Source organism: Nonomuraea mangrovi (genome assembly GCF_042681425.1).
GTDB classification, from domain to species: domain Bacteria; phylum Actinomycetota; class Actinomycetes; order Streptosporangiales; family Streptosporangiaceae; genus Nonomuraea; species Nonomuraea mangrovi.
In genome coordinates this window covers 1-56,251 of sequence record NZ_JBHUFV010000082.1, presented here as the reverse complement: position 1 = coordinate 56,251, position 56,251 = coordinate 1, and the positions used below count along the sequence as shown (strand labels likewise).

Here is a 56,251-nt window from a genome sequence, read left to right as displayed (position 1 = left end):
CGGGTGCGGCGCCGACGGGTGTCGCCAGCGAGGCCGAATACCTCGAGCTCGGCCTGACCGAGCCGTGCGATCCCGGGAGGATCCGCGCGGATCTCGACGCCTCGCTGCCTCCAGGCCTCGACGTCCTCGACGTCGTCGAGGCGCGTTCTGGAGCGCTCGCCGACCGCCTGGAGGGTTCGGCGTGGGAGCTGAGGCTGTCCGGCGCGGACAGTGAGCTCGCGCGCGTGGCAGTGGAGAAGTTCCTCGCGGCGGGCACCGTCGAGGTCGAACGCCTCACCAAGAAGGGGATGCGGCGATTCGACGCCCGCGAGGCGGTGCTGACACTGGCTTCAGAAGGAACCGCAGCTCAGGTGCCAGGACAGTCGTGTGTCATACTGCGCATGGTTGTTCGGCACGTGACTCCGGCCGTTCGACCCGACGACGTGCTCACGGGCCTGCGCCTGGTGGCCGACTTCGCGCCGCCGGTCCCCCCCGAGGTGACCAGGCTGGCGCAGGGGCCGCTCGACGCCGTATCCGGTGAACCCGCCGACCCGTTCGACCTTGACCGCGACATGACGCGCGGCGGCGAAGCGGGACCGGCAGGCGCGCACGTCGACGGCTAGTGAGAGATGTGACCTGCCGCACTGGCACGAACGTGACATGGCGGTCCCGCGTCTCACACGAGAAGGGAGAGCTTTGCGAGCCCCGCACGGTGGCGGGGTTCGGAGGGCTCGACCGCTGACAGGACTTGGCGTCCATGCCTTCGCAGGCGCGGACGGACAACGAGACACGAGGGCTCCTGCGCGGCGCGGCGACGCGCCCGGGAGCTGACGGGAGAGCGCCCGCATGCTCGACAACGAGCCCGGTACCGGGGCCCATGGCCCCGACGGGGAAACAACAGAACAGACTGCCGCGCCGAAGCGCCGGCGCTCGGCGAGCAGGCCCGCGGGGCCGCCGCCGGAGATCGACGATGTTCCCACGGTAGTCGTCACCACGCAGGCTTCCGGCCCGGCGGGGCCGGCGTCAACCGGTTTTTCCGCCCCGGCCGAGGCGGCCGCGGCCCAGTCCAACGGCACGGCGTCCGGCGGCACGGGATCCGACGGCCCGGCGGCCGACGCCGCGGGTTCCAACGGCGCGGCGTCCGGCACTTCAGGGCGCGACGCCACGGAAGGCGCCGGCGCGACGGCCAGCGTGGTCGAGGAGGCCGTGGCCGAGGCCGTCGAGGCGCCCGCCCCCAAGCGCGCCACCAGGTCCAGGTCGACCGCCACGACGGCCACGCGCCGCCGTACCACCAAGAAGGCCGCGGAAGAGGCTCAGGCGGCCGAGGAGGCCGCCGCGGGCGAATCCGCGGGCGTGCCCGAAGGCGGGGACGCGGCTGCCGTGGAGGAGGCGCCGAAGCGGCGCCGTACCCGCAAGAAGGCCGAGGCGGCCCCCGAGCCTGAGCCCGAGTCGCCGGTCGAGGCCGTCGTGGCCGCCGAGCTGGTGGACACGCTGCCGGAGAGCGAGCCGCTCGACGACGAGCCGGCGGGCGAGGACCTCGACGAGGAGCCGGTCGGCAGGCCCGCGCTGTTCGCGGACCCGTTCGGCGTCTCCGCGCAGGCGGCGCAGGAGCCCGGTACCACCTTCCAGCGGCCCGCCGCCGTCTTCACGCCCCTGTTCCAGGCACCCGACCCCAGCCAGGCGCAGCCCGTCAGGGTCGAGCCCGCGCAGCCCGTCAAGCCGCAGGCGGCCGACGAGGCCGAGGCGCTGTTCGACGAGGAGAGCGCCGAGGACGTCGACGAGACCGAGGACGAGACCGAGGGCGACGAGACCGAGGACGACGGCGGCAGCCGTCGCCGTCGTCGCCGCAGGGGCGGCAGGGGCCGCGGCAAGTCGCGTGAGCGCGACGAGGACGCGGGCGACTCCGACGAGCAGGAAGAGGACGAGGAGGCCGCCGACGGCGGCGAGGAGGCCGAGGAGTCGCAGGCCGACGAGGAGGAGTCGACGGGGTCGCGGCGCCGCAGGCGCAGGCGGCGCAGGGGCGGCGACGAGAGCCCCGAGCCCTCCAGCGACGACCCGCCGAACACGGTGGTGCGCATCCGCGCGCCGCGCGCGGGCAGGTCGAGCTCGCTCGACACCTCCGCCGACGGCGTGCAGAGCGTGCGCGGCTCCACCCGGCTCGAGGCCAAGAAGCAGCGCCGCCGCGAGGGGCGCGAGCTGGGCCGCCGCAGGCCGCCGATCATCACCGAGTCGGAGTTCCTGGCCCGGCGCGAGTCGGTCGACAGGATGATGGTGGTGCGCCGCCACGGCGACCGCACCCAGATCGCGGTCCTGGAGGACGGCGTCCTCGTCGAGCACTACGTCAACCGCGAGGCCAGCCAGTCCTACGTGGGCAACGTCTACCTCGGCAAGGTGCAGAACGTGCTGCCCTCGATGGAGGCGGCGTTCGTCGACATCGGCAAGGGCCGCAACGCCGTCCTGTACGCCGGCGAGGTCAACTTCGACACCGCGGGCCTGGAGGGACAGCCCAAGCGCATCGAGGCCGCGCTCAAGTCGGGCCAGTCGGTGCTGGTGCAGGTCACCAAGGACCCCCTCGGTCACAAGGGCGCCAGGCTCACCAGCCAGATCTCGCTGCCCGGCCGCTACCTCGTGTACGTGCCTGACGGGTCGATGACCGGCATCAGCCGCAAGCTGCCCGACAAGGAGCGCACGCGGCTCAAGAGCATCCTGAAGAAGGTCATGCCCGAGAACGCCGGCGTCATCGTGCGCACGGCCGCCGAGGGCGCCTCGGAGGAGGAGCTCGGCCGTGACGTGGCCAGGCTGTCGGCGCAGTGGGAGGCCATCCAGAAGAAGGCCAAGTCCGCCAGCCCTCCTGAGCTGCTGTCGTCCGAGCCCGACCTGACCGTCCGCGTCGTCCGCGACGTGTTCAACGAGGACTTCACCTCGCTGGTCGTGCAGGGCGAGGACGCGTGGGAGACGGTCGACGAGTACGTCAAGTACGTCGCGCCGCACCTGGCCGACCGGCTGTCGCGCTGGGACGAGGAAGGCGACGTCTTCGAGTCGTACCGGATCGACGAGCAGCTGGCCAAGGCCCTGGAGCGCAAGGTGTGGCTGCCCTCCGGCGGCTCGCTGGTGATCGACCGCACCGAGGCGATGACCGTCGTCGACGTCAACACCGGCAAGTTCACCGGCCAGGGCGGCAACCTCGAGGAGACCGTCACCCGCAACAACCTGGAGGCGGCCGAGGAGATCGTCCGCCAGCTCAGGCTGCGCGACATCGGCGGCATCATCGTCATCGACTTCATCGACATGGTCCTGGAGTCCAACCGCGATCTGGTGCTGCGGCGGCTGCTGGAGTGCCTGGCCCGCGACAGGACCAAGCACCAGGTCGCCGAGGTCACCTCGCTCGGCCTGGTCCAGATGACCCGTAAGCGGGTCGGTCAGGGCCTGCTGGAGGCCTTCTCGACGCCGTGCGACTGCTGCAACGGGCGTGGCCTGATCGTCTCCTCCGAGCCGGTCGAGGGCAAGCCGGAGCCGCGCGGCACGCAGGGCAAGATGGCCATCGAGAAGGCGGTCGCGGAGAAGGTCTCCGCGGCCAACGACTCCCTGAGCCGTGATACCGTGACCGGTGCGCTTGATGACGTTCCGGGCACGGAGGACGACCAGGCGAACCAGACTTCAGGCAGGGGGCGGCGACGCTCCCGCCGAGCCAAGTCGGCCGACTAGCGCCGTCTTCGGCGGCGCCCCGCTCCGGCGGGGCGCCAACCGAGCCGGCCCTCCAGGCACGGCGTGACCTGCCCTTGAACGGGTGGAGCGCCGGCGGGAACGGCCGACTTGTCCGACGATCCAGCCGGTTCGACCGGGGGCCGCTAATCCGGTAACCTAGTCAATCGGTGCGTCCAGTGACGCGCCCTGTTCGCGCGCCCACTCGGTTCGTCGGTTCCAGACAGTGATCGAATGCCGGGCGCAGCATTCAGAGAGTCAGCAGAAGGGTTCCGCGGTGTACGCGATCGTTCGTTGCGGCGGCAGGCAGCAGAAGGTCTCCGTCGGTGACGTCCTCGAGGTGGACAAGGTCGCCGGCGAGGTCGGTTCTTCGGTTTCGCTGCCGACGGTGCTCGTCGTCAACGACGGCGACGTGACCACGGAGGCGGGCAAGTTCACGGTCAGCGCCGAGATTCTCGGCGAGACCAAGGGCCCCAAGATCCGCATCCTCAAGTACAAGAACAAGACCGGTTACAAGAAGCGCCAGGGTCACCGCCAGCGGTACACCCAGGTGAAGATCACCGGTATCAACCAGGCCTGATCGGGAGTTTGAGAGATGGCACACAAGAAGGGCGCGTCGTCCACCCGGAACGGCCGTGACTCCAACGCCCAGCGCCTGGGCGTCAAGCGCTTCGGTGGCCAGCTGGTCAACGCGGGCGAGATCATCGTCCGCCAGCGCGGCACCCACTTCCACCCCGGCGACAACGTCGGCCGTGGTGGCGACGACACGCTGTTCGCGCTGGCCGCCGGCCACGTGCAGTTCGGCGTCAAGCGCGGCCGTCGCGCCGTGAGCATCGTCCCGGTCGCGGAGTAAATCCGCCGCCGACAGGCGTTGTAGCAAGGGGTGGATCGTCATGGTCCACCCCTTGTTCGCGTTCCCGGGCCCTGCGAGGTCCGGTACGGCACGCGAGCGGCGGAACAGACGGCGGCCACGCGGACCGCGTGACCGGCCGGACGAGCCACGACAGTGAACGGCGACAGGCCCGCAGAGGGCGAGCGGCTCACCGGGGATCCCGGTGAGCGGCGGGGGCGGGCCGCGTGACGGCGGCCGGCCACGCGCGCTGGAGGAGCGTCTCCCTGGAGGGACGCCGGCCACGTGGGCAGGGTGGGCTCGCGTCGGCTTGCCGTACCAGACAACGAAGAAGACCCGGACGGGATGGAGAGCGGGCTGTGGCGGATTTCGTGGATCAGGTGATCCTGCATATCAAAGCCGGTGATGGCGGGAACGGCTGCGCGTCCGTCCACCGGGAGAAGTTCAAGCCGCTCGGCGGCCCTGACGGTGGCAACGGCGGCAGGGGCGGTGACGTCATCCTGGAGGTCGACGCCAACACCTCCACGCTGCTCGACTACCACCGCCGCCCGCACCGCGGCGCCGCCAACGGCAAGCAGGGACAGGGCAGCAACAGGGAAGGCGCCAACGGCGGTGACGTGGTGCTGCCGGTCCCCAACGGGACCGTGGTCAAGGACGCGAAGACCGGCGAGGTGCTGGTCGATCTGGTCGGCGCCGGCACCCGCTACGTGATCGCCGAGGGCGGTCACGGCGGTCTCGGCAACGCCGCCCTGGCGACGGCGAAGCGGAAGGCTCCGGGGTTCGCGCTGCTCGGCGAGCCCGGCGACGCGCTCGACGTGGTGCTGGAGCTCAAGAGCGTCGCTGACGTGGCGCTGGTGGGCTTCCCCAGCGCGGGCAAGTCGTCGCTGATCGCGGCGCTGAGCGCGGCCAGGCCGAAGATCGCCGACTACCCGTTCACGACGCTGATCCCGAACCTCGGCGTGGTCACCGCGGGGGAGACGGTGTTCACCGTGGCCGACGTGCCGGGGCTCATCCCGGGAGCGTCGCAGGGCAAGGGGCTCGGCCACGAGTTCCTCCGCCACGTCGAGCGGTGCGACATGCTCGTGCACGTCATCGACTGCGCGACCATGGAGCCGGGACGCGACCCGATCACCGACTACGAGGTGATCGAGGCCGAACTGCACGCCTACGGCCAGCTCGAGGACAGGCCCAGGATGGTCGTGCTGAACAAGGCGGACGTGCCCGACGCCCGTGACCTGGCCGACATCGTGCGCTCCGACCTGGAGTCGCGCGGGCTGAAGGTGTTCACGATCTCGGCGGCCACGCACGAGGGGCTGCGGGAGTTCACGTTCGCGATGGGCGAGTGGGTGGCCGCGGCGCGCGCCAGCAAGCCGGTCCAGGAGCCGACGCGGCTGGTGCTGCGGCCGAAGCAGCTCGGCACGACCGGCTTCAGCGTCCGCAAGGTCAACGACGGCCTGTTCCAGGTCACCGGAGAGAAGCCGGAGCGCTGGATCAGGCAGACCGACTTCACCAACGACGAGGCCGTGGGCTACCTGGCCGACCGCCTGGAGCGGCTGGGTGTCGAGGAGGAGCTGGTCAAGGCGGGCGCGGTCGCGGGCGCCGAGGTCGTCATCGGGTCCATGGAGGACGGCTACATCTTCGACTGGCAGCCGACGCTCAACGCCGAGTCCATTCACACGGGGCCGCGAGGCACCGACAACAGGCTCGGCTGAGTTCATGATCGCGGACAGCGGTAAGGTGTCCGCACGGCTCGGGGGAGTCCCGGGCCGCACAGCGGGCGCCGGATAGGGTCAGGACGTGCGGGAACAGATCAGCTCAGCGTCGAGGGTCGTCGTCAAGGTCGGCTCCTCCTCGCTCACCACCCCCCAGGGCGTCATCGACGTCGACCGGGTCGACGCGCTGGTCGACGTGCTGTCGGCGCGGCGCCGTACCGGCACGCAGATCGTGCTGGTCTCCTCCGGCGCGATCGCCGCGGGGCTCGGCCCGCTCGGGTTGACCGCACGTCCGCGTGACCTGGCCACCCAGCAGGCCGCCGCCTCCGTCGGTCAGGGCGTGCTCGTCGCCCGCTACACCTCCTCCTTCGCCAGGTACGGCATGCGCGTCGGCCAGGTGCTGCTGACGGCCGACGACATGATGCGCCGCTCGCACCACGCCAACGCCCAGCGCACGCTCAACCGGCTGCTGGAGCTCGGCATCATGCCGGTCGTCAACGAGAACGACACCGTGGCCACCGACGAGATCCGCTTCGGCGACAACGACCGCCTGGCGGCCCTGGTGGCGCACCTCATCCACGCCGACGCGCTGGTTCTGCTGTCCGACGTCGACGCGCTGTACGACGGGCCGCCCTCGCGCGCGGGCTCCACGAGGCTGGCCGAGGTGCGCGGCCCCGAGGACCTGGCGGGTGTCGAGCTCGGCAAGAACGGCGCGGCCGTCGGCACGGGCGGCATGGTGACCAAGGTGCAGGCCGCGCGCATCGCCACGGGAGCGGGTGTGCCAGTGGTGCTGACCGCGGCCGCGCACGCCGCGCAGGCGCTGGCCGGAGCCGACGTCGGCACGTTCTTCCACCCGGGTGGCCGCCACCCGGGCACCAGACTGCTGTGGCTGGCGCACGCGACCACCGGGCGCGGGCGGCTGACGCTCGACGAGGGCGCGGTCGAGGCGGTCGTCTCGCGGCGCAAGTCGCTGCTGCCCGCGGGCGTGGTGTCGGTGGAGGGCGAGTTCGCCGCCGGCGACCCCGTCGACCTGTGCGGGCCCCGCGGGCGGGTGGTCGCCCGCGGGCTGGTCAACTTCGACGCCGTGGAGATCCCCGGGCTCCTTGGGCGCTCGACGAAGGAGCTGGCCAGCGAGCTCGGTCCGGAATATGAACGTGAGCTCATCCACCGTGACGACATCGTCATACTGGAGTCCCACAGCTGACAGACGCGGAGAGAGGACGGGCGCGATGTCCGAGGAGTTCCTGAAGGTTGCCCGCGCGGCACGCGAGGCCGCCGCCGAGCTGGCCCCGCTGCCGCGGGCGGCCAAGGACAGGGCACTGCGCGCCGTCGCCGACGCTCTGGTCGAGCACGGCAAGGAGATCATCGAGGCCAACGCCGTCGACGTCGACAAGGCGCGCGAGGGCGGCACCTCCGAGGCGATGATCGACCGGCTGCGGCTCGACGAGGCCAGGATCGAGGCCATCGCGCAGGCCGTACGCGACATCGCCGAACTGCCCGACCCCGTCGGCGAGGTCGTGCGCGGCGGCACCCTGCCCAACGGGCTGGAGCTGCGCCAGCTCAGGGTGCCGCTCGGCGTGATCGGCATCATCTACGAGGGCCGTCCCAACGTCACCGTCGACGGCGCCGCGCTGTGCCTCAAGAGCGGCAACGCGGTCCTGCTGCGCGGCTCCTCCAGCGCCTACTCCTCCAACACCGCGCTTGTGAGGATCATGCAGGAGGCGCTGGAGGCGACCGAGGTGCCCGCCGGAGCCGTCCAGTTGGTGCCCGGGCTGACCCGCGACTCGGTCAAGGAGCTGATGCGGGCACGCGGCCTGGTCGACGTGCTGATCCCGCGCGGCGGCGCCTCACTGATCAACTCGGTGGTCGAGGAGTCGACCGTCCCGGTGATCGAGACAGGCGTGGGCAACTGCCACGTGTACGTCGACGCGGACGCCGACCTCGATCTGGCCGTGCAGATCCTGGTCAACGCCAAGGCCCAGCGGCCCTCGGTGTGCAACGCGGCCGAGACGTTCCTCGTCCACGTGGACGTGGCCGAGCGCTTCCTGCCCATGGCGCTGGCGGCGCTGTCCGAGGCGGGTGTCACCGTCCACGGTGACGAGCGTGTGGCCGCCCACGGCGGGGTGGTTCCGGCGACGGAGGACGACTACTACGCCGAGTATCTGTCGCTCGACATCGCCGCCGCCGTCGTCGACTCGCTGGAGGCCGCGGTCGCCCACATCAGGAAGTACGGCTCCGGCCACACCGACGCGATCGTCACCCGCTCGCAGGGAGCCGCCCGCAGGTTCGTCCAGCGGGTCGACTCCGCCGCCGTCGCGGTCAACGCCTCCACCCGGTTCACCGACGGTGGCGAGTTCGGGTTCGGCGCCGAGATCGGCATCTCCACCCAGAAACTCCACGCGCGCGGACCCATGGGTCTTCCCGAGCTGACCTCTACCAAATGGGTCTACACCGGAGAAGGGCATCTTCGCACGTCAAAGGGTACGGTCATCCCGGCCTCCGGCGGCTGAGACGCGTGTCTGAGTTGGCACCGGACCCCGTTCATGGTTTGACTGGCCTCCATGGCATTGGTGATAGCGATCATTTTCGCGGGTGTGGTGCTGTTCGCCGCCGACCGGTTGCTGCTGTGGTTGGAGAGTCGCGGACATATCAACTGGCGCAGGAAAGGCCGTAAGAAGCTCGCCGAGGAGCCCACGACAGGGCTCGAGGCGATGCTGTCCGACACTTCCCATCGATGACCGGCGCGCCGCGAACGTAAACGGGCGGCGCACCGCTAAGGTTGTGCCCCTTATGGGCGCGCCGAGCGGGGAGGGAGCGTGAGCAAGCTCGGCAAGGTCGGGCCTTACACCTTGCTCGAACGGCTCGGCCGTGGCGGCATGGGTGAGGTGTATCTCGCCAGCACCCGCAGGGGTGAGCACGTCGCCCTCAAGGTGCTTCACGACCTGATCGAGGATTCCGCCTCGCGCATCCGCCTGGAGCGCGAGGTACGGGCGTTGCGCAGGGTCGAGAGCCCGTACGTCGCCCGGGTGCTCGACGCCGATCTCGGCTGCGCCAGGCCGTACCTGGTGATGGAGCACATCGAGGGTGACACGCTGCTCGACCGGGTACGGCGCAGCGGGCCGCTGCGCGGCGCCGACCTGGTGGAGGTGGCGCAGGGGGTGGCGGCGGCCCTGGCGATCGTCCACGCCGCGGGAGTCATCCACCGAGACCTCAAGCCGGCCAACATCCTCATGGGCGCCGAAGGACCCGTGCTGATCGACTTCGGGATCGCGCAGGTCATCGACGCCACCAGGCTGACGATGACGGGCACCTTCCTCGGCACGCCCGGCTACGCGGCGCCCGAGCTGTTCGCCGACGAGCACGTGGGCGAGCCCGCGGACGTCCACGCGTGGGCGGCGACCGTGGCCTTCGCCGCGACGGGGCGGCCCACGTTCGGGCGGGGCACGGTCGAGGCGCAGATGTACGCCGTTCTCAACGGCCAGGCCGACCTCAAGGGTGTGCCCGCAGGGCTGCTGCCGCTGGTGCGGGCCGCGCTCAACAGGGAGCCGGGCAAGCGGCCCACCGCCGCGCTGCTGGCCGACCGGCTGGCCAGGCTCGCCAGGGCCACGGTCGCCGCGACGGACGACGACGTGAAGGCGCTCAGGGGGAGGGCGGCCGACGCGGCCAAGGCGGCGCGGACTCGCGCCGACGAGGAGGTCAAGGCCGCCAGAGGCAAGGCCGAGGAGCCCAAGGTCGTCAAGCCGCGAGTCGTGGAGGACGGCAAGGCGGTCCGGCCGAGGGCGGGCGAGGAGGGCAAGGTCGTCAGGCCGCGCCCCGCCCCGGACGACGGCAAGCCGGTCAGGCCCAGAACCCCCGACGACGGCAAGCCCGTCAGACCCAGGATTCCCGACGACGGCAAGCAGGTCAGACCCAGGATTCCCGACGACGGGAAAGCGGGCAGGTCCAGGAGCGGCGAGGACGGCAAGGCCGGCCGCTCCAGGGCCCTGGAGGAGGGCAAGGTCGTCAGGTCGCGCGTGGCCGACGACGCCAAGACAGGGCGCGGACGGGTCGCCGAGGAGCCGAAAACGGCACGCGCGCGGGCGGCGGAGGAGCCGAAGCTCGTCCGGAGCCGCATGCCGGGCGCCTCCCGGAGCCGCGCCACCGACGACGGCAAGGCGGCGGCGCGAGCGCAGGCCAGGGCGGCGCGGGTCAGGCGGACCCCGGCCGCGCGGGCGGAGGCGGCCTCGACCACCCTGCCCGCCGGTAACGCGGCCCTGCTCCTGCTGGCGGTGCTGGCGGTGCCGTGCGTGGTGGCGACGGTGATCTGGCCGATCGCGGGCGTGGCGATCACCGGGGTGTTCGTGGTGCTGGTGCGCACCGTGTGGACCGGCCACTGGATGGTGAGGAAGCGCACCTCGAAACGGGTGCGGGTGTCGCTGCGGGTGCTGCTGTTCCCGGTCGCGCTCGCCGGATCGGCGCTCACCGCGGCGGGCTGGCCCGGGCTGCCGGTCGCCGCGGCGGCCGGCGGGGTGCTGTGGATGGTGGCGGGCGGCGAGCTCGGGCCCGACTGGTGGCAGCAGCCCGCGCCGGTGACCGCGGCGGGCGTCGTGTTCGGCGTGTTGTGCGGGGCGATCACCGGCAGGGAGGTCGAGCGGGTCGGCACCCACCTGCCCGACCTGCGCAAGGAGGGTCTGCGCGCCTTGGCGGTCCTGGGCGGTTTCGTCGCCCTCTGCGCCGCCGCGGTCCGCGCGATCGCCCTCCTGCTCTAGGCCACGTCGGCGGGCTCGGCGGCCCAGGTGTTGCACGCCGCGGGGTCGCCCTCGGCGTAACCGTTCTTCGTCCAGGCCACGCGGGTGCTGCCCTTGCCGAGCCAGCGGGGTTCTCCCGGCTCGTCGCCGCCCGTCTGGGTGTAGCCCAGCACCACCTGCCAGTCCTCCGCGGAGCGGCCCTTCATCGGCCACACGCTCCGGACGAACGCGCCACCCAGGCAGTCGGACTGGAGGTTGACCCGCCGGTCCTGCTCATACATCTCGCTCTTGTTGGCGTAGGTCAGCTTCAGATAGGCCTTCTCTATGCCGACGAGGTTCTGTACGTGGATGCCGTACATGGCGGCCGTCATGTTGAACAGCCACATGTCTCCGGCGTCATCGAGCCAGTCCGCGCCCAGCTGGAAGACCAGCGTGCCGGTCTTGGGGCAGTAGTAGCTCTGCGAGTTGGAGTCTCCGATGTCGTAGCCGCAGTACTTCTTCGGGATCTTCGCCACGTGCTTCACGGTGATCTTGCGGAACGGCAGCCCCGCGGCCTTGAGGTGCCGTCCCCATGTGCGGTCCAGGCATGCCACGACGCCGTTGATGTAGGCGCGGGCCAGCGCCTTGTCGTTGCGCTTGATCGGCTTCTCCGTGCACGACGTCGCGGGCAGCGGTCCTGCCTCGTAGAGAGGGTTCGCGATGAGCTTGGCGTCGTCGATGGGACTCGCGGTCGCGGCGGTGGCCGTACCGGAAAGGGGAAGCATGACAGCGCAGGCCAGCGCCGCCATGGCGAAAGATGATCTCATGGTGCGCGACAGTAGAGGCGTGAGGTGCGCATGGAAAAGGTCTGGAAGATCTCACTTCCAGACCTTTTTCGTGGTTGTGTTGGTCAGTTGCCGTCGCGGCGGGAGAAGCGGTTGAAGATGCGCTCGCCCGCGTTGACCGCGCCCTCGGCGACGTCGCGCAGGACGCCGATGAACGGGTCCTGGGACTCCGACCAGGAGCGGCGGTAGGACTCGGCCGCCGCCTTGACCTCGTCGGTGACGCGGGCGTTGGAGTCGTCCTCGCGGCGAGGGTAGTCGCCGCCGATGATGCGCTCGTACTCGCCGCTGCGCTGCCACTTGTCGAGCTCGGCGACGCGGACCACCGCGAAGGGGTGGGTGGTGCCGAGCAGGTTGAGGACTTTCAGGAAGCCGTCCCGCAGGTCGCCCGCGGTGTCGTACTCCTGGTACTGGGCCAGGAAGGCCTCGATGTTCATCTCGTTGGTGTAGTCGCCGCCGGCGAGCTTCATCAGCGCGCGCTTGGCGGCCTCCGGGTCCTGCCCGGTGAGCAGGCCGCCGCGGTCGGCGGACAGCTCCGACTTGCGATACCACTCCTCGAGGCCCGCCACGATCGCGCGCAGGCCGATGTAGCCGAGCGGGATCCAGGCCACGCGGGTGGCCAGGCGGGTGAGGATGTCGAGCATCGTCCGGTAGACGGCGTGGCCCGACAGGATGTGCGCGGTCTCGTGGCCGATGACGAAGCGCTGCTCCTCCTCGTTCATGAGGTTCAGCAGACCCGTCGTCACCACGATGAACGGGTCGTCGAAGCCGATCGCCTTGGCCTGGACCTGCGGATCCTGCTGAACGTAGATCTCAGGGACCCGGTGCAGGTCAAGGATGTAGGCGGCGTCGCGGCCCATGTCGTACAGGGAGCGGAACTGTGTCTCGCTCACCCGCACGGCAGAGGCGAGGTACATAAGGCGCAGCCGGCGCTCGCTGATCAGCCCGGACATCTGCTTGAGAACCGTGTCGAACCCACTGAGCTTGCGCAGAGCGACCAGAGCGGACCTGTCTGCGGGGTGTTCGTAGGCACGGGACGAGATGCCGGGCAATTGCACGCGGTTGCGATCCGGGGTGGTCGTCATGTCCGGCATGCTACGTCGGCGGCGGGTGGGATGCGCGTTTCTCAGCAAGGGGGGTGCTTAATGCTTGCGTGAGGCATCCGCGTAAGGTCCGTTTCATGATGAACGCGCCCAGTGTCCAGGGAAAGAGACGCGTGGGGGTGATGGGTGGAACCTTTGACCCGATCCACCACGGTCACCTGGTCGCGGCGAGCGAAGTGGCCCATCACTTCGATCTCGACGAGGTCGTCTTCGTCCCGACGGGCAGGCCGTACCAGAAGGCGGCCAGGGAGGTGTCGGCGCCCGAGGACAGGTACCTGATGACGGTGATCGCGACCGCGTCGAACCCGCGCTTCTCGGTGAGCAGGGTGGATGTGGACCGGCCGGGGCCGACGTTCACGATCGACACGCTGCGTGACATCAAGGAGATCTACGGCCCCGAGGCCGAGTTGTTCTTCATCACCGGCGCCGACGCGCTGTCGGCGATCCTCGACTGGCAGGACGCCTCCGAGTTGTTCGAGCTCGCCCATTTCGTGGGTTGCACCAGGCCGGGGCACACGCTGCGCGATCCCGGGCTGCCGGAGGGAAAGGTGAGCCTGATCGAGATCCCCGCGCTGGCGATCTCCTCCTCGGAGTGCAGGCACAGGGTGTCGGAGGGCGAGCCGATCTGGTATCTGGTGCCGGACGGAATCGTGCAATACATCGGGAAGCGCGGCCTTTACCACGCGGGTTAGCCTCCATGGAGTGTCTGAGGAGACGCTCGACGGATCGAGCTGAAGGAAGAGTCGTGGTGGGCGCACGACGCGGAGGCCGCCGCGTCGGGGTTGTTCACGATGGTGCGCAGGTTGCCCGCGCTGATCCGCGACATGCTGGCCCTCACCTGGCGCACCAGCCGGGTGGACACGGTGGTCATGGTGGGGTGCGGCCAGTGGCAGCGCATCGCCGTGGCCGGGCGGACCGCATCTACGTCCTCGACCAGGGCAGGGTGGCGGAGGAGGGCGACCACGCGTCGTCGATGGCGCTCGGCGGGATTTAGGCCGAGATGTACGGCCTGCAGGCGCGGAGCTATATCTAGCGGCGGCCGGGGATACTATCAGGGTAAGCGTGGGCTATACACGTAGTCACACAGGAGGACAGACCCGCATCGTGACAGCATCCGAAAGATCCGTTCAGCTCGTCAGAGTCGCGGCCGAGGCCGCCGCCGACAAGCTGGCCGACGACATTCTCGCCTACGACGTGAGCGACCAGCTCGTCATCACCGACGCCTTCGTGCTCTGCTCCGCCACCAACGACCGTCAGGTGCGCGCCATCGTCGACGAGATCGAGGACAGGCTGCGCATCGAGTGCGATGCCAAGCCGGTCCGCCGCGAGGGCGAGAGGGAGGGGCGCTGGGTGCTCCTCGACTTCATCGACATCGTCGTTCACGTGCAGCACGAAGAGGACCGCACCTTCTACGCGCTCGAGCGCCTCTGGAAGGACTGCCCCGCCATCGCGCTGCCGGAGAGCGTCACCCAGACGGCCGCCCAGAGGGCCCGTACGTGAGCAAGCGGATCGTCTGCCTGCGCCACGGCCAGACCCTGTGGAATGTGGAGCACCGTTTCCAAGGCCACACCGACATCCCGCTCGACGAGACCGGCCTCGCCCAGGCGGCGAGGGCGGCTTCATTGCTGGCGTCGCTGCGGCCCACCATGATCGTCTCCTCCGACCTGCGGCGGGCCAACGACACGGCGCTCGCGGTCGGTCGCCTGGTCGGCCTCGACGTCTCGGTCGACAAGGCCTTCCGCGAGCGCGGTGGCGGCGCGTGGGAGGGCCTGACCCGCGAGGAGATCGCCGAGCGCTGGCCCGCCGAATACGTCTCGTGGGAGGCGCCCGACGGCGAGCCCGTGCCGGAGGTGGCCGACCGGGTCGGGGCGGCGCTGCGCAGATGGGCGGGCAAGCTCGACGACGACGGCCTGCTGGTCGTCGCCTCGCACGGGGCGGCGCTGCGACTCGGCATCGCCCACCTGCTCGGGCTGCCGCAGGAACTGTGGTCGGCGCTGGGCGGGCTCGGCAACTGCTCGTGGTCGGTGCTGGAGGAGGGGCGCAAGGGATGGCGCCTGCTCGAGCACAACGCGGGCACGCTGCCCGAGCCGATCAACAGCGACGACACCCCAGACGCCGCGTCCTGACCGTCGGGGGGCGTGCATGCGCTCCCTGGCGGCGGGTGAACGGCGCCCGAACTCTCGATTATGCGAATCGAGAGGGAAGGTTATATGCTCTGCGAGCGCCGCAACGGGAGGACTCGGAGCGGTGACCAGGGGCTATAGCGCAGTTGGTAGCGCACCTCCATGGCATGGAGGGGGTCAGGAGTTCGAGTCTCCTTAGCTCCACCCAAGACGTGCTGCTCGAACACCGCTCTTCGAGGGCGGAAGCGAGTACTACGGAAATGTGATCAACGGTGGTGTCCTTCAGGGCACCGCCGTTTCTGTGTTGGAGGTACAGAAGCGGGTCGCTCAGGAGATCCAGCACGGTTGCGGGCGCACAGCGGAAGTCGATGACGCGCGGGCCGTCGTGTGCCAGCAGGATGTTGGCGGGTTTCAGGTCGCGGTGGATGACTCCGGCGCGATGAATGGCCTCCAGCGCTTCCGCCAGGCCGACTGCGAGGATATGCAGAGAGTGTTCGGGCAACGCGCGGTGATGATGGAGGACGGTGCTGAGGGAGGGACCTGGCACGTACGCGGTGACCAACCAGGGGGGCTCGCCGTCAGGATCGGCGTCCACCACGGGGGCGGCGTGGAAGCCGCTGACGCGCTTGGCCGCCTCGACCTCCTGGGCGAACCGTCGCCGGAACTCGATGTCGCGACCCAGTTCACGCCGTACGAGCTTGACGGCGACGGCCCGGCCGGACGGCGACAGCCCCCAGAAGACCTCGCCCATGCCGCCGGCACCAAGCCTGCCGCCCAGTCGGTACCGTCCGACCTGCTGTGGATCGCCTGGAGCCAGTGGATCCATGGATTCCCCTCGTCGGCCGAGCGTCACGCGTACATCTCTGGCGGGTTCCCTTCCGTTACGGGCTGTATCCCTGACCGGTCGGACCTTGCTCAAGGCGCCGAGGAGTTCGGTCCTGGTGGCGTTGACCGATTCGATGAGCTGACGGATGGGCTTGAGGAACTGCTCGCCCCGTCCCCGGACGGGGACGGAGCGGCCGCCGCCGCGCCGGTGAGGCAGACCACACCGGCCGACGAGATGATGATCGGGAGAACGCCTCATGGCGAACTCCGGTCGATACAGGGTCAGACACCGAGCCGATCGACCCGGACGAGGTCTCCCTTGACCTCGACGCGCACCTTCGCCGACTCGTCGGTGAAGACCTGGCCGGGGCCGTAGGCGCCGTCGTCGAGGGCGTGGCAGCCGGCCGGCGGGACGGCGTCAGGCTTGGCGTCCATCACGCGGATGGGCCCCTCTCCGGTGGCCACCGCCGAGTCGACCTTGTAGATCACCATCCCGCCCGAGCACTCGCTTCCCTTCCGGGACTCGATGGCGTAGGCGCTCGTGTCGCCGGTCCTGACCACGACGAGCTTGCGCCCGCCAGGCCGCTCGACGGGCGTGAGCCGGTAGGTTCCGCCAGAGGCGGGCACGCACGCCACCTGGCCGTCGGAGATCCAACCGAGCTTCCACGCGTGCCACGCGAAGGGCTGCGGTGAAGGGCCGCTGATCAGCCCCATCACGTCCCAGCCGCCGACGAAGCGGTGGTAGTCGGGCCCGGTGAAGGAGTAGAGGTCGGGCAGGCCGAAGATGTGGCCGGTCTCGTGCGCGAGCACCTTGTGACCCCAGCGCCACATGTCCTGGCCGAACGTGACGCCCCACTTCACCTCGGCGCCGTCGGCGACCACGCCGCTCTGGGCCGGGTCCCACAGGTAGGTCGGTGAGAACCGCACCGCCGCCGCGTTCCTCGAAGGGACGATGTAGACGATGTCGTAGGCGGAGAAGTCCACCTCGGCGTCGGCCGCGGCCACCGCCTGCCGGACGTAGAGCCGGTGCTGCTCGTAGCTGATCCCCCTGTCGAAACCGTACGTGGTGCTGTCCTGCGGCATCCTGAACCACGTGTGCACCGGGGTGATGCTCAGCCGCGCCCTGCCGTACGACGCGGCCGCGAGCCACTTCTCGGCGGGCGCGAAGTGATCGGCGTACTGCACGGTGCCGCCCTCGGCGGCCGCGTCGGGGAAGTCGACGAACAGCATGACGGCCCTGATCCGGCCGGTCGCGGCGCGGAACTGCCGGTGGTCGGTGTCGTGGCCCTCGTCGGTCCAGCCGGTACGGCCGGGCAGCGCGCACGCGCGAGTCTCAGTGGCGCGAGTCTCAGCGGCGCGAGTCTCAGTGGCGCGGGGCGCGGCGGCGTGGGCGGACGCCGGGACCGCGAGGACGGACGCGGCGAGTGCGGTCGCCAGCACTAACGGACGCAACATCGGAAGTCCTTTCAGATCGCTAGTTCCATGAGACGGGCGAGCACGCGTTCGCCCGAGGCGGTGACCCCGTCGTGCTCCCACTCGTTGGTGACCCAGGCGCGCACGTTGCCGACGGCCTGAACGGTCTCCAGTGACAGGCCCGCGTCGACGTACATGTCGTCGTGGTACACCACGGCCGCGACCGGCACCTGGTTGGCGGCCAGGCGGTCGAGGTCGTACAGCGCGGGCCAGTCCTCCACGCGGGCGAGCCGGTCGGCGGCCTCGGCGAAGGGACGCAGCGCCGCGACCTCCTCGAACATCCAGGGGTAGATCATCTCGCCGGTGAACAGCAGGGAGTCGGCATGCCGGCCGAAATGGGGGAAGTCGGCCAGGGCCCGCTCGGCCGCCCAGGCGGTGGGCTTGGCGCCCTGGCCGTAGATGCTCTCCTGCAGCACCGCGAAGAGCGGGTTGCCGGTGAAGCCGGTGAGCTGCATGACCTGGTAGAGGAAGTCGTGCGACAGCTCCGCACCGTCGAAGGCGTCCTCCATGAGCCAGTGCACCCGATCGAACCCGTTCCCCATGCCGAAGGCCAGGCCGAGCGTCCTGAACCTGTGCGGGGTGAGCAGGTCGCCGTCGGGCAACCTGACGCCGCCCTCGTGCAGCCGGTCGAGGACGCGCCCGACCCTGCCGGTGTCGGAGGGATGGCGGGAGTAGTACTGCCTGACCTTGGCCGCGACCCTCGGGTAGGTACGGGCGTAGACCTCGTCGGCGGTGGCGGTCAGGCCGGGCAGCCCGCCCGTGACGTAGCAGGCCTTCAACGCCTCGGGCGCCGTCGACAGGTATGTCATCGTCAGGAAGCCGCCGTAGCTCTGGCCCAGCGTCTCCCACCGCTCGACACCGAGCCGCCGGCGGATCAGCTCGCAGTCGGCCACGATCGAGTCGGCCCTGAAGTGCCGCAGGTATCCGGCCAGGTCGCCGACCCGCTCAGGGGTGCGGGGCGTGACGGGGGTGCTGCGGCCGGTGCCGCGCTGGTCGAGAAGCAGCACCCGGTGCGTCCTGAGCGCGTGAGCGAGCCAGCCGTCCGTGCCCAGCGGCCTGGGCGAGCGACCACCGGGACCGCCCTGAAGGTAGAGCAGCCATGGCAGGTTCTCCGCCGCCCGCGCGGCGTCGGCCACCTCACGGGCGAACACCTCGATGAAAGGGCCGCCTGGGTCGGTGTGGTCGAGCGGGACGGGGAAGACGTGGTCGGCCAGGTGAAGCCTGGTCACGGGACTCCTTTCGCCGGGCGGGGGCCGATCATCGGGTGGTGTCGCGGGGCGGATCGAGAGGGAAATGGCAGGCGACCCGATGGCCGGGTGCGACTTCCGCCAGCGCGGGCCGCTCCAGCGCGCATCTCTCGGCCGCTCGCGGACATCGGCTGCGGAAGGGGCACCCGCTGGGCGGGTTCGCCGGGCTGGGCAGGTCGCCGGAGAGCACGACGCGGGGCCTGGCCCGCTCGATCCTCGGGTCGGGGATGGGTACCGCGGCCAGCAGCGCGGCCGTGTACGGGTGGGAAGGACGGGCGAAAAGCTCGTCACGGTCGGCGATCTCCACGACCGTGCCGAGGTACATGACCGCGATCTTGTCGCACACCTGGCGTACCGCGCCGAGGTCGTGGGCGATGAACACGTAGCTGAGCTCGAACTCCTCCTGCAGGTCGCGCAGCAGGTTGAGGATCTGCGCCTGGACCGAGACGTCGAGCGCGGACACCGGCTCGTCGCAGACGACCAGCTTCGGGCGAAGAGCCAGCGCGCGGGCGATGCCGATGCGCTGTGCCTGCCCGCCGGAGAACTGGTGCGGCAGCCGTTCGGCGTGCTCGGGGCGCAGCCCCACCCGTCGCAGCAGCTCGCCGATCCGGCCTGGCTCCGGCTTGAGGCCCTGGTAGCGGAAGGGGGCCGACAGGATCGCCTCGACGGTCATGCGGGGGTTCAGCGAGGAGAACGGGTCCTGGAAGATCATCTGGAGGTCGCGGCGGACAGGGCGCAGGGCGACCTCGCCCATCGTGGTGATGTCCAGCCCGTCGAAGCGGACCCTGCCCCCGGTCGGCTCGGCCAGCCGGGTGATCAGCCTGGCCGTGCTCGACTTGCCGCAGCCCGACTCGCCGACCAGGCCGAGCGTCTCGCCCCGCCGTACGGTCAGGGAGACGTCGTCGACCGCGGTCAGGTGGCCGGTGACGCGGCGGGTCAGCGGGTGGCGCATGGGAAAGCGCTTGACCAGGCCTTCGGCTTCCAGCAGGGGGGTCAAAGGGTCTCCAGACGGTCGGGCACGGGCCGGTCGATCCTGGGGACGGCGGCCAGCAGGCGGCGGGTGTACGGCTCACGAGGGTCCTCGAACAGCGCGTGCACCTCTCCCCGCTCGACGGCCCGCCCGCCGTACATGACGACGACCTCGTCGGCTGTCCCCGCGACCACGCCGAGGTCGTGCGTGATCAGCAGGACCGCGGTGCCGTACTCCTCGCGCAGCGTGTCGAGCAGGGCGAGGATCTGCGCCTGCACGGTCACGTCGAGCGCGGTGGTCGGCTCGTCGGCGATGATCAGCTCCGGCTCCAGGCACAGCGCCATCGCGATCATCACGCGCTGCCGCATGCCGCCGGAGAACTGGTGCGGGTAGTCGCGGGCGCGCCGCTCCGCCTCGGGGATCCCGACGCGTTCCAGCATCCGGACCACGATCGCCCGCGCCTGTCTCCTGCTGGTACGGCGGTGCGCCCGGTAGGCCTCGGCGATCTGGAAGCCGACCGGGTAGTAGGGGTTGAGCGACGACAGCGGATCCTGGAAGATCATCGCCAGCCGGTCGCCGCGCAGCCTCCGGACGGCCCGCCGGTCGCCGGCGAGCAGTTCCTGGCCGTCGAACCAGATCTCGCCGCCGGTCGTGGCGCCGTTGAGCAGGCCCATGACGGCGAGGCTGGTCACCGACTTGCCGCAGCCCGACTCGCCGACCAGTCCGAGCACGCGTCCTCGTTCCAGGCTGAAGGACAGTCCGTCGACGGCCCTGGTCTCGCCGAAGGAGACCGTGAGGTCCTTGACGTCGAGCAGTGTCACGAGGCCCCCAGCCTGATCCGCGGGTCGAGCACCGCGTAGAGAAGGTCCACGACCACGTTCGCGAAGACGATGAAGGCCGCGGCGAACAGCGTCACGCCGAGGATCACCGGCTGGTCCGAACTGTTGATCGCGTCGGCGGCAAGCTTGCCCACGCCGGGCAGGCCGAACACCGACTCGGTGATCAGCGCGCCACCGAGGAGCGCGCCGAGGTCCATGCCGAAGACGGTCACGACCGGGGTGAGCGCGGGCCGTAGCGCGTGCCGCCGTACGACGACGTGTTCGGGCAGGCCCTTGGCCCGGGCGGTGCGGACGAAGTTCTGGTTCAGCGCGCCGATCAGCTCGGTGCGCGTCAGCCGGGCGTACATGCCCGCGTAGAGCGCGGCCAGTGCGATCCACGGCATCAGCATCGAGGCGGACCAGCCGGCCGGATCCTCCAGCAGGCCGACGGCCCTCGGATACGGCAGGACGTCGAATGCCACGACGAGGAGGTACTGCAGGACGAGCGCGGTGAGGTAGATCGGCAGCGAGATGCCGCCGAGCGCGGCCCCCATCGCCGTCCTGTCCCACCACGAGCCCTTGCGCAGCGCGGCGAGCACCCCGGCGGCGACGCCGACGAGCAGCCACAGCACGGCCGCGCCGATCGCGATGGACGCGCTCACCGGCAGTCTGGCGACCAGAAGTTCCTGCACGGGCACATTGGTCTGGAAACTGAAGCCGAGGCAGGGAAAGGGACACTCGATCGCGGTCGATCCCGTGCCGTAGGTGCGCCCGGCGAAGATGCCCCGCACATAGGAGGCGAACTGTTCGGGGACCGGCGCGTCGAGGCCGAGCTGGCCCCGGATCTGCTCGATCCGCTCGGGGGTGCAGGCCTTGCCGCACGCCTTCTGAGCGGGGTCGTCCGGCGCGATGTAGAAGATCGCGAAGGTGAGCGCGCAGACGACCAGCAGGATCGCGGCGGCCGCGCCGAGCCTCTTGAGGAGATAGGCGATCACCGGACGTCTCCGAACGCGTCGCCGACCAGATTGAACGCCAGCACGGTGACCAGCAGGAACAGGCCGGGAACGAGGAAGTAGACGGGGTCGGCCGCGTACCAGGGCACGGCCGAGGCGATCATCTGGCCCCACGAGGGGGTCGGCGGGCGCACCCCCACTCCCAGGAAGGACAGGCCCGCCTCGGTGGCGATGTAGCCGGGGATCGACAGCGTCGCCACGACCATGATCGGCCCGGTGAGGTTGGGCAGGACCTCCCTGAACAGGATCGTCCTCCGGGTGGCGCCCAGCACCCTGGCCGCCTCGACGAACTCCCTGCCGGCCAGCGCCATGGCCTGACCGCGGACGATCCTGCCGATGTACGGCCAGCCGAACAGGCCGAGCACGGCGACCAGCATCAGCTCCCTGTCGCCGTCGGGGGCGACGGACATGAGCGCGATCATGAAGATCAGGCTCGGAAAGGACATCAGCAGGTCCATCACACGGCCGATCACCATGTCGGCCCAGCCGCCCAGGAAACCGGCGACGAGGCCGAGCACGGTGCCGATCGTGGTGGACAGTACGGTGGCCAGCAGGGAGATCAGCAGGGAGAGGCGGGCGCCCCAGACGACGCGGGCGAGCACGTCGCGGCCCGTGGCGGGTTCGACGCCGAGGGGGTGTTCGGCGCTGATCCCGCCCCACGGGCCCTTCGGCAGGCCGCCCAGGGCGGGGTCGATCGCCTCAGGGTGGAACTCGGTGGGCGACTGGCCGGTGAGGGCGGTGATCAGAGGGGCACCGAGGGCCATGAGCACGAGGAGCGCGATGACCGTGACACCGGCGGTGGCGGCGCGGTCGGCCAGGACGCGCCGGGCGAGCTGCCGCGCCGGTGAGACGGCGACGTCGGGCTCGCCCGCTGGTATGCCGGCCGCCTGGGTGAGCGTCATCGGGCGCTCTTGAGACCGACCGTGGCGAGGTCGACCCGCCCGACGTAGGCGACGTGCCCGTAGGCGCCGGTCACGTTCGCCCCGGTGAGGAAGGCCGACTTGTCCCACAGGAACGGCACGATCGGCGCGTCCTGCATGATCCGTGTGGCCAGCTCGCCGTAGGCGGTCGCGGCGGCGTCGGCGTCCGTCATCGCGGCGATCTCGTCGAAGCGCTTGTTGACCTCGACCGAGTCGTAGTGCGCCCGGTTCTGGTTGCCCTGCTTGACGATGAGCCGCCCGTCCAGGATGTTCGGCAGGTAGGTCGAGGCTCCTGTCCAGTCCGGCGTCCAGCCGTCGATGACCAGGTCATGCTGCTGGCTTGCGGTACCGACCGTGCTCCAGAACGCCGACGAGCTGATCTCGTTGATCTTCACCCTGATGCCGGCCCGGCCGAGGGAGGCCTGGATCGCCTCGCCTTGCGCCTTCCCGCCGGGCGTGGCGGGGGCGTCGAGGGTGAGGTCGATGCCGGAGGCGAATCCCGCCTCGGCGAGCAGTGCCTTGGCCTTGGCCACGTCGGCCGGGTACGGATCCTCCTTACGGTGGCCCGGGATCGCCGGTGGCAGGAGGGTGGTCGCGATGTCGCCCGCGATGGGCCCGCCGCGCACGGTCCGCAGCGCCTCCTTGTCCAGCGCGTAGGCGATCGCCTGCCGTACCTTCACCTGGTCGAGGGGTTTCCTGCTGGTGTTGAGCGAGAGGAACCTCGTGTTGATCGACTCACCGGTGACCAGGCGTTCCTTGAGCGCCGGGTCGGTGAGCACCTGGGCGACGGAGGCGGCGCCGATCGGCTCGTACTGCACGGCGTTGGCGTCCTCGCCCTGGCCCGCGATCATCCGCTGATCGATCACGGCTGGATCGAGGTTGAGATCGATGACGATGCGGTCAGGCAGTCCCTTGCGCACGGTGTCGGTGGCACGGTTCCAGTGGTCGTTGCGGACGAGCTCTATCCGCTTCTTCGGCTCGAACTTCTCGATCTTGTAGGGGCCTGAGGAGAAGGGCCGGTTGTCGTAGGCGACCCCGGCCTCCTTGTCCTTGGGCACGGGCGCGAAGAACGGCATCGAGACGGCCGAGCCGAAATCGGCGACCGGCCGGTTCAGCCGGAACACGATCGTCCGGTCGTCGGGCGTCTCGATCGACTTCAGGTCCTGTCCGTTGAGCGGGCCCTTGTACGTGTCACCGCCCCGCAACCACATCCGCGCGTACGGCGGGCCTTCGGGGAACTCGGGGGCGAAGGTGCGCTCGACGCCGTACTTGACGTCTTTGCTGGTGATCGGCCGCCCGTCTTCGAACTTCACGCCCTCCTTGAGGGTGAAGGTCCAGGTCCTGGCCCCGTCGGCGGGGGTGCCGAGATCGGTCGCCAGGTCGGGGACGATGTCGCCGCCCGCGGGACCGGGCGCCGCGGCGTTGGTGGTGAGCGTGCGGTAGATCAGCCTGCCGACGTCCATCGACGAGGTGACGTAGTTGCGTGCCGGGTCCAGGTGCTCGAGGTCGATGCTTGCCAGCACGTGCAGCACACCGCCCTTGGCGCTCGCCGTGCCCTGCGGAGCCGCGGCCGTACCGGCACCCTGACCGCAGCCGCTCGCGACACCGGCGAGACCGATCACGAGGGCGACCAGGCCGCGTTTTCCTGACATGTCGCTCTACCTCCCGTTTTGTACCATTGCCATATGAAATGGCACATATCGTTATGGGCCTCCCGGGTGGGTAGATAGTCGTCGATCCGTTCACCAGGATGAAAGCTCCTATTTCCCCATAACATTGGGTTATGGAGGTGGAGATCCGGCACCTGCGCATCATCTGCGCCATCGCCGAGTCAGGCAGTCTGACGAGGGCAGCCAAGACGCTGCGCCTGTCCCAGCCCGGCCTCACCGCGCAGCTCCGCCGCATCGAGACCATGCTCGGCGGCACGCTGTTCGAGCGGGCCGCGCAGGGCGTGCGGCCCACCGCGTTCGGCGAACTCGTGCTGGCCAGATCGCGAGCCGTCCTGCCCGCCATCGACGACCTGGTCTTCGGACTGCGCGCGTCCGCCCGGAACAGGACGTTGCGCATCGGCACGGTGAACGCTCCGCTGCTGGCCGGGCTCTTGACGTGGCTCGAGGCGACCCATCCGGAGGCCGTGGTGACCACCGTCACCCGCGGCGCCTCGACCAGGCTCGTCGAACTGGTCGAGGCCGCCCAGCTCGAGCTCGCGGTCGTGGGCGACTGTCCCGGCTTCGAGCTGGCGGCCGGCCCCGGCGTCGTCCTGCAGCCGGTGGCGAGCGAGCCCGTCTTCGCGATGATGGCCGTAGGCCACCCCCTCGCGGCCAGGACCGAGGTCACCCTCGCGGAACTGGCCGCCGAAGACTGGATCGCGCCACCGCCCGACGACGACCGGATCAGGGAGTACTGGACGACGATCTTCCACGACGCGGGGCTGGCCATCAGGGTCAGGCACGAGGTGGAGGGGACGGTCCTGCTCGACCTCGTGCTCGCGGGGCGGGGAGTCAGCCTGTGCCAGGCGACCTCGCGCCAGTCGCCCGGTCTGGCGATCAGGCCGATCGCCGGCAACCCGCTCTGGTACCGGCACCTGCTGGCCTGGCACCGCGACGGCCCCTTCCCCGCGGTGGCCGCCGAGGTCGCCGAGCAGGCCCGGCGCGCCTACGACGAGGCGAGCAGGCGCAACGATGCCTACCCGGCGTGGCTGGCCGGCGATTCGAACCGGCCGAACGCGCCGCGCCACTCGAGATGATCGAGAGAAATCGACATGTACGGACGCACCCCCAACCCCCGCCACGCGTCCGGTGGTGCGCATGCCCGACCAGGGTTCCAACAGATCCTGATCGCCGTCGGTGTGACTGTCTCCGTCGTCATGTCGGCCGCGGTCGGGTTCGTTGTGCTGCGCGCGATTCAGGAGGACGCCTGACGCGATGGTGACTGAGCCTCCCAACGCGGTTGCGTGTGAGGGGGCGAAGATCCTCTGGTATGCGAGCGACGCGGATCGTGATCATCAGGGTCGGCAACGCCATGATCGCGCTGGAGCACAGCGGCTTCTACGGCCGGTTCGATCCCGATCTCACCAGACCCGCCGCCGAGAAGGCGGCGACGAGGCTCCACGAGGCTCTGGAGAGCTCGTCGCGCGGCTAGGCGACCGCCCCCGGCATCGGAGTCGGGCCTTTTCGCTGGTCGGGTGACGAGCACGCCGACGAGTCGGTCACCGTGGGCAGCCGGAACACGAGTTCATCGCCCGGCTCCGGTCGAGCCGGGTTTCGGGCTTCGTGACGTCCTGGACTCCCAGGCCCAGCCCATGGCGATGAGGACGATGACGGTGATGACGATCAGTGAGACCGTCGCGGCGGACTCATGGTCGTGGCTCAGCATCGTGCTCAGGAAGATCTCGGCGGCGCCGTCAAGAGCGGAGGCGAAGGCACCGCCGCCGAAGAGGAATCCGGTGACGCCGACGACGGCGGTGACGGTCTGGCCGGCGCTCGGCGGTACGAATCGAGCGACCAAGGCGCCTTCGACTGCCATCTCGCCGGGCTTTCCTGTGCTGTGAGGATCCTGGTGCCGCGCTGCGGGTGGACATGAGTCGCCGGCTGCTCTCCGGTCATGGTCAGAGCCTCGGCGACCGTCGGCCTCTTGTCCGGGTCCTTGTCCAGCAGCCGGGTGACGAGCTGGGTGAGCCGCCCTGCGCGTTGCGGCACCGGGGGCTCCTCCAGCAGGACCGCGGTCAGCGTCGCGGTCTGGGTGTCGCGCTGGAACGGCGAGACGCCCTCGACGGCCTGGTAGAGGGTCGCGCCGAGGGAGAACAGGTCGCCGGCGGGGAGTCCGTCGGCGCCGCGCAACCGTTCGGGCGCCATGTACTCAGGGGAGCCGACGAACATCCCGGTGGCGGTCAGGGCGGTGTCGGTGCTGTGGACCGCGGTGCCGAAATCGGTGAGCAGCACCTTCCCGTTCCCTGCGAGCATGACGTTGGCCGGCTTGATGTCGCGGTGCACGACACCTTCCTGGTGTGCCACGCCGATCGCCGCCAGCAGCGCCACGGCGACGTGCGCGGCCCTGTCCTCCGGCAGCGGTCCGTGCGCCTTGAGGTGCTCGTTCAGCGAGCAGCCGTCGATCAGCTCCATGACGATCCATGGCAGGCCGTCCTCGACGACGACGTCGTGGATCGCGACGATGTTCTCGTACGTGCGCAACCGGGCGGCGTTGCGGGCCTCACGGATGGCGCGCTCCAGCCGCTCGGCCTGCTCGGCCTGCGTCATCCCCGGCGGCAGGCGCAGTTCCTTGATCGCCACGTCGACGTCCAGGGTCTCGTCCCTGTCCTTCCAGACCCGCCCGAAACCGCCGGACCCCAGCTCGGCGACCAGCCTGTAGCGGCCGCCGACCACATGACCGGCCCGCGTCGATGTCATGGCCACTCCCGCCCTGCCAGCGCGACGGTTGATCATCGTACATGCGCCGGTGCGAGCGTCGTCGCCGCTCGCCTGAAGTCACCACCGGGCTCCCGGGAGGAAGCCGCTCCTCACCTGGGCGACGGCCCCTGCCCGCCGACGGGCGTGGGCCGGGGCCGTCTGACAGGTCAGCCGGTCACGCGCAGCGAGCGGTCGGCCTCGGCCTGGACAGCGTCGAGCGAGCCGGCGATCTCGGCGCCCGCCACCGCGTCGGGAAGGTCGTCCTCCATCCGGCGCAGCGGGCGGTACCACAGCCCGAGCGCCCCCCACACCACCAGCAGTGCGCCGGTCACCGCCAGCAGGAGCCCGATGCCCCGGCCTGACCCCACGCCCACGATCGTGCCGACGACGGTGTCGGCGAGTGCTCCTCCGGGTTCCAGCAGCGGCGAGAAGAACGCTGTGAGCGGCGGCGCCGTGAGGAACGCCAGCGGCGTCATCGACACCGCCAGCATCTGGTTCGTGGCGAGCACGCGTCCCTGCAGCTCCAGTCCCACCTTCATCTGGATGAGCGACAGCCAGTGCGCGTTGAGGACGCTCAGGAACAGCCACGACACCAGGCCGCCGACGGCGGCCAGCACGACCGAGGGCCGCAGGCCGATCAGCAGCACGCCGAGGCCGAAGCCGCTGACGAAGCCCACCATGCCGATCGCCCGGCGGGAGGTGCCGCCCCAGAACACCATGACCAGGCTGCCGAGGACGGCGCCGAGACCTTGCGCGGCGGTGACCGTCCCGACGGCGGCGACGTCGCCGAACGACAGCAGCGTGGGTACGGTCACGGCCAGGGCGAGCATGCCGAGGTAGTTCTCGACGACGAAGAACCCGATCATGATCATGAGCGGGCGACGCCGTACGAGGAAGCGCCAGCCGCCCACGATCGCCTGCGTGAAGGTTTCCTCGAGCCGGTGGAACAGCCGGTCGGGGAAGCGGACGGCCAGCAGCGTGGCCAGGCCGATCAGGAAGGTGACGATGTCGATGGCCACCACGCCGTGCAGGCCGAACAGCGTCACCAGCGCCGCACCCGCCATGGGCGCAAGCAGCATGCCGAGCCCCGTGCCGAGGTTGGCGACGGCGTTGGCCTGCATCAGGTACGGCTTGGGCACCAGCTGGGCGACCGCCGCCAGGTAGGCGGGCCGGTGGAAGGCGGTGACCAGTGACAGCGTCCCCGAGATGACCCCGACCTGCCAGATCCGGAGGTCGCCCGACCACAGCAGCAGGACCAGCGCGGCGGTGGCCAGAGCGGAGACGGCGTCGCAGGCGAGCATGACCAGCCTGCGGTCGACCCGGTCGGCCATGGCGCCGCCCAGCGGTGAGGCGAGCAGGGCGGGCAGGACCGCGAGCATGGTCACCAGCGCGTAGTCCGCCACGCGTCCGCTGCTCTGGTAGGCCCACACGCCCAGCGCGAACGAGGTGAGCGCGCTGCCCAGGAGCGAGGCGGTTTGTCCCGCGGCGACGGTGTAGAAGCGGCGCAGGTCGCGGCGGGCGCTGTCGCCGGTGACACCGACCTCACCGACCGGTTCGGGCAGGTCGCCGGACGACCACGCCGACAGGCTGCCGTCGATGAGCGCGGCGACCTGGGCGGCCTGGTGCTTGAGGAAGTAGTGGCCTGCCTTGGGGATCACCGCGAGCGAGACCCTGTCGGCGAAGGCGCCCCACTCCTTGTAGCGCTCCTGGTAGAGCTCGGTCGCCCGGTCGCGCTCGCCGATCACGCACATCACGGGCGCGTCGAGCCTGCGAGGGACGGCCAGTTGCTCGGTGAACCAGGTGGTGGCCTCCTCCACGTCGTGGCGCAGGGCGCGGATCATGAGGGAGACGTCTCCGGCGTCCTCCTCCAGTCCGAGCGTGCGCAGGAAGTCGCGTTGCGAACGGTCGGAGCTCCACCGCGAGGCGGGGAAGCGCCGGTTCCACCACGCCGAGAGCCTGCCGGGCAGCTGGGCGTCGGGGAAGCTGCCGCCGACGAACAGCCCGGCCACGGGCACGCCCGCCTGCTCCAGCCGTAACGCGACCTCGGTGGCGGGCGCCGAGCCCACGCAGTGGCCGTAGAGCACGACCTGGTCGCTGGGCGGCAGCTCGGCGAGGATGGTGGTGACCAGCTCGGGCAGCGACAGCATGGGCTCGTCGGGTCTGCCGGGGTCGTGGCCGGGCAGCTCGACCGCCAGGACCGCGGTATCGGCGTCCAGTTCGGCCAGCGCGGTGGCCAGCGGCCCGTAGGCGGCGGCCGAGCCGCCTCCGTAGGGCACGCACAGCACGGTACGGCGGGCCGTGGCGGGCCCGGCCAGCCGGTGAAGGATCCCCGCCTCGCCCGCGTCGGCGGACAGGTAGGCGGCGAGCTCCCTGATGGTCGGCCTGGTGAACAAGTCGATGACGCGCAGGGCGGGGTCGATCTCCCTGACCGCGCGGACCGCCTTGAAGGAGTCGCCGCCGAGGGCGAAGAAGTCGTCGTCGACGCCGAGGTCGTCGGTGTCGAGGACCTTCGCCCACGCCGCGGCCACTCTCAGCTCGGCGGGGGTGCCGGGAGCGATCCTCTCACCCGCCGCGGCCACCTCCGGAATGGGCAGCGCGGCCCTGTTGACCTTGCCGAGCGGGGTGAGGGGAAGGCTGTCGAGGACGACGATGGCGGGCGGCACCATGTACTCGGGCAGCCGCTCGCGCAGGCCCGCCCGGATCGCCGCCAGGTCGACGGTGGCGGGAGCCACCCAGGCGGCCAGCCGCCGGTTGTGCGCCTCGCCGATCGGCAGGACGGCGGCCTCCGCGACGCCCGGCTGGTCCTGGAGCGCCGCCTTGACCTCGCCCAGCTCGACCCGGAAGCCGCGGATCTTGACCTGGTCGTCGACGCGGCCGAGGAACTCGACCTGGCCGCCGGCGTTGAGCCTGACCCTGTCGCCGGTCCGGTAGACGCGCTCGCCCGCGTGCTGGACGAACCTGTCCTCCGTCAGGTCGGGCCGGCCCAGATAGCAGCGGGCCAGACTGGGGCCGCCGATCCACAGGTCACCTGGCACGCCCGCGGGCAGCGGGCGGCCGGCCGCGTCGACCACGTAGCAGGTGACGTCGGCCAGCGGGGTGCCCAGGGGGACCGCGGCCGAGCCCGTCGGCTCGGGCGGCGCCACACACGCGAGCACGGAGACCGTCGTCTCCGTGGGGCCGCAGTGGATCTGCAGCTCCAGGCCCGGTCTGGCGGTCCTGACGCGCTCGGCCAGCTCCCACGAGGTCGCTTCGCCCGCGAGGATGAGCAGCTTTTCGGGAAGCACGCTCGCCAGGTCGCCGTGCGCAGCCAGGAGCTCCAGGTGGCTCGGAACCATCTTGATGACATCGATCGGGTGGGACCGCAGGTAGGCGCCGTAGGCCTCGGGATCGGTGGCGGTGTCCTGGTCGACCAGGTGAACGGTCGCGCCGCTGATGATCCCGCCCAGCAGGCAGGTCAGGACCAGGTCGGAGGCGAACGTGGAGACGACGCCGTAGGAGGCGTAGTCGCCGGTCAGGCGTTCGGCCACGGCGAGCAGGTAGTGGACGACGGCCCTGTGCTCGACGGCCGCGCCCTTGGGCCGTCCGGTGGAGCCCGAGGTGAACAGCACGTAGGCCAGATCGGAGGGGGAGACCGCCACGTCGGGTGGGGTGTCCGGCAGGTCCTGCGCGAGGACGTCCTCCAGCGCCAGCGCCCCCGCGATCCTGGGGGCCAGGTCCCGCTCGGCGAGCACCAGGCGGGCCTCGCCGCTGGAGACCATGTAGGCCAGCCGGTCATCGGGGTAGGCCGGTTCGAGCGGCAGGTAGGCCGCCCCCGCCTTCAGAACGCCGAGGATGGCGGGGACGAGCGGGGCGCGCCGCTCGAGGAGCAGGCCCACCACGTCCTCGCGGCCGACGCCCTCGGCGACCAGCCGCTGGGCGATCCTGTTGGCCTGCCTGTCCACCTCGGCGTAGGTCAGCTCGCCCACGGCGATCGCGTCGGGCGTTCTGGCCGCCCAGTCCTCGAACAGCGCATGGAGGGGTCGCGACAGGTCGAAGTCCCGCTTCGGCCCGCTGATCAGCGGGCCCGACATCGGTTCGAGCGGTACGGCCGCGGCAGGGGAGTCGAGGTCGGCGAGCATGCCGTCCAGGAGCGTGACGTACCAGCTCGCCATCCTGCGCGCGGTGTCGTCGTCGAACAGGTCGCGGCGGAAGGTCAGTGAGCCCACATAGGACTCGCCCGCGTTGTTCAGCGCGAGGTTGAGGTCGTACTTGGCCGTGCGCATCGGCGGCTCGAACACCTCGGCGTCCAGACCAGGGAAGCACGGCGCGGCGGCGGGGGAGTCCAGGACGTTGAGCACGGCCTGGAAGATCGGCGTCGTTGCCGGGTTCCGGTCCGGGTTGACCAGCTCGACCACCCGCTCGAACGGCGTCTCGCGGTGCGCGAACGCCTCGATCGCGACGTCGCGGGTGCGGGAGAGCAGCTCGCGCCCCGTCGGGTCGCCCGACCTGTCGACGCGCATGACCAGCGTGTTGACGAAGCAGCCCAGCATACGCTCGGTGTCGGGATGCAGCCTGCCCGCCTCCAGCACGCCGACGGGCACGTCGTCGGTGGCCGAGACGCGGCCGAGCAGCTCCTGCCACGCGGCCAGCAGCACCATGAACGGCGTGCACCCCGTCTCGCCCGCGGCCCTCCTGATCGCGGCCGCGTCGACGCGGACCGGGACCTCGCCCGCCGCCCAGTCGGCGACCGATGGCCGTGGCCGGTCTGTGGGCAGGTCCAGCACCGGTTCGAGACCCGCGAGGCGGTCCGCCCACCAGGTCGCGTCGGGCTGGGGCCGCCCGGCCAGCCACTGGGCGTAGTCGGCGTACCGGACCCTCGGCGGCTCAGGAGGCTCGGCGAGGCCGAGCCGCGCGGTGTAGAGGGCGGCCAGCTCGGTGATCGCCAGGTCGCGCGACCAGGCGTCGAAGGCGACGTGGTGGACGGTCAGCAGCAGGACGTGCTCGTCCACGCCGGTGCGGAACAGCGTGGCTCTGGTCGGCGGTTCCGCCTCAAGCCTGAACGGACGATAGGCCTCCGCCTCCAGGTCGGCGGACTCGTCGGCGATCCCGACGGGCACCTGGTCGGCGGCGACGACCGTGGCGCCGTCCTGGCCAACCAGGGTGCGCAGCACCTCGTGCCGCTCGACCAGGTCCCTGACCGCGTCGAGCAAGGCCGCTGTGTCGAGCGGGCCGCTCAGCCGAACCGCGGTGGGGATGTTGTAGGCGGTGCGCTCGTCCAGCTGGGACAGGAACCACAGCCGGGACTGAGCGGGGGACAGCGGCGCCGGTCCCTCGCCGGTCCTGGCGGGGATGCCGGGCTCGGCCCGCGCCGCCGTACGGCGGGCGGCGGCCAGCCGCTCCGCGAGCCGGTTCTGAAGGTCGGTCACTGGCCTACCTCCAGGTCCGCGATGAGCAGCGCCTCCACGGCTGAGGCGAAGCCCCCCAGCGTGGGATGTTCGAACAGCAGCCGGACGGGGACCTGCAACGCGAGTGCCTCCATGAGCCTGCCGGTGACCAGCGTCGCGGCCACCGAGTGGCCGCCGAGGGCGAAGAAGTCGTCGTCGGTGTTGACGGTGTCGAGGCGCAGTACCGCCTGCCAGACGTCGGCGACCAGCAGCTCAGCCTGCGTGGCCGGCGGGGCGGGTTCCCTGGCCGTGCCGAGGTCGGGTTGTGGGAGCGCTCCCCTGTCGAGCTTGCCGGAGGAGGTGGTGGGCAGGCCGTCCAGACGGATCCAGTGACGGGGGATCATGTGGTCGGGCAGGCGCCGCTTCAGCGACTGCCTCAGGTCGGCGTCCGAGAGCGCCGCGTGGGAGTCGCCGACGAGGTAGCCGACCAGTTGCTCGCCGTGGACCGCCACGGCCGCGTCGGCCACGAGCTCGCGCAGGGCGGTCTCGATCTCGCCCAGTTCGATGCGGTGGCCGCGGATCTTCACCTGCTGGTCGCGGCGGCCGAGGAAGTCGAGACCCCCGTCCTGCCTCCACCGCACCAGGTCGCCGGTTCGGTAGCGGCCCTCGGCGAACGAGGGGGAGCGCAGACCGCGGTAGCCCCGCGCCACGCCCGCGCCGCCGATCCACAGCTCACCCTGGACGCCCGGCGGCACGAGCCTGCCCGCCTGGTCGAGGACCTGGACGTACTCGCCGGGCAGCGGGCCGCCGATGGAGACGCTGTCGCCGACCGGCTCCTGCAGCAGCGTCATCGTGGAGTAGATGGTGGTCTCGGTCGGGCCGTAGGAGTTCCACATCTCGCCGACCCTGGCCAGCAGGTCGCCGGCCAGCACCGGGTCGAGGACCTCGCCGATGCTGACGGCGCGGACCCGCGGGCCGCCCTTCCACCCCGCCGCGACCAGCATGCGCAACGTGGTGGGCGTGGCGGTGAACAGCGTGACGCCCGACTTCTCGATCCTGCGGGCGATCGCGTGGCCGTCGACGGCGTCGTCCCTGCCGAGCAGCTCCAGCCGCAGGCCGCAGGCGAGGCTGACCCACAGGTCGAAGCCGAACACATCGAAGGAGAACGGGGTCAGGCCGAGCATCACGTCGTCGGGCCTGACGCCGGGGGTGACGCGCATGGCCTGGACGAACGCGGCCAGATTCGCGTGCGTGACCTCGACGCCCTTGGGCCTGCCCGTCGAGCCCGACGTGTAGAGGACGTAGGCCAGGTCGCCGGGGTCAGGCAACCCCGCGTGGTCCGTGCCGTCCGGCAGCTCGGCCAGGTCGAGCACGGTCGCGTCGGCCGCCAGCTCACGGGCCATGGCGAGAGCGTCCCCCGCCGAGACGATGGTCGTGACGCCCGCGTCGGCCAGCTGGTAGCGCAGCCGTTCGACCGGTTGGTCGGGCTCGACCGGCACGTAGGCCGCGCCCGCGCGGGCCACGCCGAGCAGCGCGGCGGGCAGGAAACGGTCGCGGGGCAGGCACACGCCCACCGTCGCGCCCGCCGCTGCCGCGCCGAGCGCGGAGGCGATCCGGCCGGACAGCGCGGCCAGCTCGCCGTAGGTGAGCGTGCCCTCGTCGTCGACCACCGCGGGTGCCCCGGGGCGACCGGCGGCCACGTCGAGCACGGCGTGCGCCACCGTCGGCGGGCCGCCGTCGGGCAGCGGCGCGCCCACGCCCCAGTCCTGCAGCATGGCCCGTTCCTCCGCGCTGACCAGTTCGAACGCCGACACCGGCAGGTCGGGCCCGGCCAGAGCGGCGTCGAGCAGCCGCATCAGCCGGTCCGCGAACGCCTCGGCCTCCGACCGGTCGAACAGGTCGAGGTCGTACTCCAGCTGCATCTCCACGCCGTCCACCGTCGTGTTGACGAACACGGTGTACGGTGCCTGTGCCCCGCCGCCGCTCAGCTCGCCGAGCAGCTCGACGGTCAGGCCGTCGCCGGTGGCGGTCACGGGCACGTTCGGCGGCTGGAGGGACAGGACGACGGGGGTGAGCATGGCGCCGCGCGGGCGCTCGATGCCGGAGACGGCCAGGCGTTCCTGCGGGGACAGGCCCAGGTTGTCGAGCGAGCCGGCGGTCGCGGCCGCGGTGCGCGCGACGGCTTGCCGTACGGGGAGGTCGGGGTCGAATCTGACGCGCACGGGCAGCACGTCCACGAGGGGGCCGACCAGCGACTCCAGGTCAGGGTGGGCGCGGTCGGCGACGGCCGCCCCGAGCAGCACGTCGGGGCGATCGGTCTGGGCGGCGACGAGTAGGCCGAGCGCGGTGAAGTACACCGCGAAAGGCGTGGTGCCCGTCGCGGCGGCCAGCTCGTGCACGCTCGCCACGGTCGTCGCGGGGACGGGGCGGGTCAGTCGCGCGCCGCGGAACCTGCTGGGCCCGCCGTCGGCACGACCGGCCAGCTCGTACGGCGGAGCCGCCCCCGCCAGCTCCTCTGCCCAGAACGCGCGCAGCGGCCCCGGATCGACCTTCTGCTCCATGAGGGCGACGTCGCCCACCTGGAGCGGCGGCTCACCGGCCGTCCCGGTGAGGGCCGCCATGAGCGTGACGTTCGACCAGCCGTCGTAGGCGATGTGATCGGTGACGACGACGAGTTCGGCGGTGGTGTCGTCCTGCCACAGGAGGGAGGCGCGCAGCAGCGGCACCTCGGCGGCCAGGTCGAAGCCGTAGGTGATGTCGGGCTCGCCGCCCTCCTCGAACGGCACAGGAGCAGGCGGGCGGACCTCGGCGAAGGGCTCGCCGTCCTCGCCCCTGACGATCACGCTGCGGAGGACCTCGTGGTCACGCACCAGCCCGTCGAGAGCCTCCTTGACGGGGGTGGCGTCTGTAAGGCCGGTCAGGCGCAGCCGGAAGGCGAGCGTGGTGGCGTTGCGGGTGTGACTGACCTCGCGCAGGAGCCACATGCCGTGCTGCGCGGCGGTCAGGGGATAGCGGGTGTCGCCGTGATGGCGGACCAGGGCGGCGGAGGGTGCTGCGGGTTCGGCTGCCTCGACGAGAGGAGCCAGCTCGGCGACCGTCGGCCGGCCGAGGAACGCGGTCAGCGCCACCCTGGCGCCGAGGTCGCGCTCGATCATCGCGCAGGCGCGGGCGGCGGCGAGGGAGTGGCCTCCGAGGTCGGTGAAATGGTCATGGACGCCCACGCGGTCGAGGCCGAGGACGGCGGCGACGATGTCGGCGAGGCGGCGTTCGGTGTCGGTCGAGGGAGCGGTGTACTCACCGGTGACGCTGGAGAAGTCGACGGCGGGGAGAGCCGCACGGTCGATCTTGCCGGTGGGACCGAGGGGGATGCGGTCCATGATCGCGATGCGGGAGGGGACCATGTAGTCGGGCAGGCGCTCCCTCAGCCACTCCCTGAGTCCGGGCTCGGTGAGGGGCCGGGATCCGTCCGCGGAGGCGCCGCCGGTCTCGACGTAGGCGATGAGGCGGCGGACGTCGCTGCCGTCGGCCTGGGTGAGGACGACGGCGTGGTTGACCGACGGATGCCTGGCCAGCGTGCCCTGGACCTCGCCGAGCTCGACCCTGAATCCCGCGACCTTCACCTGGTCGTCGTTGCGTCCGGCGTAGAGGTGAACCTCGCCTTCGCGGCGGACCAGGTCCCCGGTCCTGTAGTGCCGCACGCCTTGGTCGTCCACGACGAAGCGTTCGGCGGTCAGGTCGGGCCGGTTCAGATAGCCGCGGCCGACCAGCGGCCCCGCCACCCACAGCTCGCCGATCTCGCCATCGCCGAGCGGGTTGCCGTCGCCGTCGCGCACGGACAGGCTCGATCCTGCGTAGGCGGTGCCGATGGGCGGCTCGTCGCCGGAGTCGCGGAGCACCTCGTGGGAGGTGCAGGTGACCGTGCACTCGGTCGGGCCGTACACGTTGACGACGCGGCGCACGCCCGGGTTGGCGTAGACGCGGTCGGCCAGCGCTCTGGTGAACGGCTCGCCGCCGGCGATGACCATCCGGACGCTCGGGGGGAGCGGCTCGGCGAGCAGGGCGATGAGGGCGGACGGCGCGCCGTACACGCCGGTCACCTCGTCGCGGGCGGGGAGCGAGGGCAGCGACAGGAGGGTGTCGGCGACGATCACGGTGCCGCCGGTGATCAGCGGCAGGAACATCTGGGTGACGCTGGGGTCGAAGCAGACGGAGGTGGCGAAGAGCATGCCGTCGAGCTCGCCCGCGTAGTGCTCGGCCTCCCAAGAGAGCAGGGCCATCGCGTTGCGGTGCTCGATGACGACGCCCTTGGGGCGTCCGGTGGAACCGGAGGTGTAGATCACGTAGGCGGCGTCGGAGCCGCTGCCCCGATCGTCCGTCACGTCGGGCGAGGGCCGGCCCTCGGTGTCGGCGAGGGTGTCGAGGAGCAAGGGCGTGGCGCCCGAGGCGCGGAGGACGGCCTCCTGGCGCCGGGCGACGGGCGTCGATGTGATCAGTTGCGCCATCTGGGCATCGGAGGCGATGAACTCCAGGCGATCGGCAGGGTAGGCCGGGTCGAGCGGCACGTACGCCGCGCCTGTCTTCAATACGCCGAGCAGTGCCGCTAACAGCCCTTCGTCCCTGTCGAGGCACACGCCCACCGAATCGCCCCGGCCAGTCCCCCGGCGGCGCAGTACGGCGGCGATCAGTTCGGCTCGTTCGTTCAGTTCGGCGTAGGTCAGGCGGGTGGTGCCCGCCACCACCGCGATGTGCTCAGGAGTGCGTCGCACCTGCGCGGCGAAGGCCTCATGAACTCGTTCGACCACCAAGGGATCTCCCCCAGCAAGAGTGTCGGCTTTTTCGCGGGACACATTTGCACTGTTCAGGGAGCGTTCGGTGCTTATGACACCTTTCGTTACCGTAACGATGATCTTGTCAGAAGGTAAGAAAGCTTCCTCTGACAGAGTCCGGTAAGAACCTTCCTTCTCGGGGTCAGTGGGGTCACGCTGTCGGGTTGCGCCCGGTCGCGCGCCCGCGTCGGACGGCATGCGTCCATCCGTGCCAGGGCGCGGATGGACGCATGCCGTGATTCCTGGTGATGTCGGTGCCGAGGCTCACCGCGCCCATGGCGGGACGAACGGCTCCATTCCCGGCATGATCGCCTGGCCGCCGACCGGCAGTACCGCGACGAGCTCGGCCGGCTCGTCGTGCGGGTTGCCGACGGCGAACGGGGTGTGCGGCGGGACGATCAGCGCGTCGCCGGCGGTGAGGAGGTGCTGTTCCCCCTCGAGCGTCGCGGTCAGACCGCCGGACAGGACGACGAAGATCTCCTCCCTGTCGACCATGTGGACGTTGTCGGCGGGCGTACCCGCCGCCATCGTGAAGCGCCACGCGCAGGTCTCGCTCGCGCCCCTGCTGGGAGCGGCGAGGCCGATGGCGGTGACATGCGGCACGGTGAAAGTGGGCGCGTCGGCCCCGCGGATGACGCCCATCACACTGCCGCGGGGGGAACGATGGTGGTGCCGTCGGACAGACGCGCCAGGGCGCCGACGGGCAGCGCGACCACCAGCTCGAGCGGCTCGTCGTGCGGGTTGCTCAAGGCGAAGTTCACTCCGGCGGGTACCACGATCCCGTCACCCGCGGTGACGGGGTGCTCGGTCCCGTCCAGGTGTGCCACGCCGCCGCCGGCGACGACGATCAGGACCTCCTCGCGGTCGAAGGAGTGCGGGTTGGGCTCGGTGCCCGGCGCGACGATGGTGCGCCAGACGCAGGTCTCGGTCGCGCCCCTGCTCGGCGAGGCGAGGCCGGTGAAACGGGTGGTGCCGATGGTGAAAACGGGTGCTGTGGCTCCGCTGATGACGGGCACGGGTGTATCCTTTCCTCAGATCTACAACCAAGGTTTTCAACCATGGTTGTCTATCTTGAGAGGAATGTCAATGGACTTCGGAGTCCTGCTCGGGCTCGCCTACAACCAGTTCGTCGCCGAACTGCACGAACACCTGGCCGAACACGGGTTCACCGACCTGCGGCCGACGTTCGGCTACGCGTTCAAGGTGCTGGCGATAGGGCCCATCACGACCAGCGGTCTCGCGGCGAAGCTGGAGATCACCCCGCAGGGCGCGGCCAAGACCGTCGAGGAGATGGTGGCCGCCGGATACGTCGAACGGGTGCCCGACCCCGCCGACGGGCGGGTCAAGATGCTGCACCTCACCGACGCCGCGCGGGCCCTGATGGCGGTCGCCCACGACTTCCACGTCGACTACGAGCGGCGGATGGCCGCCGAACTGGGCGAGGCCCGGGTGGCGACGCTGCGTGAGGCGCTCACCGCGGTGGTGGCGCGCAGCGACTCGCCCGAGGGCCTCGCCCGCACGCTGCGTCAGCTCTGAGCGACGACCTTCCTGTCCGTGTGGTTGAACAGCAGGTTGAGCAGGATCACCGCGACACAGCCGGCGCTGATGCCGCTGTGCATGATGATCTGGAACCAGTGGGGGAACTTGTCGTAGATGCCTTCGGCGCCGAGCGGGACCAGCGCGATCCCGATCGACAGGGCCACGATGAGCAGGTTGGAGTTGCCGGAGAATCTCACCCTCGACAGGGTGCGGATGCCCGTCGCGGCGACCGTGCCGAACATCGCGATGCCCGCGCCGCCGAGCACGGCCGGCGGCACCGCGGCCACGACCGCGCCGAGCATGGGGAACAGGCCCAGCAGTACCAGGATGCCGCCCGACACCGCGACCACCCAACGGCTCTTCACGCCCGTCAGGCCGACCAGGCCGACGTTCTGCGCGAACGCGGTGTAGGGGAAGGTGTTGAAGACGCCGCCGAGTGCCGTGGACAGGCCGTCGGCGCGCAGCCCGTCGGCCAGCCGTCCGGGCGGCAGGTCCGACTCGGTGATCTCGGCGACCGCGATGAAGTCGCCCGTCGTCTCGGTCATCGACACCAGCATCACGATGATCATCGATACGATCGCCGCCACCTCGAAGGTGGGCAGCCCGAAGTGGAACGGCGTGCTGACGCCGATCACGTCGGCCCGGCCGACGTGGGAGAAGTCGGTGAAGCCGAACGGGATCGCCGCCAGCGTGCCGATCACGATGCCCAGCAGCACCGCGATCCGAGCCAGCGCGGGAGGCGCGAACCTGTAGAGGGCGATGACGAGCGCGAGGACGGCCGCGGCGAGCGCGATGTTGCGCGGTTCGCCGTACGAGGGAGAGCCGGCCCCTCCCGCGGCCCACGTGGCGGCCACCGGCAGCAGCGTGATGCCGATGATGGTGATGACCGTGCCGGTGACCAGCGGCGGGAAGAAGCGCAGGAGCCGGCTGAAGAACGGCGCCAGCGCCACGACCAGCAGACCGGAGACGATCACCGCTCCGTAGATCGCGGGCAGCCCGCCGCCCGTGGTGCCGATGAGCACCATCGGGGTGACGGCGGCGAACGTGCAGCCCTGCATGATCGGCAGGCGGACGCCGAAGCGCCACACGCCTACGCACTGGATGAGGGTGGCGACGCCGGAGACGAGAAGGTCGGCGTTGATGAGGTAGGCGAGGTCGTCGGGCGGAAGCTTCATCGCGCCGCCGACGATGAGGGGCACCGCGACCGCTCCCGCGTACATCGCGAGGACGTGCTGCAGGCCGAGCGCGACCGTTTGGGGGAGGGGCAACCGCTGGTCCACCGGGTGTGTCATGTGGCTCTCCGGGGGTCGGGGGGATGCGGTCAGTACATCAACCGCGTGTTTCCCGCGCGTGTCCCCCGCTCACGAAACTCCGGCCTGTGGAACGTGGCGGTTTTGGAGGATCCTCCATGCCCGCAAGGAGACGTCAGCGACCGTCCATGGCGGCCGCGGCGGCGGCGCCGGCCGAGGCCTCGTAGAGCTTGAACGCCCCGAACACCAGGGCGCCCAGCAAGACGAGGAAAACGATCACTCCGATCACCACCCGGTGCCGGCGCGCTTTCGGCGGCGGCGCGTAGACGACGGGCGGCAGCTCGTCCGGCGTGTACGGCAGGCGCACCGTCCCCGGCCCCTCGAAGGCGGGGTGGCTGTGCGGTCCGGTCGGCTGTCCCTGGTGCGGTGGGGCGGGAGGTCCGGCCGGCGGCGGGGGCTGGACCGGCAGCGGCTGGCTGACCTGGCCGGGCTGCGGTCGGCGGATCCGGACCGTGCGGTTGGGATCGCCCTCTGACGTCATGTGTGCCCCCGCGAGCTTCGCCGATCTCTAACGCCGAATATAGCCAGCTGTCACAGATCGCGATACCGATCCGTCTTTCCGCACATGACACGAATTCTGGTGACGGGTGCCAGCGGCAGGCTGGGCAGGGCGACGGTACGGCGGCTGGCCGAAGCGGGCCACGAGGTGCGGGCCACGAGCCGCAGGGCCGGGCAGACGGGCGGAGGGGTGGCCGAGTGGGTCGTGGCCGACCTGGTCACGGGCGCGGGCGTCGAGGAGGCGGTTGAAGGGGCGGCGGCGGTGCTGCACCTGGCGTCCGCGCCGTACAAGGGCAGGTACACCGAGAAGGTCGAGGTCGACGGCACCCGGCGGCTGATCGCGGCGGCGGCGGAGGCCGGGGTGGGACACCTGGTCTACGTCTCGATCGTGGGCGCGGACAAGGTTCCGTGGGGCTACTACAGAAGCAAGGTCAGGGCCGAGCGGATCGTCGGGGCCGGCGTCGTGCCGTACTCGATCGTGCGGGCGACGCAGTTCCACGAGTTCGCCGACGAGATTTTCACCAGGCTGCCCGTGCTGCCGGTGGACGCGGGCATCAGGGCGCAGCCCGTCGACGTGCGGGACCTGGCAGGACACCTGGCCGAGCGGATCGCGCTCGGCCCCTCGTCGGGGATCGGGGAGTTCGGTGGCCCCGAGGTGCTCACGATGGCCGAGCTGGTCGGGCGGTGGCGCGCCGCGCGCGGGGCGCGCAGGCCGGTGCTGCGGATGCGGGTGCCGGGGGAGTTGGGACGCGCCTTCAGAGCCGGGCACCTGACGACGCGGGCCGAGCCGCGCGGGCGGATCGGGTGGCGGGACTACCTGGAGGGCCACTGACCGGGCGGCGGCGGCTGCTGCCAGCCCTGCGGAGCCTGAGGGTACTGCGGGGCCTGCGGGGGGTTGCGGCGGGCGACCACGCCTCCGATGAGGAAGCCGGTGCCGACCAGGTCGACCACCACGAACACGAACCCGACGACGGCGTTGACCACCCCGAAGATCGCGAAGCCGCCCGACTGGACGATCGAGGGCAGGATGACCTGCCAGGCGCCCTGCAGTATCGCGCCCAGCAGCAGCACGATGCAGCCGACCATGCCGAAGGTCGCGGCTCTTCCGTGCTCGGCGCGGGCGCGGGCGGTCAACACGATGCCCAGGACCAGGAGGATCACCATCGGGATGATGAACAGAAGTCCCATGAAATCGGCGCCTATGCTCATAAGCCGTGGATGCTACGGCATCGGGCACGGCTCGCGCAGGACCCCTCGGCGGCGCCGACCGCCGGGAGCACGGCGGGCACGAGGGTCCGTGCTCCCTGCGGGCCGTGCTCCCGGCGGATCGTCAGAGGGCGCGCAGGTAGGCCAGGGAGGGCATGAAGAAGTACTCCCCGCCCAGCATCGTCACGGTCTGCTGGATCTGGGTCTGCGGGGGTGACATCTCAGGCTTGCCCCAGGCCTTGGGGAAGCTCACCTTGATGTCCCTGACCCCCTGCCCGATCACCGGGTCGTGCCCGGTGGCGGGGTTGAGGAAGTCGGGGTTGTTCGCCCAGTCGCGCTGGGTGAACTCGAACTGGTTCTCCAGGCTCGAGTTGAACGCCATGAACAGCAGCCCCACGCCCGCGCTCGGCCTGGTGCCCGGCGCGGCGTCGTCCCACGGCTGGTCGGAGCGCTCGCCGTACGTCTGGCCGCGCCGGGCCATGAGCACGTTCCTGATGCCGTCGAAGCGGGGGTTGGTCTTGCGGATGTGCCCGCTGAACGGGCACTTGTCGCCTGGGTCGGCGTCGAAGGTGAAGTCGTTGGCGACGGGGCCGCCGCCCGCCCTCGCCTTCGATGTGACGGGCGTGCCGTCCTTGAAGCGGCCGACGAGCATCGCGCCCGCCCTGTCGCGGTCGGCGCCGGTCAGTCCGAGGGCGTCGGCGAGGTCCTGCTCGATCTCCTTGAACGCCCTGACGTTCTGCTCCAGCTTGCGGAAGACGAAGTAGCTGCCGAAGTGCCGGTCGGCGTTGGGCGCGAAGGGGTCGGCGACCAGCACGTTGCCCAGCGGGAAGGCCGGGTTCCAGTGCCGGCGCGGCTCCTTGTCGACCTCGTCGGCGACGAACAGCGGCTGGCTGCGGCCGTCGACGTAGCCGAAGTGCTCGATGCCGTCGCCCGCCGGGTTGCGCATGCCCTTGCCCGTCTCCTCGCCGAGCACGCGGGCGGTGCCCGGCAGCAGCTTGAGGATCTCCCCCCGCAGCTTGGCGACGGGTTCGGGGCTCGCGTCGCCGATGAGGACGACGGCGTGGATCTCGCGCTGGTAGGTCGCCTCCCATTCGGGCACGGCGGGGTCGTTGATCTCGGCTACCCTGCGCTTCATGCCGTCGCGGAAGGTGCGGTCGCCGAACCTGCGCAGGTCCTCGACGCTGTGACCGAGGTCGCGGTAGCCGGCCTTGCTGATGCCGAGCCCCACGTACGGCGTGCCGGGCTTCCTGTCCTCGGCGAAGCCCCTGACCTCTTCGAGGTGCTTGCGCGCGGACTTCATGTGCCTGGTGGCAATTGTCCGCAGAAAGCGCTTCCCATCTGAAATGTCATTAAATCGGATGAAAAGTAGAGAAAGGTGCTCGCGGACGTGAGCGCGCAGAATGTTCGGCTGGAGATTGTCGAGCATCTCCTTGGTGTCCGCGTCGAGCGTGGCCGAATCCCAGGCCAGGGGTCGTGCGTTGTCGAGGTCGACAGGCATGCGTCGATTCCCTTCCCCGTAGCGATGTGTCGCCGGGCCCCCAAGTCCGGTGTGAACTGTTTGACTGAGGAATGCGGGAAAAGGTTCCGGTTTTTCGTGGCGGAATGAGAACTCACCGGTTGAGGTGCCGCACGAACCACGCGCTGGCCAGCTCCGCCACCACCTGCAGCGTGCCCGGCTCCTCGAACAGGTGAGTCGCGCCCGGCACGATCTCCAGCTTGTTCGGGCAGTGGAGCCGCTGCTGCGCCGCGCGGTTCAGGCCCAGCACCTGCTGGTCGCGCTCGCCCACGATCAGCAGCGTCGGCGCGGTGACCTCCGGCAGGCGCGGGCCCGCCAGATCGGGGCGCCCTCCGCGCGAGACGACGGCGGCGATCTCGTCGCCCAGCTCGGCGGCGGCCAGCAGCGCCGCCGCCGCGCCCGTGCTGGCGCCGAAGTAGCCGATCCGCGCCGCCGGCATCCGCTCGCGCACCCACGCCGTGCCTCTGAGGAGCCGCTCGGCGAGGAGCGGGATGTCGAAGACGTCCTCGCCCTCGCGGGTCAGGTCGAACAGCAGCGTGCCCAGCCGCGCGTGGTTGAGCGTGGCCGCGACCCGCTGGTTGCGCGGGCTGTGCCTGCCGCTGCCGCTGCCGTGCGCGAACACCACGATCCCGCCGGCGCCCTGTGGCACGGTCAGCTCCACCTCGCCCTCGAAGGCGTCGGTGTCCGACACCGTCTCGTGCGGGGCGGCCACGGCCGCCCTGTCCAGCAGGGCGATGACCTCGTCGTCGCTCACCTGGCCGAAGTCGTCGTACCACTCCGAGATGGACCGCAGCCCCTGCGGCTCGCTCAGGCAGACGACCTCGTCGGCGTCGGGCAGCGCCGTGCCCGGCGCGCGCACCGGCGACGCCACGACCACCTTCGCCGCCCTGTGCGCTCTGGCCACCCCGCACGCCGCCCTCGTCGTCGCGCCGGTGGCGATCCCGTCGTCCACCACGATGACGGTACGGCCGGCCAGCGGAACCCTGGCCCGCCCCGTCCTGATGCGCGCCGCTAGCTCCTCGATGGCGGCCCGCTCCCGTTCGGCCACCCTCGCGGCCTCCTCGGACGTCACGCCGGCCGCCCGCATCACGGACTCGTCCAGCACACGCACGCCGTCCTCGCCCAGGGCGCCGAACCCCAGCTCGGGTCTGCCCGGCACGCCCAGCTTGCGCACGAGCGCGACGTCCAGCGGCGCGTCGAGCGCCTTGGCGACCTCGAAGGCGACCGGCACCCCACCGCGCGTCAGTCCCAGCACGACGGGATTCTCCCTCGCCAGGTGCCGCAGCTGCGCGGCGAGTCGCCGCCCCGCGTCCGCGCGATCGATGAACATGTCTTGGAGCTTCCCCGCCGCCCGGGTTTGACACCGAGCACCCTGGTGGCGCGGGTCAAACCTGGGATCTCGCCCGCAACAGCTCGTCCAGGACGGCCTGCGGGGTCTCCCAGGCGTCAGGGGAGTCGTAGCGGCCCGCGGTGATGACCACGACCAGGCCGAGATCGGGGTAGACGACCAGCCGCTGGCCCCCGTTGCCGTTGCCCGCGGCGAACGGCGGCCGTCCCGTGCCCAGCCACCACTGGTAGCCGTAGGCGGCGCCCTCGTCGATCTCCACGTGCGGGCGCAGGGCCCTGTCGAGCCACGACGAGGGGACGACACCCGCTCCGCCGTCGAGGACGGCCCGCCCGATCCTGGCCAGGTCACGCGGCGTCAGCCGCAGGCCCGACGCCGCTGAGTGCACCCCGTCGTCGCCCGCCAGCCACTCGAAGGAGCCGATGCCGAGCGGCTCGAACAGCCGCTTGCGCGCGAAGTCCGGCAGGGGCTCGCCGGCGCCCTTTACGATGAGCCTGGCCACGATCGCCGACGCGCCGCCGCAGTAGTGCCACCGTCGTCCAGGCTCCTCCACGATCGGCCGCTCCAGCACGAAGCGGTGCCTGTCGGGCGCGAGCTCCATCGCGATCTCGCTGTTCTCCGGCGTCGTGTACGGCAGGTCCTCACGCCACTCGACGCCGAGGGTCATCGTCAGCGCGTGCTCGACCGTCAACGCCGCCCTGCGCGTGTCGGCGGCCAGGTCGGGGTACTCGGGGAAGTGCGCCAGCAGCGGCTCCTGCGGCGCGGGCACCAGGCCGTCGGCCAGGGCGATGCCGTACAGGAGGCTGACGACGCTCTTGGTCACCGACCTGAGGTCGTGCAGCGTGCCGGGACCGAAGGAGACCACCCCGTGGGAGACGCCCCACGACTGGTCCTCGCCCTCGCCGTACCGCTCGAACAGCAGCCTGCCGTCCTTGAGCACCACGAACCCGTGCAGATCGCCGAACCTGGCCGCCAGCCGCTCCTCCAGGTCGGGTGCGAAACCGGCTTCGCCGGGCGTGATGCGCTTCATGGGCTCCATGTCCTCAGAGGTAGCGCCTGACACGGTGTCAGGGTCAAGCCGGCCATGGTAGCGGGAGGAACCCGCCCCCTATCGGTACGCCCTGCGGTGTAGCCGCGATGCCCACGCCCGGGGGATTCCGCCGGGCCGCCGGATTGCCAGCGTGGGGCTGTGAACACTCTCAGGAACAGCCTCGCCGTGCTCGCCGTCGTCTACGCCGTCAGCTTCTACCTCGGCGCCGTCCTGCACGCGGGCATCGCCATCGGCCCCGTCACCGAGCCGGTGGTCCCGCCCGCCGTCGTCGTCGAGACCGTCTGCGGCACCGCGCTGCTCGCCGGCGCGTACGGCGCGCTCGCCGGCAGGCCGTGGGCGTGGACGGGCCTGCAGCTCGGCCACGCCGTCGCGCTGGGCGGCGTGCTGCTCGGCGTCGTCGCCATCACGTTCGCGGGAGGGGAGTCCACGCCGCTGAACGACTGGTACCACCGGATCATCGCGACCCTGCTCGTGCTGGGCCTGGCAGGGTCGCTCTACGCCTCGAGAGCGCGCAGGTAGTCGCCCGCCTCGGCGATGTGTTCCTCGGTGAAGACCTTGATGCCGTGCAGCTCCAGCAGGCTGGTGGTGACCCCCTGGCCCGGCAGCCTGCGACCGCGGAAGGTGCCGTCGTAGATGGCCAGCGCGCCGCAGGAGGGACTGCCCTCCTTGAGGATCGCCATCTTGATGTCGAAGGAGCCCGCCACCGCGAGCGCGGCCTGCGCTCCGGCGAGGAAGGCGCCCGTGACGTCCTGGCCGTCGGTGGCCAGCACACGGGCGGCTCCCGCCAGGACGGCGGCTCCGCCCGCCCCGCCTTCGATCTCGGCGGCCGGGCGCGGCGTCGGCAGCCCGCCTTCGACCTCGGGGCAGAAGGGCACCAGCCTGCCCTCCTCGCGCCACTCGGCGAGCAGGGCGTCCGTGCTGGTCTTGGCGCCGCCGTCGTAACGGACGCGGCGACCCATCAGGCAGGCGCTGACCAGAATGCGTTCCACTCCATCAATCGTATGCGCGGGCCCGCGGCAGCAGCAGCACGGGTGCCAGCGCGATCGCGACGAGGGCCAGCGCGCTCCAGAACGTCACCGTGAACGTGGCCGCCTGCAGCACGGCCGTCAGCCCGGCCACGCCGAACGGCCCCGCCGCCCGCACCGCGATGCTCATGAGCGTGGTGGCCGAGGGGATCGCGCCCTGGTCCAGGGTGCGATAGGCGGCGGCGGACAGCGACGGCGCCACCATGCCGTGGCCCAGGCCCAGCACGAACATCGCGACGTACGGTGCGTCGGACACGACGAGGATCACGATGCCCAGCGCCGCGAGGAGGATGCCCGCCGTGCCGACGCCTCGAGGGCCCGTGCGATCGGTCAGCCTGCCGGCCGGCGCCATCGTGAGGGCGGCCCCCGCTCCCATCGGCGCGAGCAGCAGGCCCGCGTCGAGGGCGTCGCCACCCCTGGCGAGCTGGGCGTAGAGCGGGACGAGCACCGTCACGCCGAGCACCGCCGCCGAGTAGCACACCAGCGCGACCACGGCGGAGCTGAAGGTCCTGTCGGCGAACAGGCGCAGGTCGAGCAGCGGCTGCGCGGTCCTGACCGCGCGCACGGCGAAGCAGGCCATGAGTGCCGCGCCCGCGACCGCGGGCGGCCCGCCGTACATCAGGAGGGCCAGCCCCGGTGACAGCAGCGCCAGGCCGGTCGCGTCCAGCCGTGCCCTGGGGCCGGGCGCGGGGGAGCGGGGCAGCAGCGTCAGCGCGGCGACCAGGGCGGCGGCACTGATCGGCAGGTTGACCAGGAACATCCAGCGCCAGTCGAGCGCGTCCACGATCACGCCGCCCAGCAACGGCCCCAACACGGGCGCGAGCATCGAGGGGATCGAGATCCAGGCCATCGCGGTGCCCATGCGCTCCTTTCCCGCCGCCATGGCCAGCATGCTCTGGCCGACCGGCATGAGCAGCCCGCCGCCCAGGCCCTGGATCACGCGGAAGGCGATGAGGCTGCCCACCGACCAGGAGGCGGCGCACAGCGCGGACCCTCCGGCGAACAGCACGAGCGAGACGAGCCAGACGGCGCGGGCACCGAAGCGGCCGATCGCCCACGCGGTGATGGGAACGGTCAGGGACAGGGCCAGCAGGTAGGCGGTGACGACCCACTGGATGGTGGTGAGCGAGGTGTCGTAGTCGCGGGCCAGCGCGGTCAGAGCGACGTTGACGATCGTGCTGTCGAGCATCGTCATGATCACGCCGAGGAGGACGACGAGAGACGTACGACGTAGCGTCATCCGTACACTGTAGCGCATCGTCCGTACAGTGTAGCGGTTTGGCGTACGCCGTATGCTGGCCTGGTGAACGTCTGGTCCCGCCCCGAAGCCCCGCGCCGCCCCGCGCTCTCCCGCGAGGCGATCGTGGCCGCCGCCATCGCCATCGCCGACGTCGAGGGGCTGGCCGCCGTCTCCATCCGCCGCGTGGCCGCCGAACTCGGCGCCAGGGCGATGAGCCTGTACACCTACATCGAGCGCAAGGAGGACCTGTTCGACCTGATGGCCGACCAGGTCAGCGCCGAAGTGCTGGTCGACGAGCCGCTCCCGGCCGGCTGGCGCGAGGCGCTGCTCGCGATCGCCCGCAAGGAGCTGGAGGCGGTCACCAGGCACCCCTGGCGGGTGGACCTCGTCGCCCAGCGCGTCAACGTCGGCCCGAACGGGCTGCGTCACCTGGAGCAGTCCCTCGCCGCGCTGGACGGCCTCGAGATCGACAGGACGGTCGCGTTGCGCATCCTCGCGGCCGTCGACGACTACGTCCTCGGCCACATCGTCCGCACCTCGCCGCGCATGGGTGTCGCGGGTGGCGACCGGCAGCCTCACCTGCCCGACCTCTTGGCCACGGGCGAGTTCCCCCGCCTGAGCGAGGCCATGAAGGCGGAGCCGGACGCGGCCGGTTTCGAGCAGGGGCTCGGCTGGCTGCTGGACGGTATCGAGACCGGCCTGGGCGCGCGGTAGCCTGTCCCGCGATGAACACCACCCTGGCGACCTGCGTGATCGTCGCCGCCCTGCTGCTGGCCCTGGTGAGCCTGATCGTCGCGATCCGCAACCGCGCGATGGGCATGGTCCTGCTGATCGGTTTCGCCGTGCTCGAAGTGGCCGTTCTGGTGCAGGCCGGCGTGGCGCTCGCCGCCGTGGCGGGCGGGCAGGGGCCGGAGGAGAAGGCGACGCTCTTCGGCTACCTCGCCGGCACCGCGCTCATCCCGCCGGCGGGCGTGTTCCTCGCGCTGGCCGAGCGCAGCAGGTGGGGTTCGGCGATCCTGGTCGTCACGGGGTTCGCGATCGCGGTGATGACGGGACGGCTGCTGCAGATCTGGCAGGGCGTCGCATGAGCGACCGCGTCGGCATCGCGAGCGGCCCCGGGCGTGCGCTGCTGGCCCTCTACGGGTTGTTCGCGCTGGCCGCCGGCTCCCGCGCGGCCGTGCAGATCCTGACCAAGTTCGGCGAGGCGCCGCTGGCGTACTCGCTGTCGGCCTTCGCCGCCGCCGTCTACATCCTGCTGACCGTGGCCCTCGCCCGGGGAGCGCGCCGCCTGGCCCTCTGGGCACTCGGCATCGAGCTGGCCGGCGTCCTGGTCATCGGCACGGCGAGCCTGCTCGCGCCCGCCGCCTTCCCGCACGACACGGTCTGGTCCGGTTACGGCAAGGGCTACCTGTTCATTCCCCTTGTCCTCCCGCTCGTCGGCCTCTACTGGTTGCTGCGCAGGCGTTAGCTCCGTCCGCTGACGGGCAGCTCACGAATCCATGAGCACCATCGAACATTCAGTTGACGTCAACGTCCCCGTCCCCGTCGCATACAACCAGTGGACGCAGTTCGAGAGCTTCCCCGAGTTCATGGAGGGTGTGGAGTCGGTCAAACAGCTGACCGACACGCGCACCCAGTGGCTGGTCGACATCGCGGGTGTCACCAGGGAGTTCGAGGCGGAGATCACCGAGCAGCACCCGGACGAGCGGGTCGCCTGGCGCTCGGTCGACCGTCCGCACCAGGCCGGTGTGGTGACCTTCCACCGCCTCGACGACACGACCACCAGGGTCACGCTCCAGATGGAGTACGACCCCGAGGGCTTCGTCGAGACCGTCGGCGACTGGCTGCAGATCGTGCGCGCGCGGGTGCGCGGCGACCTCGACAGGTTCAAGGACTACATCGAGGCACGCGGCGGCGAGACCGGCTCGTGGCGCGGCGACGTGCCGGGCAAGCACCACCGCGGGTCCGGCTCCGGCGCAGGGTACGGCGAGCCGATGCCGCCCGGCACGGTCGGCAACGACTACCCGCCGGAGGTGCCGCTTCCCCCTCCAGGCCCCGGCCCCGTCCCTCCCGCCGGGCGCCGTCCTGGCGAGGAGCCGCCGCCCGCCCCCGGTCCGATCCTCTGACCGCTCGTCGCACGGCATCCCGTTCGGACCGGCCGTCGCCGGTCGACGGGGTCGCCTCCTGTACGGCTTCGCTCTTCGCACGGCGTCGCGCCGTCCGGCGGGCGCGTGGGGCGCCGCGTCACAAGGCCCCCGTGGCGTCCTCACGTGAACGCGCGGACACGCGGACGCGAGAAGGGCCGGGCTTCGCCGTCCGGTCCGTCGAGGAGCGGGTCCCCGAGCCCCCATCCCACCCCCGGGATGGGGGCTCTCTCATGTCCGGCCCACGGGGTGCGGGCTTGGGGAAGCGTCCGTGGACGGCAGACGAACATCCGCCCCACGGTGGGTTTTCTCTCAGGGATCAGGAATAAACGGGTGTTTCACTCCTGTTAGGCTGGTGACTCATCAAGTCATCCCATGATTCAACAACTGGAGGAATTGGTCCCGCATGAGCGTGCTCACCCAAGAGTCCAGAGGCGGCAGAACCGGCTCACTGGCCTGGCTCCTCGTGCTGGGAATCGTCCTCGCGGCGCTCAACCTCCGCACCGCCGTCACCAGCGTCGGCCCCCTGCTCGACCAGCTCGCCGCAGGTCTGGGCATGTCAAGTGTCGGCACGGGACTTCTCACCACCCTACCCGTGCTCGCCTTCGCGACGGTCGGCGCGATCACCCCGACGCTCGCCCGCAGGCTCGGTGAGCACCGCCTGCTGCTGCTGGCGCTGATCACGCTCGGCGTCGGCCTGGTGATCAGGGCGTCGGTCGACTCCGCGCCGGTGTTCCTGGTCAGCAGCGCGGTGGCGCTGTCCGGCGGCGCGGTCGGCAACGTGCTGATCCCCACCCTGATCAAGCGCCACTTCCCCGCCCGCGCGGGGGTCATGACCACCGTCTACACCACCGCGCTCGCGGTGGGCACCATGCTCGCCGCCTCCGCCACCGTCCCGATCGAGCGCGCCACCGACGGCAACTGGCACGTCGCGCTCGGCGTGTGGGCGGCCCTAGCGGTTGTCGCCGCCATTCCGTGGCTTGCGCTGTTGCGCAGTGAGCCGGAGCGGGACAACAGCAGGTCGGAGGCGAGCCCCGGCCGCCTCGTGCGCAGCAAGCTGGCGTGGGCGGTGGCCGTGTACTTCGGCACCCAGTCGATGATCGCCTACATCATGTTCGGCTGGCTCGCCAAGATCCTCACCGACGGCGGCTACACCACGAGTGAGGCCGGGGTCATCCTCGGCGTCTTCACCGCGCTCAGCATCCCCGTCTCGCTGGTGCTGCCCTCGCTGGCCACGCGGTTCCGCGACCAGCGGCCCGTCGTCGCGGGTCTGGTGGGCTTCTACGTGGTCGGTTTCCTCGGCCTGTGGTTCGCGCCGTCGTCGACCGCGTGGGTGTGGGTGCTGTTCGTCGGCATCGGCATGGGCTCCTTCCCGCTGGCGCTGACCATGCTCGCGCTGCGCACCCGCACCGCCTCCGCCACCGCGGCGCTGTCGGCCTTCGGGCAGAGCGTGGGCTACCTGATCGCCGGCGCGGGCCCGCTCCTGGTCGGTGTGCTGTACCAGGCCACCGGCGGCTGGCAGGTGCCGTACCTGATGATGCTCGCCGTCGTCGGCGTCCAGCTGCTCACCGGCTGGTACGCCGGAGGCAACCGCTTCCTGGAGGACGAGGGCGCCCGCCGCCCCGCCAGTGTCGAGCAGGAAAGGGCTGAGAAGATAGCGGTGTGAGATCCACTGTTGTCACTTTCCCAGAAGGCCAGGTCAGCGGGCATTCGGAGATCGTCGGGTCCGTGTCGGTGGGGGTGCGGCACGGCCTCGTCACCGCTCTGACGCCCTTCCACCCGCTCGACCACACCTGGCCCGACCAGCCCGCCGATCTGGGCACGATCGGCGGGCTTCGTGTCGTCGACTGCGTGACGGGCGCCATGTCGGCCGACGGCGAGGTCTTCCTCGGCGAGGACATCCCCGTACGGCGGGGCACGGAGGGCTGGGAGTGGCTGGTCGTGCACGTGACCGACGCGCCTGTCGAGGTCGGGGCCCAGGTCGAGCTCTCGGTCGACGCCGCCTACCGCCGGTCGCTGTCGGCCGGGCACACCGCCTGCCACCTGGCCGCCCTCGCCCTCAACGCCGCGCTTGCGGCGCACTGGCGTAAGGAGGCCAGGCCCGACGCCCTCGGCCACCCCGACTTCGACCAGAGCGCGATCACCTCCTCCAGGATCACGCCGAACGGCAGCCTGGACGAGTACCGGCTCGGCAAGTCGCTGCGCAAGAAGGGCTTCTCCGCCGAGGGGCTCGACCTCGACGTGGTTTCGGCACGCGTCAACGACACGCTCAAGGCATGGGTGGGCGCCGACGCGCCGGTCTGGATCGACGTGCCCGATCCCGGGCTCACCGCCCGGCGCACCTGGCACTGCGCGCTGCCCGAGGGGGAGGTCTCCATCCCGTGCGGTGGCACGCACGTGGAGCGCACCTCCCAGCTCGGCACCGTGACCGTGGCGCTGAACCGGTCGGAGGACGGGAGCGCGCTGACCATGCGCACCAGCGTCGCCCCCGGAGCCTGAGGACACCGTTCCGGACTTAGCGGTATACCATTAATCGCATGACGACCGAGCTGCTGCTGCGCAACGCCAACCTCTGGGGCAAGGGCCTCGCCGACGTACTGATCAGGGACGGGCGCATCGCCAGGACGGGGGCCGGGCTCACGGGCCCGGCCGACGTCGAGGACCTGGGCGGCAAGCTCGTCATCCCCGGCCTCGTCGACGGCCACGCCCATGTCGACAAGACGCTGTGGGGCGGCCCCTGGACGTCCCACAGCTCCGCGCCCGGCCTCATGGGCAAGATCCGTGGTGGCCAGGAGCGCCGACCCGAGCTCGGCATCCCCAGCGCTGACTACATCTCCGCCCTTCTGGAGAACATGATCACGCTCGGCACCACGCACGTCCGCACGCACGTGGACGTCGACACCGTCATGGGCCTCGACGCCGTCGACGCCGTCCGCGAGGCGTTCAAGCGCCACGAGGGCCGCATCACCGGCCAGCTCGTCGCCTTTCCCCAGGCGGGCCTGCTCATCGCGCCCGGCACCGACCGGCTCCTTGAGGAGGCGCTCAGGCAGGGCGTCGACCTGATCGGCGGGCTCGACCCCGCCGGGCTCGAGAACGACGCGACCAAGCACCTCGACGTCGTGTTCGGGCTCGCCGAGAAGTACGGCGTCGGCGTCGACATCCACCTGCACGACCGTGGCTCGCTCGGCGAGTGGCAGTACCGCCTCATCATCGAGCGGACCAGGGCGCTCGGGCTCCACGGCAAGGTCACCGTCAGCCATGGGTTCGCTCTCAGCGACGCGGCGCCGGACGTACGGGCCGAACTGCTCGACGGGCTGGCCTCGGCGGGGATCACCATCGCCTCCATCGCGCCGCCCGGGCGCGCCATGCCGCTGAAGGAATTGGCGGCGGCGGGCGTGGCGATGACGCTGGGCAACGACGGCGTGCGCGACCTGTGGAGCCCGTTCGGCACCGGATGCATGCTCGACCGCGCGCTGCTGCAGGCCCAGCAGACCGGGCCGCTCGACGAGGACATCGAGCTGGCCCTCGACGCGGCGACGTACGGTGGCGCGCGCGTCACCGGGCTCGCCGGCTACGGCCTCGACGTGGGGGACGTCGCCGACCTGGTGGTGGTCGACGCCCGTAACGCCGCCGAGGCGGTCTGCGTCCGGCCCGTCAGGTCGCTGGTGCTGAAGGCGGGCCGCGTCGTCGCCCGCGACGGCGTCCTCGCCTGACGCGCCTCACGGCGAGGCCCGTTACCTTCGGGGATGTCAGCTTGTGTTGACAAGCACCCGCTTGTCAGCACATGCTGACACCTATGAACGTCACCGAACTGGCCGAGGCGGCCGGAGACAGGGACCCCGGCGTGGGGCTCGCCGCGGTGGCGGCGCTTCGCGGCCTGCTGGAGGAACTGGAGGCCGTCCACGTCACCAACGCACGGGCGCAGGGCTGGTCGTGGGAGCAGATCGCCGACGTGCTGGGCGTCAGGCGGCAGTCCGCGCACCGCAAGCACGCCCGCAGGATCGGGAGGTAGCCGTGTTCGCCAGATTCACCGACCCCGCCCGCCGCGCCGTGATGCGCGCGGGACTGCTGTCCATGGACGCGGGCCGTGCCGCACTCGCCCCCGACCTCCTGCTGCTCGGCCTCGCCGAGGAGTGCCCGCTGCCCCACCTGCCCGCCCCCGAGGCGCTCCGCGCCCACCTCGACACCGGCCGCACCCGCGAGCTGCTCGCCGCGATCGGCATCGACGTCGACGAGGTACGGCGGCGCACCCGCCACGGCGTCGACGACCCCGCCCTCTGGAGGCTGCGCCGCTCCCGCGCCAACCCGCTGCGCGTCACGCTGTCGGGCCCGCTCGGCGTGCTGCCGCTGGAGACGCACACGCGGAAGGCGGTCGAGGTGGCCATGTGGAAGCCCGGTCCCGTGACGGGGGAGCGCCTGCTGTGGGGGCTGCTGGCCGACGGGGCCAACGGCATGGCCCGTCTCCTGCACCTGACCGGCGGCGATGTGCCCGCGCTGGTGCGGGTGGCGGGCATCCCCGTCCACCGGCCCCGCCGTACCGCCTAGCCGCGCGCCCCGCCTCCCTGCCTGGCGCCTCCGGTCCTGGCTCGGTGTCCCGGTCCTAAGTCGATGTCCCGGTCCTGGCCCGCGCTCCAGGGCCGGCCCGCGACCTGGTCGGTCTCCGCCCGGTCCAGGCTCCGCGTGAGCGGGGCCAGGACCGGGGAGGACGGGCGCTCACGAGGGCGGGGTGAGGTGCTCCATCTTGTCGGGGTTGGCCATGACGTAGATCGTCTCGATCTTCCCGTCCGAGATCACCAGCGACACCACCGAGATCACCCGGCCCGCGGCGACGCCCAGCATGGCGGGCCCCCCGTTCAGCTCGGTGATCACGAACTCGAGACCCCCGTGCTCCTGCATCCCGATCGACGCCATGAACTTGTCCATCCCCTCCGCCGTCGTGACCGAGGTGAGGAAGCGGACCACGTTCATCTGGCCCGACAGCACCTTCAGCGGCGAGCGAGCCTTGCCGCCGCCGTCGCTGACCAGCGTGACCTCCTGCGACAGCAGCGCGATCAGCCCTTCGAGGTCGCCGCCGGCCGAGGCGTCGATGAACCGCTCGGTGATGTCCCGGCGCGTCGCCCTGTCGGTGTCGAACCTGGGCCGCTTGTCGTTCACATGGTCACGGGCTCGCTTGGCCAGCTGCCTGGTGGCCGCCTCGTTCCTGCCGACGACCTCGGCGATCTCGGAGAACGGCAGGTCGAACGCCTCGCGCAGCACGAACACCGCCCGTTCGAGCGGCGACAGCGTCTCCATCACCACCAGCAGCGCCAACTCCACGGTGTCGGTCAGCTCGGCGCGCTCGGCCGCGTCCGGCGTGGTGCCGAACGGCTCGGGCAGCCACGGCCCGACGTACGACTCGCGCCGCGACCGCGCCCACCGGAGCCGGTCGATGGCCACGCGCGAGGCGACGCGGATGAGGTACGCCTTGGCGTCCTCGACCGTCGCATGGTCCACCCCCGCCCACTTCAGCCACGTCTCCTGGACCACGTCCTCGGCGTCGGCGACGCTCCCCAGGATTCGGTAGGCCACCCCGGTGAGAAGCCTCCGATGCTCTTCGAAAATCTCCGTCGACATGGACAGAGCGTTGCACAGCCGCTGATTCGTGGTGAGCGGCGGATTCGGCTACACTGGCCAACGTCGCAAGGGGCTATAGCGCAGTTGGTAGCGCACCTCCATGGCATGGAGGGGGTCAGGAGTTCGAGTCTCCTTAGCTCCACCCAAGCGGTGTTACTCGACACCCCTCTTCGAGGGCGGTGGCGGGTAACCGAGGTACCAGTAGCGGCGGTGTCAGCGATGACACCGCCGCTCTTGCGTTTCCGGCCCTGGTGACGTGGAGCAGTGGGGCGATCGGGTCGGTGGGGTCGTCGGAGCCGACTCGGGGCGTGTCGTCGGTGTCGAGGTAGAGCCGGTGGAAGAACGCCCGGTTGAGCGGACGGCGGGCCGGGTCGCTTGCGATGCCGTACAGGTCGCGCGGGCTGGTGAGCAGGTCCAGCACGGTTGTCAGGGCAGCGCGGCGTGCGCTGCCGTCGTCTGTCCGGCCCTTGCTTCGGTGGTCCGGTTTGTTCATCGCAGGGTGAGCGGGGTCTCGGATGCGATGCGGGTCAGCTTCCGCGGGTTGCGGACGTAGTAGAGGCCGGTGATGCGGGCGTCCTCGACCTGGATCGTCATGACGCCGTCGATCTCGCCGTTCACGTGGAGGAGGAGTGCCGGGTTGCCGTTGACCACGGTGGGCTCGCCAGTGAGCGCGACCTGGGCCTTGACGATGCCGCCGAGGATGAAGCGGGCCACCTTGCCGGCGCCGGTGATGGGCCGCGGCGCGGCCTGCTTGACGCCGCCGCCGTCGCTGATGAGGACGATCTCGGGGGCGAGCACGTCGAGCAGGCCCTGCAGGTCCCCGGCGTCGAGGGCGCGCTGGAACGACTCCAGGGCCGCCCGGGTCTGGCCGGAGGAGACCGTCTCG

General features: G+C 71.1%; 52 protein-coding genes, 2 tRNA genes and 3 pseudogenes (1 of these 57 cut by a window edge). 28 read left to right on the top strand and 29 right to left on the bottom strand.

Annotated elements, in window-relative coordinates; genetic code table 11:
* From ACFSKW_RS48815 to ACFSKW_RS48775, 9 genes are all read left to right on the top strand, one after another.
* Positions 1-602: the 3' portion of a TIGR03936 family radical SAM-associated protein gene (locus ACFSKW_RS48815; RefSeq protein ID WP_379581625.1), read on the top strand. It extends 139 nt beyond the left edge of the window; the window shows 602 of its 741 coding nt (coding positions 140-741); its start codon lies beyond the left edge, outside the window; its stop codon occupies positions 600-602.
* Between the two features lie 223 nt (positions 603-825).
* Positions 826-3,684, top strand: a complete 2,859-nt coding sequence (locus ACFSKW_RS48810) for an Rne/Rng family ribonuclease (RefSeq protein ID WP_379581623.1) — start codon at positions 826-828, stop codon at positions 3,682-3,684.
* Between the two features lie 274 nt (positions 3,685-3,958).
* Entirely contained in the window at positions 3,959-4,261 is a 303-nt protein-coding gene (rplU, locus tag ACFSKW_RS48805) for a 50S ribosomal protein L21 (protein ID WP_184973140.1), read from the top strand.
* A 15-nt stretch (positions 4,262-4,276) separates the two neighbouring features.
* Positions 4,277-4,534: a 50S ribosomal protein L27 gene (gene rpmA / locus ACFSKW_RS48800; protein WP_012893687.1), complete on the top strand. Its 258-nt coding sequence runs from the start codon at positions 4,277-4,279 to the stop codon at positions 4,532-4,534.
* Positions 4,535-4,890: 356 nt separating this feature from the next.
* Positions 4,891-6,243, top strand: coding sequence for a GTPase ObgE (gene obgE, locus ACFSKW_RS48795; protein ID WP_379581621.1), 1,353 nt, complete (start codon positions 4,891-4,893; stop codon positions 6,241-6,243).
* An 85-nt stretch (positions 6,244-6,328) separates the two neighbouring features.
* A complete protein-coding gene (gene proB, locus ACFSKW_RS48790) occupies positions 6,329-7,447 on the top strand; it encodes a glutamate 5-kinase (protein WP_379581619.1) in 1,119 nt (372 codons plus the stop codon).
* 25 nt (positions 7,448-7,472) lie between these two features.
* On the top strand, positions 7,473-8,753 hold the full coding sequence (locus ACFSKW_RS48785) for a glutamate-5-semialdehyde dehydrogenase (RefSeq protein WP_379581617.1): 1,281 nt from the start codon (positions 7,473-7,475) through the stop codon (positions 8,751-8,753).
* A 51-nt stretch (positions 8,754-8,804) separates the two neighbouring features.
* Positions 8,805-8,981, top strand: a complete 177-nt coding sequence (locus ACFSKW_RS48780; protein ID WP_379581615.1) for a hypothetical protein — start codon at positions 8,805-8,807, stop codon at positions 8,979-8,981.
* A 78-nt stretch (positions 8,982-9,059) separates the two neighbouring features.
* Positions 9,060-10,991, top strand: a complete 1,932-nt coding sequence (locus ACFSKW_RS48775; RefSeq protein WP_379581614.1) for a serine/threonine-protein kinase — start codon at positions 9,060-9,062, stop codon at positions 10,989-10,991.
* On the opposite strand, the gene ACFSKW_RS48770 is transcribed toward ACFSKW_RS48775, so the two are convergent.
* Both ACFSKW_RS48770 and ACFSKW_RS48765 read right to left on the bottom strand, forming a co-directional pair.
* Positions 10,988-11,776: a neutral zinc metallopeptidase gene (locus tag ACFSKW_RS48770; protein WP_379581612.1), complete on the bottom strand. Its 789-nt coding sequence runs from the start codon at positions 11,774-11,776 to the stop codon at positions 10,988-10,990. The two genes, ACFSKW_RS48775 and ACFSKW_RS48770, sit on opposite strands and share 4 nt — an antisense overlap.
* Before the next feature lie 83 nt (positions 11,777-11,859).
* Positions 11,860-12,885 carry a M48 family metallopeptidase gene (locus tag ACFSKW_RS48765; protein ID WP_379581610.1) on the bottom strand — a complete coding sequence of 342 codons (1,026 nt, stop codon included), beginning with the start codon at positions 12,883-12,885 and terminating at the stop codon, positions 11,860-11,862.
* Positions 12,886-12,971: 86 nt separating this feature from the next.
* On the opposite strand from ACFSKW_RS48765, the gene nadD reads away from it, so the two are divergent.
* A complete protein-coding gene (gene nadD / locus ACFSKW_RS48760; RefSeq protein ID WP_379581608.1) occupies positions 12,972-13,586 on the top strand; it encodes a nicotinate-nucleotide adenylyltransferase in 615 nt (204 codons plus the stop codon).
* On the opposite strand, the gene ACFSKW_RS48755 is transcribed toward nadD, so the two are convergent.
* A complete protein-coding gene (locus tag ACFSKW_RS48755) occupies positions 13,583-13,756 on the bottom strand; it encodes a hypothetical protein (protein WP_379581606.1) in 174 nt (57 codons plus the stop codon). The two genes, nadD and ACFSKW_RS48755, sit on opposite strands and share 4 nt — an antisense overlap.
* A 242-nt stretch (positions 13,757-13,998) precedes the next feature.
* On the opposite strand from ACFSKW_RS48755, the gene rsfS reads away from it, so the two are divergent.
* From rsfS to ACFSKW_RS48740, 3 genes are all read left to right on the top strand, one after another.
* The gene (gene rsfS / locus ACFSKW_RS48750; RefSeq protein ID WP_379581604.1) at positions 13,999-14,394 is read left to right on the top strand and encodes a ribosome silencing factor; all 396 of its coding nucleotides are present in this window, start codon (positions 13,999-14,001) and stop codon (positions 14,392-14,394) included.
* Positions 14,391-15,020: a histidine phosphatase family protein gene (locus tag ACFSKW_RS48745; protein ID WP_379581602.1), complete on the top strand. Its 630-nt coding sequence runs from the start codon at positions 14,391-14,393 to the stop codon at positions 15,018-15,020. Before rsfS ends, ACFSKW_RS48745 begins: the two co-directional genes overlap by 4 nt.
* 128 nt (positions 15,021-15,148) lie before the next feature.
* Positions 15,149-15,221, top strand: a tRNA-Ala gene (locus tag ACFSKW_RS48740).
* 208 nt (positions 15,222-15,429) lie between these two features.
* Here ACFSKW_RS48740 and ACFSKW_RS48735 read toward each other — a convergent pair.
* The 8 genes and pseudogenes from ACFSKW_RS48735 to ACFSKW_RS48700 all read right to left on the bottom strand — a co-directional run.
* Positions 15,430-15,768 (bottom strand): annotated as a pseudogene (locus ACFSKW_RS48735) (protein kinase domain-containing protein); the annotation flags it as partial.
* Between the two features lie 356 nt (positions 15,769-16,124).
* A complete protein-coding gene (locus tag ACFSKW_RS48730) occupies positions 16,125-17,297 on the bottom strand; it encodes a M6 family metalloprotease domain-containing protein (protein WP_379581600.1) in 1,173 nt (390 codons plus the stop codon).
* A gap of 11 nt (positions 17,298-17,308) precedes the next feature.
* Positions 17,309-18,544, bottom strand: a complete 1,236-nt coding sequence (locus ACFSKW_RS48725; protein WP_379581598.1) for an alpha/beta fold hydrolase — start codon at positions 18,542-18,544, stop codon at positions 17,309-17,311.
* A gap of 28 nt (positions 18,545-18,572) precedes the next feature.
* Entirely contained in the window at positions 18,573-19,559 is a 987-nt protein-coding gene (locus ACFSKW_RS48720; RefSeq protein ID WP_435192477.1) for an ABC transporter ATP-binding protein, read from the bottom strand.
* A complete protein-coding gene (locus tag ACFSKW_RS48715) occupies positions 19,556-20,353 on the bottom strand; it encodes an ABC transporter ATP-binding protein (protein WP_379581596.1) in 798 nt (265 codons plus the stop codon). The genes ACFSKW_RS48720 and ACFSKW_RS48715 overlap by 4 nt, the downstream gene beginning before the upstream one ends.
* Complete coding sequence (locus ACFSKW_RS48710) at positions 20,350-21,345, bottom strand: ABC transporter permease (RefSeq protein WP_379581594.1); 996 nt, start codon at positions 21,343-21,345, stop codon at positions 20,350-20,352. Before ACFSKW_RS48710 ends, ACFSKW_RS48715 begins: the two co-directional genes overlap by 4 nt.
* Positions 21,342-22,265, bottom strand: a complete 924-nt coding sequence (locus ACFSKW_RS48705; protein ID WP_379581592.1) for an ABC transporter permease — start codon at positions 22,263-22,265, stop codon at positions 21,342-21,344. The genes ACFSKW_RS48710 and ACFSKW_RS48705 overlap by 4 nt, the downstream gene beginning before the upstream one ends.
* Positions 22,262-23,935, bottom strand: a complete 1,674-nt coding sequence (locus tag ACFSKW_RS48700; protein ID WP_379581590.1) for an ABC transporter substrate-binding protein — start codon at positions 23,933-23,935, stop codon at positions 22,262-22,264. Before ACFSKW_RS48700 ends, ACFSKW_RS48705 begins: the two co-directional genes overlap by 4 nt.
* 131 nt (positions 23,936-24,066) lie before the next feature.
* Here ACFSKW_RS48700 and ACFSKW_RS48695 point away from each other — a divergent pair, with 131 nt between their 5' ends.
* Together ACFSKW_RS48695 and ACFSKW_RS48690 are read left to right on the top strand one after the other, a co-directional pair.
* Complete coding sequence (locus tag ACFSKW_RS48695) at positions 24,067-25,029, top strand: LysR family transcriptional regulator (RefSeq protein WP_379581588.1); 963 nt, start codon at positions 24,067-24,069, stop codon at positions 25,027-25,029.
* Between the two features lie 233 nt (positions 25,030-25,262).
* Positions 25,263-25,424 carry a hypothetical protein gene (locus ACFSKW_RS48690; RefSeq protein WP_379581586.1) on the top strand — a complete coding sequence of 54 codons (162 nt, stop codon included), beginning with the start codon at positions 25,263-25,265 and terminating at the stop codon, positions 25,422-25,424.
* Between the two features lie 239 nt (positions 25,425-25,663).
* Here ACFSKW_RS48690 and ACFSKW_RS48685 read toward each other — a convergent pair whose 3' ends face one another.
* The 7 genes and pseudogenes from ACFSKW_RS48685 to ACFSKW_RS48665 form a co-directional block, all read right to left on the bottom strand.
* Positions 25,664-26,689 carry a serine/threonine-protein kinase gene (locus ACFSKW_RS48685; protein ID WP_379581584.1) on the bottom strand — a complete coding sequence of 342 codons (1,026 nt, stop codon included), beginning with the start codon at positions 26,687-26,689 and terminating at the stop codon, positions 25,664-25,666.
* A 167-nt stretch (positions 26,690-26,856) separates the two neighbouring features.
* The gene (locus tag ACFSKW_RS48680; protein ID WP_379581582.1) at positions 26,857-32,094 is read right to left on the bottom strand and encodes a non-ribosomal peptide synthetase/MFS transporter; all 5,238 of its coding nucleotides are present in this window, start codon (positions 32,092-32,094) and stop codon (positions 26,857-26,859) included.
* Positions 32,091-35,429 (bottom strand): non-ribosomal peptide synthetase, encoded by a 3,339-nt coding sequence (locus tag ACFSKW_RS48675; protein ID WP_435192478.1) that lies wholly within the window; start codon positions 35,427-35,429, stop codon positions 32,091-32,093. The genes ACFSKW_RS48680 and ACFSKW_RS48675 overlap by 4 nt, the downstream gene beginning before the upstream one ends.
* Positions 35,409-35,672 (bottom strand): annotated as a pseudogene (locus ACFSKW_RS55055) (AMP-binding enzyme); the annotation flags it as partial. The gene ACFSKW_RS48675 and the pseudogene ACFSKW_RS55055, both read right to left, overlap by 21 nt.
* Positions 35,649-37,076 (bottom strand): annotated as a pseudogene (locus tag ACFSKW_RS55050) (amino acid adenylation domain-containing protein); the annotation flags it as partial. The pseudogenes ACFSKW_RS55055 and ACFSKW_RS55050, both read right to left, overlap by 24 nt.
* Before the next feature lie 66 nt (positions 37,077-37,142).
* Positions 37,143-37,520, bottom strand: a complete 378-nt coding sequence (locus tag ACFSKW_RS48670) for a cupin domain-containing protein (protein WP_379581580.1) — start codon at positions 37,518-37,520, stop codon at positions 37,143-37,145.
* Complete coding sequence (locus tag ACFSKW_RS48665; protein WP_379581578.1) at positions 37,520-37,894, bottom strand: cupin domain-containing protein; 375 nt, start codon at positions 37,892-37,894, stop codon at positions 37,520-37,522. The genes ACFSKW_RS48670 and ACFSKW_RS48665 overlap by 1 nt, the downstream gene beginning before the upstream one ends.
* Before the next feature lie 70 nt (positions 37,895-37,964).
* On the opposite strand from ACFSKW_RS48665, the gene ACFSKW_RS48660 reads away from it, so the two are divergent.
* Entirely contained in the window at positions 37,965-38,414 is a 450-nt protein-coding gene (locus tag ACFSKW_RS48660; protein WP_379581576.1) for a MarR family winged helix-turn-helix transcriptional regulator, read from the top strand.
* On the opposite strand, the gene ACFSKW_RS48655 is transcribed toward ACFSKW_RS48660, so the two are convergent.
* Positions 38,405-39,709: a nucleobase:cation symporter-2 family protein gene (locus ACFSKW_RS48655; protein ID WP_379581574.1), complete on the bottom strand. Its 1,305-nt coding sequence runs from the start codon at positions 39,707-39,709 to the stop codon at positions 38,405-38,407. The two genes, ACFSKW_RS48660 and ACFSKW_RS48655, sit on opposite strands and share 10 nt — an antisense overlap.
* Positions 39,710-39,842: 133 nt before the next feature.
* The gene (locus tag ACFSKW_RS48650) at positions 39,843-40,208 is read right to left on the bottom strand and encodes a hypothetical protein (protein WP_379581572.1); all 366 of its coding nucleotides are present in this window, start codon (positions 40,206-40,208) and stop codon (positions 39,843-39,845) included.
* An 84-nt stretch (positions 40,209-40,292) separates the two neighbouring features.
* On the opposite strand from ACFSKW_RS48650, the gene ACFSKW_RS48645 reads away from it, so the two are divergent.
* Positions 40,293-41,057: an SDR family oxidoreductase gene (locus tag ACFSKW_RS48645; RefSeq protein WP_379581570.1), complete on the top strand. Its 765-nt coding sequence runs from the start codon at positions 40,293-40,295 to the stop codon at positions 41,055-41,057.
* Here the strand turns inward: ACFSKW_RS48645 and ACFSKW_RS48640 are convergent.
* From ACFSKW_RS48640 to ACFSKW_RS48625, 4 genes are all read right to left on the bottom strand, one after another.
* On the bottom strand, positions 41,039-41,413 hold the full coding sequence (locus tag ACFSKW_RS48640; protein WP_379581568.1) for a hypothetical protein: 375 nt from the start codon (positions 41,411-41,413) through the stop codon (positions 41,039-41,041). The genes ACFSKW_RS48645 and ACFSKW_RS48640 overlap by 19 nt on opposite strands.
* Before the next feature lie 142 nt (positions 41,414-41,555).
* The gene (locus tag ACFSKW_RS48635; protein WP_379581566.1) at positions 41,556-42,929 is read right to left on the bottom strand and encodes a Dyp-type peroxidase; all 1,374 of its coding nucleotides are present in this window, start codon (positions 42,927-42,929) and stop codon (positions 41,556-41,558) included.
* Between the two features lie 112 nt (positions 42,930-43,041).
* Complete coding sequence (locus ACFSKW_RS48630) at positions 43,042-44,277, bottom strand: phosphoribosyltransferase family protein (RefSeq protein WP_379581564.1); 1,236 nt, start codon at positions 44,275-44,277, stop codon at positions 43,042-43,044.
* Between the two features lie 55 nt (positions 44,278-44,332).
* A complete protein-coding gene (locus ACFSKW_RS48625; RefSeq protein WP_379581562.1) occupies positions 44,333-45,322 on the bottom strand; it encodes a serine hydrolase domain-containing protein in 990 nt (329 codons plus the stop codon).
* A gap of 159 nt (positions 45,323-45,481) precedes the next feature.
* Here ACFSKW_RS48625 and ACFSKW_RS48620 point away from each other — a divergent pair, with 159 nt between their 5' ends.
* Positions 45,482-45,862, top strand: coding sequence for a hypothetical protein (locus ACFSKW_RS48620; protein ID WP_379581560.1), 381 nt, complete (start codon positions 45,482-45,484; stop codon positions 45,860-45,862).
* Here the strand turns inward: ACFSKW_RS48620 and ACFSKW_RS48615 are convergent.
* Both ACFSKW_RS48615 and ACFSKW_RS48610 read right to left on the bottom strand, forming a co-directional pair.
* A complete protein-coding gene (locus tag ACFSKW_RS48615; protein ID WP_379581558.1) occupies positions 45,838-46,332 on the bottom strand; it encodes a 2-thiouracil desulfurase family protein in 495 nt (164 codons plus the stop codon). The two genes, ACFSKW_RS48620 and ACFSKW_RS48615, sit on opposite strands and share 25 nt — an antisense overlap.
* A 4-nt stretch (positions 46,333-46,336) precedes the next feature.
* On the bottom strand, positions 46,337-47,608 hold the full coding sequence (locus tag ACFSKW_RS48610) for an MFS transporter (protein ID WP_379581556.1): 1,272 nt from the start codon (positions 47,606-47,608) through the stop codon (positions 46,337-46,339).
* A 63-nt stretch (positions 47,609-47,671) separates the two neighbouring features.
* Here ACFSKW_RS48610 and ACFSKW_RS48605 point away from each other — a divergent pair, with 63 nt between their 5' ends.
* The 9 genes from ACFSKW_RS48605 to ACFSKW_RS48565 all read left to right on the top strand — a co-directional run bounded on the left by ACFSKW_RS48605 (position 47,672) and on the right by ACFSKW_RS48565 (position 54,297).
* Complete coding sequence (locus ACFSKW_RS48605; protein ID WP_379581554.1) at positions 47,672-48,322, top strand: TetR/AcrR family transcriptional regulator C-terminal domain-containing protein; 651 nt, start codon at positions 47,672-47,674, stop codon at positions 48,320-48,322.
* 11 nt (positions 48,323-48,333) lie between these two features.
* Positions 48,334-48,696, top strand: a complete 363-nt coding sequence (locus tag ACFSKW_RS48600) for a hypothetical protein (RefSeq protein ID WP_379581552.1) — start codon at positions 48,334-48,336, stop codon at positions 48,694-48,696.
* Positions 48,693-49,076, top strand: a complete 384-nt coding sequence (locus ACFSKW_RS48595) for a hypothetical protein (protein ID WP_379581550.1) — start codon at positions 48,693-48,695, stop codon at positions 49,074-49,076. The genes ACFSKW_RS48600 and ACFSKW_RS48595 overlap by 4 nt, the downstream gene beginning before the upstream one ends.
* A 31-nt stretch (positions 49,077-49,107) precedes the next feature.
* The gene (locus ACFSKW_RS48590) at positions 49,108-49,734 is read left to right on the top strand and encodes an SRPBCC family protein (RefSeq protein ID WP_379581548.1); all 627 of its coding nucleotides are present in this window, start codon (positions 49,108-49,110) and stop codon (positions 49,732-49,734) included.
* Positions 49,735-50,158: 424 nt separating this feature from the next.
* Positions 50,159-51,418 carry a CynX/NimT family MFS transporter gene (locus tag ACFSKW_RS48585; protein ID WP_379581546.1) on the top strand — a complete coding sequence of 420 codons (1,260 nt, stop codon included), beginning with the start codon at positions 50,159-50,161 and terminating at the stop codon, positions 51,416-51,418.
* Positions 51,415-52,251, top strand: a complete 837-nt coding sequence (locus ACFSKW_RS48580) for an alanyl-tRNA editing protein (protein ID WP_379581544.1) — start codon at positions 51,415-51,417, stop codon at positions 52,249-52,251. Before ACFSKW_RS48585 ends, ACFSKW_RS48580 begins: the two co-directional genes overlap by 4 nt.
* Before the next feature lie 38 nt (positions 52,252-52,289).
* Positions 52,290-53,465 carry an amidohydrolase gene (locus ACFSKW_RS48575; RefSeq protein ID WP_379581542.1) on the top strand — a complete coding sequence of 392 codons (1,176 nt, stop codon included), beginning with the start codon at positions 52,290-52,292 and terminating at the stop codon, positions 53,463-53,465.
* A gap of 83 nt (positions 53,466-53,548) precedes the next feature.
* Positions 53,549-53,764: a helix-turn-helix domain-containing protein gene (locus tag ACFSKW_RS48570; RefSeq protein ID WP_379581540.1), complete on the top strand. Its 216-nt coding sequence runs from the start codon at positions 53,549-53,551 to the stop codon at positions 53,762-53,764.
* 2 nt (positions 53,765-53,766) lie between these two features.
* Positions 53,767-54,297, top strand: a complete 531-nt coding sequence (locus tag ACFSKW_RS48565) for a Clp protease N-terminal domain-containing protein (RefSeq protein ID WP_379581538.1) — start codon at positions 53,767-53,769, stop codon at positions 54,295-54,297.
* Between the two features lie 168 nt (positions 54,298-54,465).
* On the opposite strand, the gene sigJ is transcribed toward ACFSKW_RS48565, so the two are convergent.
* Positions 54,466-55,365: an RNA polymerase sigma factor SigJ gene (gene sigJ / locus ACFSKW_RS48560; protein ID WP_379581536.1), complete on the bottom strand. Its 900-nt coding sequence runs from the start codon at positions 55,363-55,365 to the stop codon at positions 54,466-54,468.
* A gap of 69 nt (positions 55,366-55,434) precedes the next feature.
* Here sigJ and ACFSKW_RS48555 point away from each other — a divergent pair.
* Positions 55,435-55,507 (top strand) — tRNA-Ala (locus ACFSKW_RS48555).
* Here the strand turns inward: ACFSKW_RS48555 and ACFSKW_RS48550 are convergent.
* On the bottom strand, positions 55,499-55,786 hold the full coding sequence (locus ACFSKW_RS48550; protein ID WP_379581534.1) for a hypothetical protein: 288 nt from the start codon (positions 55,784-55,786) through the stop codon (positions 55,499-55,501). The genes ACFSKW_RS48555 and ACFSKW_RS48550 overlap by 9 nt on opposite strands.
* A gap of 68 nt (positions 55,787-55,854) precedes the next feature.
* The coding region (locus tag ACFSKW_RS48545) for a sigma-70 family RNA polymerase sigma factor family protein (protein ID WP_465264728.1) at positions 55,855-56,251 on the bottom strand (397 nt) is incomplete at its 5' end.

Excerpts from the sequence above, each read along its gene's own strand:
- ACFSKW_RS48765 (WP_379581610.1), bottom strand. The coding sequence starts at position 12,885 with ATGCCGGACATGACGACCACCCCGGATCGCAACCGCGTGCAATTGCCC.
- ACFSKW_RS48670 (WP_379581580.1), bottom strand. The coding sequence starts at position 37,520 with ATGGGCGTCATCCGCGGGGCCGACGCGCCCACTTTCACCGTGCCGCAT.
- ACFSKW_RS48650 (WP_379581572.1), bottom strand. The coding sequence starts at position 40,208 with ATGACGTCAGAGGGCGATCCCAACCGCACGGTCCGGATCCGCCGACCG.
- ACFSKW_RS48610 (WP_379581556.1), bottom strand. The coding sequence starts at position 47,608 with ATGACGCTACGTCGTACGTCTCTCGTCGTCCTCCTCGGCGTGATCATG.
- ACFSKW_RS48730 (WP_379581600.1), bottom strand. The coding sequence starts at position 17,297 with ATGTTGCGTCCGTTAGTGCTGGCGACCGCACTCGCCGCGTCCGTCCTC.
- ACFSKW_RS48600 (WP_379581552.1), top strand. The coding sequence starts at position 48,334 with ATGAACACCACCCTGGCGACCTGCGTGATCGTCGCCGCCCTGCTGCTG.
- ACFSKW_RS48625 (WP_379581562.1), bottom strand. The coding sequence starts at position 45,322 with ATGAAGCGCATCACGCCCGGCGAAGCCGGTTTCGCACCCGACCTGGAG.
- ACFSKW_RS48785 (WP_379581617.1), top strand. The coding sequence starts at position 7,473 with ATGTCCGAGGAGTTCCTGAAGGTTGCCCGCGCGGCACGCGAGGCCGCC.
- sigJ (WP_379581536.1), bottom strand. The coding sequence starts at position 55,365 with ATGTCGACGGAGATTTTCGAAGAGCATCGGAGGCTTCTCACCGGGGTG.
- ACFSKW_RS48590 (WP_379581548.1), top strand. The coding sequence starts at position 49,108 with ATGAGCACCATCGAACATTCAGTTGACGTCAACGTCCCCGTCCCCGTC.
- ACFSKW_RS48810 (WP_379581623.1), top strand. The coding sequence starts at position 826 with ATGCTCGACAACGAGCCCGGTACCGGGGCCCATGGCCCCGACGGGGAA.
- ACFSKW_RS48585 (WP_379581546.1), top strand. The coding sequence starts at position 50,159 with ATGAGCGTGCTCACCCAAGAGTCCAGAGGCGGCAGAACCGGCTCACTG.
- ACFSKW_RS48705 (WP_379581592.1), bottom strand. The coding sequence starts at position 22,265 with ATGACGCTCACCCAGGCGGCCGGCATACCAGCGGGCGAGCCCGACGTC.
- ACFSKW_RS48780 (WP_379581615.1), top strand. The coding sequence starts at position 8,805 with ATGGCATTGGTGATAGCGATCATTTTCGCGGGTGTGGTGCTGTTCGCC.
- ACFSKW_RS48660 (WP_379581576.1), top strand. The coding sequence starts at position 37,965 with ATGGACTTCGGAGTCCTGCTCGGGCTCGCCTACAACCAGTTCGTCGCC.
- ACFSKW_RS48690 (WP_379581586.1), top strand. The coding sequence starts at position 25,263 with ATGCGAGCGACGCGGATCGTGATCATCAGGGTCGGCAACGCCATGATC.
- ACFSKW_RS48575 (WP_379581542.1), top strand. The coding sequence starts at position 52,290 with ATGACGACCGAGCTGCTGCTGCGCAACGCCAACCTCTGGGGCAAGGGC.
- ACFSKW_RS48645 (WP_379581570.1), top strand. The coding sequence starts at position 40,293 with ATGACACGAATTCTGGTGACGGGTGCCAGCGGCAGGCTGGGCAGGGCG.
- rpmA (WP_012893687.1), top strand. The coding sequence starts at position 4,277 with ATGGCACACAAGAAGGGCGCGTCGTCCACCCGGAACGGCCGTGACTCC.
- ACFSKW_RS48700 (WP_379581590.1), bottom strand. The coding sequence starts at position 23,935 with ATGTCAGGAAAACGCGGCCTGGTCGCCCTCGTGATCGGTCTCGCCGGT.
- ACFSKW_RS48635 (WP_379581566.1), bottom strand. The coding sequence starts at position 42,929 with ATGCCTGTCGACCTCGACAACGCACGACCCCTGGCCTGGGATTCGGCC.
- ACFSKW_RS48595 (WP_379581550.1), top strand. The coding sequence starts at position 48,693 with ATGAGCGACCGCGTCGGCATCGCGAGCGGCCCCGGGCGTGCGCTGCTG.
- ACFSKW_RS48770 (WP_379581612.1), bottom strand. The coding sequence starts at position 11,776 with ATGAGATCATCTTTCGCCATGGCGGCGCTGGCCTGCGCTGTCATGCTT.
- ACFSKW_RS48640 (WP_379581568.1), bottom strand. The coding sequence starts at position 41,413 with ATGGGACTTCTGTTCATCATCCCGATGGTGATCCTCCTGGTCCTGGGC.
- ACFSKW_RS48675 (WP_435192478.1), bottom strand. The coding sequence starts at position 35,429 with ATGGACCGCATCCCCCTCGGTCCCACCGGCAAGATCGACCGTGCGGCT.
- ACFSKW_RS48685 (WP_379581584.1), bottom strand. The coding sequence starts at position 26,689 with ATGACATCGACGCGGGCCGGTCATGTGGTCGGCGGCCGCTACAGGCTG.
- ACFSKW_RS48695 (WP_379581588.1), top strand. The coding sequence starts at position 24,067 with ATGGAGGTGGAGATCCGGCACCTGCGCATCATCTGCGCCATCGCCGAG.
- ACFSKW_RS48655 (WP_379581574.1), bottom strand. The coding sequence starts at position 39,709 with ATGACACACCCGGTGGACCAGCGGTTGCCCCTCCCCCAAACGGTCGCG.
- ACFSKW_RS48630 (WP_379581564.1), bottom strand. The coding sequence starts at position 44,277 with ATGTTCATCGATCGCGCGGACGCGGGGCGGCGACTCGCCGCGCAGCTG.
- ACFSKW_RS48570 (WP_379581540.1), top strand. The coding sequence starts at position 53,549 with ATGAACGTCACCGAACTGGCCGAGGCGGCCGGAGACAGGGACCCCGGC.
- nadD (WP_379581608.1), top strand. The coding sequence starts at position 12,972 with ATGATGAACGCGCCCAGTGTCCAGGGAAAGAGACGCGTGGGGGTGATG.